At 42.3% G+C, this 57,671-nt stretch carries 58 protein-coding genes and 1 riboswitch (1 of these 59 running past the window's edge); of the genes, 40 read left to right on the top strand and 18 right to left on the bottom strand.

Annotated elements, in window-relative coordinates:
• Positions 1–675, bottom strand: the 5' portion of a protein-coding gene (locus tag ACIQCO_RS05770; RefSeq protein ID WP_400426680.1) for an aminotransferase. The gene continues 537 nt to the left of window position 1, outside the view; only the first 675 of its 1,212 coding nucleotides appear in the window; it begins with the start codon at positions 673–675; its stop codon lies beyond the left edge, outside the window.
• Complete coding sequence (locus ACIQCO_RS05765) at positions 672–1,178, bottom strand: Lrp/AsnC family transcriptional regulator (protein ID WP_400426679.1); 507 nt, start codon at positions 1,176–1,178, stop codon at positions 672–674. Before ACIQCO_RS05765 ends, ACIQCO_RS05770 begins: the two co-directional genes overlap by 4 nt.
• 134 nt (positions 1,179–1,312) lie before the next feature.
• On the opposite strand from ACIQCO_RS05765, the gene ACIQCO_RS05760 reads away from it, so the two are divergent.
• The 8 genes from ACIQCO_RS05760 (at position 1,313) to ACIQCO_RS05725 (ending at position 10,698) form a co-directional block, all read left to right on the top strand.
• Positions 1,313–1,831 (top strand): hypothetical protein, encoded by a 519-nt coding sequence (locus ACIQCO_RS05760; RefSeq protein WP_400426677.1) that lies wholly within the window; start codon positions 1,313–1,315, stop codon positions 1,829–1,831.
• Between the two features lie 800 nt (positions 1,832–2,631).
• Complete coding sequence (gene galE / locus ACIQCO_RS05755; RefSeq protein WP_400426676.1) at positions 2,632–3,603, top strand: UDP-glucose 4-epimerase GalE; 972 nt, start codon at positions 2,632–2,634, stop codon at positions 3,601–3,603.
• A gap of 271 nt (positions 3,604–3,874) precedes the next feature.
• Complete coding sequence (locus tag ACIQCO_RS05750; RefSeq protein ID WP_400426675.1) at positions 3,875–5,179, top strand: putative bifunctional diguanylate cyclase/phosphodiesterase; 1,305 nt, start codon at positions 3,875–3,877, stop codon at positions 5,177–5,179.
• Positions 5,180–5,484: 305 nt separating this feature from the next.
• A complete protein-coding gene (locus ACIQCO_RS05745; RefSeq protein WP_400426674.1) occupies positions 5,485–6,216 on the top strand; it encodes a sensor histidine kinase in 732 nt (243 codons plus the stop codon).
• Positions 6,217–6,921, top strand: coding sequence for a response regulator transcription factor (locus ACIQCO_RS05740; RefSeq protein WP_400426672.1), 705 nt, complete (start codon positions 6,217–6,219; stop codon positions 6,919–6,921).
• 50 nt (positions 6,922–6,971) lie between these two features.
• A complete protein-coding gene (locus ACIQCO_RS05735) occupies positions 6,972–8,297 on the top strand; it encodes a hypothetical protein (RefSeq protein ID WP_400426671.1) in 1,326 nt (441 codons plus the stop codon).
• Between the two features lie 82 nt (positions 8,298–8,379).
• A complete protein-coding gene (locus tag ACIQCO_RS05730; protein WP_400426670.1) occupies positions 8,380–9,285 on the top strand; it encodes an acetamidase/formamidase family protein in 906 nt (301 codons plus the stop codon).
• A gap of 15 nt (positions 9,286–9,300) precedes the next feature.
• Positions 9,301–10,698, top strand: a complete 1,398-nt coding sequence (locus ACIQCO_RS05725) for an APC family permease (RefSeq protein WP_387313319.1) — start codon at positions 9,301–9,303, stop codon at positions 10,696–10,698.
• 212 nt (positions 10,699–10,910) lie between these two features.
• Here the strand turns inward: ACIQCO_RS05725 and ACIQCO_RS05720 are convergent, their stop codons facing one another.
• Together ACIQCO_RS05720 and ACIQCO_RS05715 are read right to left on the bottom strand one after the other, a co-directional pair.
• Positions 10,911–12,833 carry an N-acetylmuramoyl-L-alanine amidase gene (locus ACIQCO_RS05720; protein WP_400426668.1) on the bottom strand — a complete coding sequence of 641 codons (1,923 nt, stop codon included), beginning with the start codon at positions 12,831–12,833 and terminating at the stop codon, positions 10,911–10,913.
• A gap of 358 nt (positions 12,834–13,191) precedes the next feature.
• Positions 13,192–13,368, bottom strand: a complete 177-nt coding sequence (locus ACIQCO_RS05715; protein ID WP_400426667.1) for a hypothetical protein — start codon at positions 13,366–13,368, stop codon at positions 13,192–13,194.
• 299 nt (positions 13,369–13,667) lie between these two features.
• Between ACIQCO_RS05715 and ACIQCO_RS05710 the strand changes: the two genes are divergently transcribed.
• Positions 13,668–14,282: a transposase gene (locus ACIQCO_RS05710; protein WP_400426666.1), complete on the top strand. Its 615-nt coding sequence runs from the start codon at positions 13,668–13,670 to the stop codon at positions 14,280–14,282.
• A complete protein-coding gene (locus tag ACIQCO_RS05705) occupies positions 14,267–15,754 on the top strand; it encodes a YifB family Mg chelatase-like AAA ATPase (RefSeq protein WP_400426665.1) in 1,488 nt (495 codons plus the stop codon). Before ACIQCO_RS05710 ends, ACIQCO_RS05705 begins: the two co-directional genes overlap by 16 nt.
• Positions 15,755–15,762: 8 nt before the next feature.
• On the opposite strand, the gene ACIQCO_RS05700 is transcribed toward ACIQCO_RS05705, so the two are convergent.
• The gene (locus ACIQCO_RS05700; RefSeq protein ID WP_400426664.1) at positions 15,763–16,338 is read right to left on the bottom strand and encodes a glycerol-3-phosphate acyltransferase; all 576 of its coding nucleotides are present in this window, start codon (positions 16,336–16,338) and stop codon (positions 15,763–15,765) included.
• Positions 16,339–16,470: 132 nt separating this feature from the next.
• On the opposite strand from ACIQCO_RS05700, the gene ACIQCO_RS05695 reads away from it, so the two are divergent.
• Positions 16,471–17,400, top strand: coding sequence for a serine hydrolase domain-containing protein (locus ACIQCO_RS05695; RefSeq protein WP_400426663.1), 930 nt, complete (start codon positions 16,471–16,473; stop codon positions 17,398–17,400).
• Between the two features lie 191 nt (positions 17,401–17,591).
• Here the strand turns inward: ACIQCO_RS05695 and tagU are convergent, their stop codons facing one another.
• Together tagU and ACIQCO_RS05685 are read right to left on the bottom strand one after the other, a co-directional pair.
• Entirely contained in the window at positions 17,592–18,521 is a 930-nt protein-coding gene (gene tagU, locus ACIQCO_RS05690; RefSeq protein WP_400426662.1) for a polyisoprenyl-teichoic acid--peptidoglycan teichoic acid transferase TagU, read from the bottom strand.
• Positions 18,522–18,792: 271 nt separating this feature from the next.
• A complete protein-coding gene (locus ACIQCO_RS05685) occupies positions 18,793–20,316 on the bottom strand; it encodes a S1C family serine protease (protein WP_400426661.1) in 1,524 nt (507 codons plus the stop codon).
• A gap of 159 nt (positions 20,317–20,475) precedes the next feature.
• Between ACIQCO_RS05685 and ACIQCO_RS05680 the strand changes: the two genes are divergently transcribed.
• The 7 genes from ACIQCO_RS05680 to ACIQCO_RS05650 all read left to right on the top strand — a co-directional run bounded on the left by ACIQCO_RS05680 (position 20,476) and on the right by ACIQCO_RS05650 (position 25,147).
• Positions 20,476–20,607, top strand: coding sequence for a hypothetical protein (locus ACIQCO_RS05680; RefSeq protein WP_400426659.1), 132 nt, complete (start codon positions 20,476–20,478; stop codon positions 20,605–20,607).
• 72 nt (positions 20,608–20,679) lie between these two features.
• Positions 20,680–21,120 (top strand): hypothetical protein, encoded by a 441-nt coding sequence (locus tag ACIQCO_RS05675; protein WP_400426657.1) that lies wholly within the window; start codon positions 20,680–20,682, stop codon positions 21,118–21,120.
• A gap of 197 nt (positions 21,121–21,317) precedes the next feature.
• Positions 21,318–22,475 carry a non-hydrolyzing UDP-N-acetylglucosamine 2-epimerase gene (gene wecB / locus ACIQCO_RS05670; protein WP_400426973.1) on the top strand — a complete coding sequence of 386 codons (1,158 nt, stop codon included), beginning with the start codon at positions 21,318–21,320 and terminating at the stop codon, positions 22,473–22,475.
• A gap of 18 nt (positions 22,476–22,493) precedes the next feature.
• Positions 22,494–22,880 carry an SMU1112c/YaeR family gloxylase I-like metalloprotein gene (gloA2, locus tag ACIQCO_RS05665; protein ID WP_400426656.1) on the top strand — a complete coding sequence of 129 codons (387 nt, stop codon included), beginning with the start codon at positions 22,494–22,496 and terminating at the stop codon, positions 22,878–22,880.
• Between the two features lie 3 nt (positions 22,881–22,883).
• Entirely contained in the window at positions 22,884–23,111 is a 228-nt protein-coding gene (locus ACIQCO_RS05660; protein WP_400426654.1) for a hypothetical protein, read from the top strand.
• A gap of 201 nt (positions 23,112–23,312) precedes the next feature.
• A complete protein-coding gene (locus tag ACIQCO_RS05655; RefSeq protein ID WP_400426653.1) occupies positions 23,313–23,972 on the top strand; it encodes a 5-bromo-4-chloroindolyl phosphate hydrolysis family protein in 660 nt (219 codons plus the stop codon).
• Positions 23,969–25,147 carry a toxic anion resistance protein gene (locus ACIQCO_RS05650; protein WP_400426652.1) on the top strand — a complete coding sequence of 393 codons (1,179 nt, stop codon included), beginning with the start codon at positions 23,969–23,971 and terminating at the stop codon, positions 25,145–25,147. Before ACIQCO_RS05655 ends, ACIQCO_RS05650 begins: the two co-directional genes overlap by 4 nt.
• Before the next feature lie 197 nt (positions 25,148–25,344).
• On the opposite strand, the gene ACIQCO_RS05645 is transcribed toward ACIQCO_RS05650, so the two are convergent.
• Complete coding sequence (locus tag ACIQCO_RS05645; protein ID WP_400426651.1) at positions 25,345–26,121, bottom strand: M15 family metallopeptidase; 777 nt, start codon at positions 26,119–26,121, stop codon at positions 25,345–25,347.
• 224 nt (positions 26,122–26,345) lie between these two features.
• Positions 26,346–26,430: riboswitch (cyclic di-GMP riboswitch) on the top strand.
• Positions 26,431–26,482: 52 nt separating this feature from the next.
• On the opposite strand from ACIQCO_RS05645, the gene ACIQCO_RS05640 reads away from it, so the two are divergent.
• Positions 26,483–26,647 (top strand): hypothetical protein, encoded by a 165-nt coding sequence (locus ACIQCO_RS05640; RefSeq protein ID WP_400426650.1) that lies wholly within the window; start codon positions 26,483–26,485, stop codon positions 26,645–26,647.
• Between the two features lie 68 nt (positions 26,648–26,715).
• Here the strand turns inward: ACIQCO_RS05640 and ACIQCO_RS05635 are convergent, their stop codons facing one another.
• On the bottom strand, positions 26,716–27,768 hold the full coding sequence (locus ACIQCO_RS05635) for a multicopper oxidase domain-containing protein (protein ID WP_400426649.1): 1,053 nt from the start codon (positions 27,766–27,768) through the stop codon (positions 26,716–26,718).
• Between the two features lie 207 nt (positions 27,769–27,975).
• On the opposite strand from ACIQCO_RS05635, the gene ACIQCO_RS05630 reads away from it, so the two are divergent.
• The 10 genes from ACIQCO_RS05630 to ACIQCO_RS05585 all read left to right on the top strand — a co-directional run bounded on the left by ACIQCO_RS05630 (position 27,976) and on the right by ACIQCO_RS05585 (position 39,316).
• Complete coding sequence (locus ACIQCO_RS05630) at positions 27,976–28,128, top strand: hypothetical protein (protein ID WP_400426648.1); 153 nt, start codon at positions 27,976–27,978, stop codon at positions 28,126–28,128.
• Positions 28,129–28,603: 475 nt separating this feature from the next.
• The gene (locus ACIQCO_RS05625; RefSeq protein WP_400426647.1) at positions 28,604–30,289 is read left to right on the top strand and encodes a serine hydrolase domain-containing protein; all 1,686 of its coding nucleotides are present in this window, start codon (positions 28,604–28,606) and stop codon (positions 30,287–30,289) included.
• 91 nt (positions 30,290–30,380) lie between these two features.
• Positions 30,381–32,444, top strand: a complete 2,064-nt coding sequence (gene nagZ, locus ACIQCO_RS05620; RefSeq protein WP_400426646.1) for a beta-N-acetylhexosaminidase — start codon at positions 30,381–30,383, stop codon at positions 32,442–32,444.
• Between the two features lie 138 nt (positions 32,445–32,582).
• Positions 32,583–33,842: an exo-beta-N-acetylmuramidase NamZ family protein gene (locus tag ACIQCO_RS05615; protein ID WP_400426645.1), complete on the top strand. Its 1,260-nt coding sequence runs from the start codon at positions 32,583–32,585 to the stop codon at positions 33,840–33,842.
• Positions 33,843–33,888: 46 nt separating this feature from the next.
• Positions 33,889–34,038: a hypothetical protein gene (locus ACIQCO_RS05610; protein WP_400426644.1), complete on the top strand. Its 150-nt coding sequence runs from the start codon at positions 33,889–33,891 to the stop codon at positions 34,036–34,038.
• 248 nt (positions 34,039–34,286) lie between these two features.
• Positions 34,287–35,189 (top strand): ABC transporter ATP-binding protein, encoded by a 903-nt coding sequence (locus ACIQCO_RS05605; RefSeq protein ID WP_400426643.1) that lies wholly within the window; start codon positions 34,287–34,289, stop codon positions 35,187–35,189.
• A complete protein-coding gene (locus ACIQCO_RS05600; protein WP_400426642.1) occupies positions 35,190–35,927 on the top strand; it encodes an ABC transporter permease in 738 nt (245 codons plus the stop codon).
• Between the two features lie 6 nt (positions 35,928–35,933).
• Positions 35,934–37,061 (top strand): sensor histidine kinase, encoded by a 1,128-nt coding sequence (locus tag ACIQCO_RS05595; protein ID WP_400426641.1) that lies wholly within the window; start codon positions 35,934–35,936, stop codon positions 37,059–37,061.
• Entirely contained in the window at positions 37,058–37,660 is a 603-nt protein-coding gene (locus ACIQCO_RS05590; protein WP_400426640.1) for a response regulator transcription factor, read from the top strand. The genes ACIQCO_RS05595 and ACIQCO_RS05590 overlap by 4 nt, the downstream gene beginning before the upstream one ends.
• Before the next feature lie 369 nt (positions 37,661–38,029).
• Entirely contained in the window at positions 38,030–39,316 is a 1,287-nt protein-coding gene (locus ACIQCO_RS05585) for a UDP-glucose dehydrogenase family protein (protein WP_400426639.1), read from the top strand.
• A 444-nt stretch (positions 39,317–39,760) separates the two neighbouring features.
• On the opposite strand, the gene ACIQCO_RS05580 is transcribed toward ACIQCO_RS05585, so the two are convergent.
• Positions 39,761–39,895: a hypothetical protein gene (locus ACIQCO_RS05580; protein ID WP_400426638.1), complete on the bottom strand. Its 135-nt coding sequence runs from the start codon at positions 39,893–39,895 to the stop codon at positions 39,761–39,763.
• A 375-nt stretch (positions 39,896–40,270) separates the two neighbouring features.
• Between ACIQCO_RS05580 and ACIQCO_RS05575 the strand changes: the two genes are divergently transcribed.
• From ACIQCO_RS05575 to ACIQCO_RS05565, 3 genes are all read left to right on the top strand, one after another.
• Positions 40,271–40,669, top strand: a complete 399-nt coding sequence (locus ACIQCO_RS05575) for an alpha-helical endospore appendage domain-containing protein (RefSeq protein WP_400426637.1) — start codon at positions 40,271–40,273, stop codon at positions 40,667–40,669.
• Positions 40,670–40,705: 36 nt separating this feature from the next.
• On the top strand, positions 40,706–40,954 hold the full coding sequence (locus ACIQCO_RS05570) for a hypothetical protein (protein WP_400426635.1): 249 nt from the start codon (positions 40,706–40,708) through the stop codon (positions 40,952–40,954).
• A gap of 172 nt (positions 40,955–41,126) precedes the next feature.
• On the top strand, positions 41,127–41,411 hold the full coding sequence (locus tag ACIQCO_RS05565) for an alpha-helical endospore appendage domain-containing protein (protein ID WP_400426633.1): 285 nt from the start codon (positions 41,127–41,129) through the stop codon (positions 41,409–41,411).
• A 54-nt stretch (positions 41,412–41,465) separates the two neighbouring features.
• Here the strand turns inward: ACIQCO_RS05565 and ACIQCO_RS05560 are convergent, their stop codons facing one another.
• The 4 genes from ACIQCO_RS05560 to ACIQCO_RS05545 are packed head-to-tail and all read right to left on the bottom strand — an operon-like array spanning position 41,466 to position 44,387.
• Positions 41,466–41,624, bottom strand: coding sequence for a hypothetical protein (locus ACIQCO_RS05560; protein WP_400426631.1), 159 nt, complete (start codon positions 41,622–41,624; stop codon positions 41,466–41,468).
• A gap of 41 nt (positions 41,625–41,665) precedes the next feature.
• Entirely contained in the window at positions 41,666–42,796 is a 1,131-nt protein-coding gene (locus ACIQCO_RS05555) for an alpha-helical endospore appendage domain-containing protein (RefSeq protein WP_400426629.1), read from the bottom strand.
• A 22-nt stretch (positions 42,797–42,818) separates the two neighbouring features.
• On the bottom strand, positions 42,819–43,268 hold the full coding sequence (locus ACIQCO_RS05550; protein WP_400426627.1) for a hypothetical protein: 450 nt from the start codon (positions 43,266–43,268) through the stop codon (positions 42,819–42,821).
• 21 nt (positions 43,269–43,289) lie between these two features.
• On the bottom strand, positions 43,290–44,387 hold the full coding sequence (locus ACIQCO_RS05545) for an alpha-helical endospore appendage domain-containing protein (protein ID WP_400426625.1): 1,098 nt from the start codon (positions 44,385–44,387) through the stop codon (positions 43,290–43,292).
• A 369-nt stretch (positions 44,388–44,756) separates the two neighbouring features.
• On the opposite strand from ACIQCO_RS05545, the gene ACIQCO_RS05540 reads away from it, so the two are divergent.
• Positions 44,757–46,133, top strand: a complete 1,377-nt coding sequence (locus ACIQCO_RS05540) for a sugar phosphate nucleotidyltransferase (protein ID WP_400426623.1) — start codon at positions 44,757–44,759, stop codon at positions 46,131–46,133.
• 79 nt (positions 46,134–46,212) lie between these two features.
• On the opposite strand, the gene ACIQCO_RS05535 is transcribed toward ACIQCO_RS05540, so the two are convergent.
• From ACIQCO_RS05535 to ACIQCO_RS05525, 3 genes are all read right to left on the bottom strand, one after another.
• On the bottom strand, positions 46,213–46,530 hold the full coding sequence (locus ACIQCO_RS05535) for an alpha-helical endospore appendage domain-containing protein (protein WP_400426621.1): 318 nt from the start codon (positions 46,528–46,530) through the stop codon (positions 46,213–46,215).
• 209 nt (positions 46,531–46,739) lie between these two features.
• Positions 46,740–47,072, bottom strand: a complete 333-nt coding sequence (locus ACIQCO_RS05530) for an alpha-helical endospore appendage domain-containing protein (RefSeq protein WP_400426619.1) — start codon at positions 47,070–47,072, stop codon at positions 46,740–46,742.
• 82 nt (positions 47,073–47,154) lie between these two features.
• Entirely contained in the window at positions 47,155–48,333 is a 1,179-nt protein-coding gene (locus ACIQCO_RS05525; RefSeq protein ID WP_400426618.1) for a glycosyltransferase, read from the bottom strand.
• A gap of 191 nt (positions 48,334–48,524) precedes the next feature.
• Here ACIQCO_RS05525 and ACIQCO_RS05520 point away from each other — a divergent pair, with 191 nt between their 5' ends.
• From ACIQCO_RS05520 to ACIQCO_RS05490, 7 genes are all read left to right on the top strand, one after another.
• Complete coding sequence (locus tag ACIQCO_RS05520; protein WP_400426616.1) at positions 48,525–49,934, top strand: glycosyltransferase; 1,410 nt, start codon at positions 48,525–48,527, stop codon at positions 49,932–49,934.
• A gap of 97 nt (positions 49,935–50,031) precedes the next feature.
• A complete protein-coding gene (locus ACIQCO_RS05515) occupies positions 50,032–51,027 on the top strand; it encodes a glycosyltransferase family protein (protein WP_400426615.1) in 996 nt (331 codons plus the stop codon).
• Between the two features lie 120 nt (positions 51,028–51,147).
• Positions 51,148–51,900 (top strand): FkbM family methyltransferase, encoded by a 753-nt coding sequence (locus ACIQCO_RS05510; protein ID WP_400426614.1) that lies wholly within the window; start codon positions 51,148–51,150, stop codon positions 51,898–51,900.
• A 7-nt stretch (positions 51,901–51,907) separates the two neighbouring features.
• The gene (locus ACIQCO_RS05505) at positions 51,908–52,618 is read left to right on the top strand and encodes a hypothetical protein (protein WP_400426612.1); all 711 of its coding nucleotides are present in this window, start codon (positions 51,908–51,910) and stop codon (positions 52,616–52,618) included.
• Positions 52,619–52,908: 290 nt separating this feature from the next.
• Complete coding sequence (locus ACIQCO_RS05500) at positions 52,909–53,949, top strand: glycosyltransferase (RefSeq protein ID WP_400426610.1); 1,041 nt, start codon at positions 52,909–52,911, stop codon at positions 53,947–53,949.
• A gap of 161 nt (positions 53,950–54,110) precedes the next feature.
• Positions 54,111–55,076, top strand: coding sequence for a GDP-mannose 4,6-dehydratase (gene gmd / locus ACIQCO_RS05495; RefSeq protein WP_400426609.1), 966 nt, complete (start codon positions 54,111–54,113; stop codon positions 55,074–55,076).
• Entirely contained in the window at positions 55,073–55,996 is a 924-nt protein-coding gene (locus ACIQCO_RS05490; protein ID WP_400426608.1) for a GDP-mannose 4,6-dehydratase, read from the top strand. The genes gmd and ACIQCO_RS05490 overlap by 4 nt, the downstream gene beginning before the upstream one ends.
• A 347-nt stretch (positions 55,997–56,343) precedes the next feature.
• Here ACIQCO_RS05490 and ACIQCO_RS28205 read toward each other — a convergent pair.
• On the bottom strand, positions 56,344–57,671 hold a 1,328-nt coding region (locus ACIQCO_RS28205), incomplete at its 5' end, for an exosporium glycoprotein BclB-related protein (RefSeq protein WP_483873762.1).

Below are 57,671 nucleotides of genomic sequence, written 5' to 3'. Positions count from 1 at the left end.
ACCAGGGATGGCGGCGAAGCTTGTAAAGGTTTCGTCATAGGACAATTCTGCGTAAATTTCGTCAGAAACAACAAGTAAATCGTGCTTTTCAATGATTTTCGCAATCTCCATCAGTTCAGCTTTATTTAACGAAGTGCCGGTTGGATTGTTTGGAAAACAGAGCAAGATTGCCTTCGTTTTTTCAGTAATCGCCTGTTCAATTTGCTCCGGAGTCACTTTAAACCCGTTTTCCGCTGAAGTAGAAACGGCAATCGGTTTTCCGCCGGCTAATGAAACGAGGGGCGCATAGGAAACAAATGCGGGTTCGACAATCAGCACCTCATCACCTTGGTTTAATATCGCGCGAAAGGCTAAATCTATTGCTTGGCTTGCGCCAACCGTGACGATGATTTGATTTTTCGCATTGTAGGAAACGCCAAATCTTGTCCCAAGGTAGGCTGAGATTTCCTCTCTCAATTCCAGCAAGCCGGCATTTGCCGTATAGGAGGTGAAGCCTTGCTCCAGCGATAAAATGGCAGCTTCGCGAATATTCCAGGGGGTGATGAAGTCCGGTTCACCAACACCTAAAGAAATCACGTCTTTCATCCCGGCAGCGAGGTCGAAAAATTTTCTTATGCCGGAAGGCTGCAGCTCCTTGGCCGTTTGTGAAATATAGTGGGCAACGTCGTTTTTCATGGTGTAACCACCATCCGCCGGTCTTTATCGTCAGCCCCGCTGTCAAAGATGACGCCGTCATGTTTGTATTTTTTCAACATAAAATGAGTGGTTGTCGAGACGACATTTTCAATGGTTGATAATTTCTCCGATACGAAGGCGGCAATTTGGTTCATCGTTTTTCCTTCGATGGTGATCGACAAATCGTAAGCGCCGGACATGAGATACAAGGAGGACACCTCCGGAAAACGGTAGATTCTCTCGGCGACATCATCGAATCCAACTCCCCGCTTCGGGGTTACCTTCACATCAATCATGGCAATGATGCTTTCCTGCCCGTCCACTTTGGTCCAATCGATTAAGGTCGGGTAACTCATGATAATTTTCTCGTCTTCTAACTTTTTAATGGTGTTTTTGACCGTTTCTTCACTAGTCAAAGCCATTAAGGCAATCGTTTCTGTCGATGCCTTATGGTTTTCTTCGATTATTTTTAAAATCTCCAGTTCCACACTGCTTAGTTTCATCTCGTGCTGCCTCCTCATCAAATCAACATTTCTTATTGTTTGATTTTATCGGGATGGCTATGAAAACTCAATTAAAATCAGATTAAAAAAATACTATTTGGACATGGTGGTGCATATTTTTTATATACAAGCTTTTGAAGAGTAATGAACTTTTGAAGTTATACGAGCTTTTGAGGATAAAGGGGATTGCGATGGCAAAAAGGTCTGCTCTATTTAAAGGGTTAATCATTGGAATTCTACTGGCTGCTGTCATTTTTATTGTCTTTCAATTTGTGCGAGTTTCTCCTGATAAACAGGCAGGGGCAGTTGTCGATGAGTTTTATCGCTATGAACAGCAGGGGGATTTTGCGAAATCGTGGGCATTATTTCATTCCGCGATGAAGGAAAAGTTCCCGAAAGGCGGATACATCCAGGACCGGGCCCACGTGTTTATGTCTCATTTTGGGGTGGAAACCTTTACTTATACAGCCGATAAACCGGAAAAATTAGAGAAGTGGAAAATGGCTAAAACGGGACCGGCACTGGAGAATGTCTATAAGATTCTTGTTACACAAACCTACAAAGGAAAGTATGGTAACTTTGATTTGAAACAGGAGGTTTTTGTCGTGAAGGAAAAGGACGAGTGGCGGATCATGTGGGATTACAACCAATGATGGGGTGTCAGGAACCGTGTTTTGGAATAAGGGGTCACCCTTAGAGGCGGCCTTCTTTTTCAAAAAAGATGAAGGATGATTTTTAACCAGCCGAAAAATGCTATCCATAACGGAATACTAAGAGTTGTCCCCCATAATAACCCCGTGAAAAAATTCTCCTGCTCTTTCATCCCATTCACCCCTATTGAATTTTTATCAGTACGGTCCAAATGATGGATATTTATATGGTCGACCGGCACGCTTTTTGCATAGCGGAACGTCGCAGTTCGTGGTATTAGGCTGTTTTGATAATAATATCAAATGGTCGCTGGGGAAATTGGGGTAATTTGTCATGAACGGCAAAATACTTTCGACATAAGCTTGCTGCAAAAGTTTAACAAAAAACTCCGATATTGCATCGGAGTTTTTTGCGTGAATATCTACTGTGGTGTAGTATGAAGAAGGCTTAAGGGATGGATCAAATAAGCTGCTATATTTCATCGCATCGTACTAGTCTTTCTTGATGGTAGTTTGCTTTTTTTATTATTTGTTGTTTTAAATGGAAATCTAAACAGTCATGAGAAAGTCTGTGAAAGTAATAAAAGCGCCATTTGTGCCAATAGAGGAGCAATTGTTGAACCACTTAATCACCTCGTTAAATTTGTTCTGATATCACTTCATTATATGTTTCGGATGACTGGGCAAATTTTTGTATGTGAATTAAAAGGAATTTATTAGCAAGACATGATAGTAAACTGTCTTTTTTCAAAAATGCTATAATAGTAAAAGTAAATGAAATTTCTAGCTAAGGGGAAATGGATATGATTCTCGTTGTTGGCGGAGCTGGCTACATTGGCAGCCATCTTGTAAAGGAATTAGTTGAAAAAGAAGAGGTCGTTGTGCTCGATAACCTGTCGACCGGGCACCGTGCGGCCGTTGACAGCCGGGCTATCTTTGTTAAGGGAGACCTCGGTAATGAGGAAGATTTGCACATGGTCTTTAGAAGTTATCCGATCAAGGCGGTTATGCACTTTGCTGCTTGCAGCTTGGTCGGGGAGTCTGTTGTAGACCCTTTGAAATATTATCAAAATAATGTGGCATCGACCTTAACGCTATTAAAAGTCATGTTGAAATTTAAGGTGAAGAACTTTATTTTCTCCTCCACTGCTGCAACCTATGGAATTCCTGATGTGGAGGTTATTGACGAAACAAGTGCAACAACACCGATTAATCCTTATGGCCATTCAAAATTGATGGTCGAGCAGATGCTTGCTGATTTTTCAAAATCCTATGGTTTGCAATACGTTGTTTTGCGCTACTTTAATGCAGCCGGCGCCCATAAATCAGCGGTAATTGGCGAAAGTCATGACCCGGAAACACATTTGATCCCAATTGTCCTGCAACAGCTGTTAGGTCAGCGGGAAAAGGTGTCCGTGTTTGGCGCTGATTATGATACGGCGGATGGCACGTGTATTCGTGATTATATTCATGTAACTGATTTAGCGGCTGCTCATATTCTTGCCCTTGAAGCGCTGTTAGCCGGGAAGAAATCGGCTGCGGTATACAATCTCGGCAATGGACTTGGGTATTCGGTGAAGGAAGTTATCGAAACATGCGAAAAAGTCACCGGTGTGAAAGCGAAGGTTGAAATAGCCGAGCGCCGTGCGGGGGACCCGGCAAGACTCGTTGCTTCATCAGCGAAAATCCTATCAGAACTTGGCTGGAAAGCAGAACGAAACTTAGAACAAATCATCGCCGACGCCTGGAAATGGCACCAGCAGCAACAATATTAATATCCTTCTAAAAATCCCTCTTGCATAGCGCAAGAGGGATTTTTAACTTTGCAATAGTACAACCTTTTATATAGGAAAAGCCTTAGCGGTGTCAGGCACTATATTCCATATTAAGGAATTTGGTGTCAGGCACCATTTTCCAATTAAAGGTAAATGGTGCCTGACACCACCCATACACCATGCGCATATGGTGGAATTTGCTGGTTTTCATGTTTTGAGTTACACTTTATTTATTGGAATAGTTTGTCTATTTAGGTGGGGTGGTTCTTTAATGAGTAGAATGGATAATGAACCGGAATTGCCAAAGGTTGAATTGCTGAATGACCGCCTTCAATTAACGTTGGCCTTTAGTAAAAGGTATAAGATGTCGACGGCTGTTTGTTACCTAAGATTACATTTTCCACAAGAACTATTACAGCAACATGATGATGAAATTGAAACCGCACTTGTAAGTAACATTTTAGCCAGGTTAAATCGATCTATTAGAAATATTGATACCGTGATAAAAATAAATAGAACAGATTTTGCTTTTTTAATAGTGGATATTACGGAGCACGACTGCAAGCTGATTTGCGAGCGAATTATTAGCTCAATATCTGATACGTATACGATTGATTTTCGCCATTTTTCCATCAGCAGTAATATTGGAATTTGCATGTTTCCCTATGGGGCTGAAGAACCGGAGGAACTGCTGGTGATTGCCAAAGCACAAATGTATGTGGCGGAAGCGCGCGGTGAAAATCAATTTTCACTTTATATTGGAGAGTTAGATCAAATGGCCAGCCGAAAGGTGTTAATTGAAAATGACTTCCCGTATGCGTTGAAGAGGGGCCAGCTGCATGTCCAATTCCAGCCGCAGTACAGCCTGGAGAAAAAGGCAATTGAGGGCGCGGAGGCCTTAATCCGTTGGAATCATCCAAGTCTGGGCGAAGTATCTCCTGCTGAATTTATCAGCTATGCTGAGGAAGCGGGGATGTCAAATCAACTGTTTTTCTGGGTATTCGAAGAGGTTTGCAGACAGATTGCCAGCGAGAAAAACAGGATTATGAAGTATTCGATCAATTTGTCCGTTAACCAGCTTTTACTGGATTCCTTTTTACAAGACGTCAAAGAAATCCTTCGCTTATACTCGGTTGCAGCCAAGCAAATCACGTTGGAAATTACCGAAAATATTGAGATTTACTCAGTGAAAACGGTCAATGAAAGATTAAATGTCTTGAAAGAAGCAGGTTTTACGATTGCCTTAGATGATTTCGGAAATGGCTATTTCTCATTTTCGGACTTTATTAAGCTCCCAATCGACTATATTAAACTCGACCGCAATTTCGTTTTTAGTTTATGGAAAAATAAGAAACATAAAGGCGTCGTATTGCCGATCATAAATATGGCCCATAACCTTGGTTTACAGGTCATTATTGAAGGAATCGAGGATCAGACTCAGTTTGTGGAATGGGCTCAACTGGGCTGCGATATTATACAAGGATATTTTATTAGTAAACCCATCTACTTCGAGACAATGATGGCTTCAATAGCTGAGATTGAGGAGAAGGCGGGGGCAGTTCGGAATCAAGGCTAAATGGCCTTGGTTCTTTTTTTATAAAACTGTGTTATAGAATATTGTTGATATTGATCACAATGTTGATTGGAGTGGAAGGCGCGAGACTCCTGCGGGAGCAGCGGGACAGGTGAGACCCCGCAGGCGCTTTAGCGCCGAGGAGGCTCACCGCCCGCCCCGCGGAAAGCGAAGCGCCTGGAACGGAAATCAACATTCACTTTTAAAACAACCTTTTTTAATAAAGGCTGAAACAGGCTGACCTTTCCTGGTTTTTGATTTAAAATAATATTCAGATAAATAAATAATACTTTTGCGTGGTGTTGTGAATGTTTGTGCTTGTGATGTTCCTCGGTGTGCTGCTGCCGATTGTCGGCTTTGTTGTGTTGATGATGTTAGGCTGGCTCGATCAGGAATTAGATGTGCTCGAGCTAGAGAATATTAAAGTACGGCTTGAGAAAGAGCTCCAGGAAAGTGAGTACCGGCAGCTGGCAGAGCGAATCCAGCCCCACTTTTTATTTAATGCACTGAATGCGTTTTTATCATTGAGCCGAATCGGCCGCCATCGCGATATGACCAAAGGACTTGAGCAGTTTTCCTTGTTCCTGCGCTACCGGTATCAGGACCATGAGGTGCTTGTTCCTTTTTCGACGGAGTTAGCGCATACGAAAAATTACTTGGCTGTCCAGCAGCTGCGATTTGGGCAGAGATTACTGGTTACCTATGAAATCGACACCAACTTGCTAGCATGTAAGATTCCCCCTTACACGCTGCAAACATTTGTTGAAAATGCCTTTAAGCATGGGCTTGAAAAAAAGGCGGGCGACAAGCTGTTAACGATTGCCTTCGAGCGCGAAGGAAATTGGGTGTCTTTGAACGTGTTCGACAACGGTCCGGACCGTATCCTGGAACCGGCGTATTGGAAGGGGACAGGGCTTCACAATATCGAAAAACGCTTCCAGCTCCTGTTTGACCTGCCGTCTACGATTAGATTGTCAGAAACAAAGGATGGACGGACACTTGCCCACGCCTATTGGCCATACATACCTGGAGATGATTAAATGAACATCCTGCTTGTTGATGATGAATATTTGGAAATTGAACAGCTCCGTTATCTCATTCATGGCAAATACCCCCTGTGGAATATTTTTGCAGCAGAGGATGGGGTGTCAGCGTGGAAAGTTACGGAGGAAGAAAGCATCCAGCTTGCGTTTATCGATATCCGGCTGCCCGGTGAGGATGGCTTGAAGCTATCCGAGCGTCTTAAGGAGAAGCATGGCGGAATCGAAATTGTGATTGTTTCGGCGCATCAGGATTTTTCCTATGCCAAACGGGCGATTCAGGCTGAAGTGCTCGATTATCTGGTGAAGCCTGTCATTGAACAAGAGCTGTTTGCCGTGATTGAAAAATACCTCCAAGAACATAAACATGTGGTGGCGAAGTCTGCTCATATTCACTATGTGATTAAGCAGATTGAAAGCCGATTCTCGGAAAAACTCAGCCTCCAGGAGATTGCTGACGAAATTCCAGTGAGCGCCTCCTATTTAAGCCATTTATTCTCAGAAGAAATTGGCTCTACCTTTCAAGAATATCTTTTGACCTACAGGATTCATCAGGCAAAAAAACTGATTACCGGACAAGCTGGATGGAGCATGAGCCGGATTGCCGAGGCGGCTGGATTTTCGAGCCAGCATCATTTTAGCAATATTTTCAAAAAAATTGAAGGCATGACACCAAGCAGGTACAAGGAGAAAACTAAAAAATGAACGGGCTGCGATTGTTTTTATCTCGAATAGGCAGGGGGGGAGAATGAACGATGATTGACTGGTATTTGATTCTGTTCCTTGCCATTGTTCTGTTGATTTTTCATATGGGTGAATTTGCCGGGCACAAGAATGCGGCTGAATATTTACAGCTCCCCGGAAAAAATCATGTATCGCAGGGGACCGCATCGATGCTGTTTCGGCTTCTGACCGGCACGTTTGTGTTTATTCCCATTTATCTAACCGTTGCTTACGGCTATGTAGCGGGACTCGTTCTTTCCCTTGCCGGCACGGTCGTCCTTCTCTGGTTCAACGGGAAAATTGGCAGGTTGAACGATGGATTTGCCGCCTTTGAAAACCTAGCGGCCTTTTTAGCAGCTAGAATTCCCGGCCGGGGGAGAGCCGCGATATATCTGATTTTATTCGCTGCCGGCAGTGAAGGGTTAATCCTCAGCGGGGTTCTCGCCCATTCGTTTATGAAAGCCGTCTTTGGTATTGATCCAGTTTGGACATTGTCGTTCTTGTTCTTTTTTGTCTTTGTGTATTCAGGAATGGGTGGCGCTGGGGGTGTTCAGAAAATAGGCCGCTGGCTGCTGTTTGGTTTTTTTACCGGGATTACGATTTTGCCGATCGGGACGATCCTATTCCATGGCGTTGCTTCCATTCACGACAGGTTCCTGAAACTTCCGGCAGCCGATTGGGATATAGGGAATCTTCTGGCTGCCTCGCTGCTGTTCATGGTGTTCACAGCCAGTCAGCTGCTCGTTTATTATCTGCTGTCCGGCGATTTAGTAAGGATCAAAAGAACGCGGTTAAAAACAACGATTGGCCTGACGGCGATTTGCTGGGGCAGCATGCCGGCTGCCGTGTCGGTCATTGCTGTTTTCTTGATGTCCCGTGGTGGAGAACGTGGTTTAGCAGGGATGTTTTCCCTTATCGAGCACGCTTTTTCTAGTCCGCTTTTGTACGTCCTCGTGGTCAGCGCTCTGTCCTGTTTTGCTTTAAGCCAGGGCGTTTCACTCCATAATCTAATCCGTTTGCTGCTCGCGATTTTTAGGGGGAGCAAGGCCATTCAAAAGGGTTATGGTGTAAGCCTGATTTTATCTGTTTTGGCCTGTTATCTGACTTCTTTTCTGGATCTGAAAGCAGTGTTTATTTTTTATATTCATTTATTTATTTCGATATGCCTGCCGCTATGGCTTTTGCTCCGCTTTCCTGTCCGCTGGGGCTGGGAGCTTTCCATCACGATCATTACGTCCACGGTATTGGGGCTCTGGGTTTCCTTTACAATCGGAGTGCTAAGTGGAATTAGTGTGAATTTAGGGATTTCGGCTATCGTTTTATTCTTTTTGTTAGTTAGAAAAATCAGAACAATATAAAAATAATGCAAAATGTCAACAAGATAGTGCAAAACAGGCATCACGCCCTCCTATATAATGAAGAAAAAAGGAGGCTGGCTTTATGGTACAGACACTTGAAAAAGAACAATATTTTTATGCGTTTAGTAAAGAAAACAAAGTGGGATTGCGCGTGCCGTCTGGTTCTCAGGTTGTGATTGAAACGTTTGATTGCTTTCAAAATCAAATCCAATCCGCAGAGACTGCGTTTAACGCGATCGATTGGAATCAAATTAACCCGGCAACAGGCGCTATTTTTGTCGAAGGAGCGGAACCTGGGGATATTTTGAAAGTGAAAATTGACAAGATGGAACTCGGGGATGTCGGCGTACTTGCTACCGGGCCAGGGCTCGGAGTAATGGGGCATCGGATAGAGGCGTTCGAAGTGAAAATGGTTCCGATTGTCGATGGGAAAGCCGTATTTAATGAGCGGCTGCAGCTGCCCTTAAATCCAATGATCGGCGTGATTGGGGTAGCGCCAGACGGGGACCCGGTTTCATGCGGGACACCGGGTGCACATGGCGGAAATATGGATACAACCTTGATTACAACGGGAGCTACCCTCTATTTTCCGGTATTCCAACAAGGAGCATTGTTTGGTCTTGGCGACCTGCATGCGGCCATGGGGGACGGGGAGATTGGGGTATCCGGCGTCGAGATTCCCGGTAAAGTCAGCGTCACATTAGAGGTAATCAAAGGCAAGTCGATTCCGTTCCCGTTTCTTGAAAACGAAGAAGGGGCAGCGGTGCTTGTTTCGAAGCCTACACTTGATGAAGCAGCAAAGGCAGCTGTTGAGATTTTCGTTGACACTTTACTTCCGCATACTGATTTGACACTGCCGGAATTAACGATGCTGTTCAGTGCAGCTGGACAGGTTCAGGTTTCACAAATAGTTGATCCGCTGTTAACGGCAAGATTTTTCGTGCCAAAAGCTATTTTAGATGCTTACGATGTTAAGCTGTTCGAATAAGGAGGGGGAAAAGGGATGGAATCAGGAGTACCAACGAATTCGCATCAACCGCCGAAATCATCGGACGGTCATACGAATGTGGAACAATTCGGTTATAAACAGGAATTAAAACGGTCGTTGACATTCTGGGATCTATTGATTTATGGACTTGTCTTCATGGTCCCGATTGCCCCGTTTGGTATTTACGGGTATGTCGCGCAAGGCTCGAACGGGATGGTTGCCCTTGCCTATTTAATCGGAATGGTTGGAATGGTCTTTTCCGCTTTAAGCTATGCAAGGATGTCCGAGGCGTTTCCAATTGCGGGGTCTGTCTATTCTTATGCCCAGCGGGGAATCAATGAACATGTCGGATTTTTTGCTGGATGGGTGATTTTACTTGATTATATTTTAGTACCGGCCTTATTGTATTTAGTCAGTGCTGCCGCTTTAAGTGACATTGCTCCAGAAATCCCGATGTGGATCTGGCTGGTTATTTTTATCGGCATTAACACGGTTATAAACGTGTTCGGAATTGAAATTACCGCAAAAGCGAATAAAATCATCGTCGTGCTTGAATTGATTGTGTTAGTCGTTTTTGTAGGGGCCGCTATTATAGCGATTTCTAAAGGAGTTAATGGCGCGGAATTCAATTTTAAGCCAATTTTTGATAAGCAAAACTTCAGCATGAGCATGGTCATGGGAGCCGTTTCCATCGCCGTGTTAAGCTTTCTGGGCTTTGATGCTATTTCAACATTATCCGAGGAAACAAAGGGCGGCAAGAAAGTGGTCGGCCGTGCAATTATTTTCTCCCTATTAGTGGTGGGTGTCTTGTTTATCATCCAGACATGGGTGGCGGCGTTAATCTGGCCGGATTACACCTCGTTTGAAAATGCCGACGTTGCTTTTTATCAAATTGCTGAAATTGCCGGCGGCTCATGGTTAAAGTGGACGACGATATTGGCAACAGCACTTGCATGGGGGATTGCCGATGCACTTGTGGCCCAGGCGGCCATTTCGCGGATATTATATAGTATGGCGCGCGACCGCAAGCTCCCGAAAATTCTCGCAAAGGTCCACGCCAAGTACAAAACGCCGTATGTTAGTACCTTAATCGTTGCAGCGATTTCGCTTGTTGTTACGATTGGGTTTGCTTCGCAGATTGATAGTCTTGCATCGCTTGTTAACTTCGGCGCGTTGACTGCCTTCTTATTCCTGCATCTATCCGTCATTAACTACTTCGTACGGAAGCAGAAGAGCAAAGATTACCTAAATCACCTCGTGTTCCCGCTGATTGGGTTCCTAATCATCGGTTACGTATGGTTCAACCTTGACCCAACCTCCAAGAAACTCGGCTTCGTCTGGATGGCCGTCGGGATACTCTACATGATCTACCTGAAACTAACAAAAAAGGATTCTAATTTGAATGTAGAATAAACATGGATGTTGATCAAGTCGCAACATGGGTGTCAGGCACCGCTCGTGGACAAATGTCCTCCTGGGATGGACACTAGTATTTTGCATTAATAGGTAATTAAGGTATTCCAATTGAAAACGCACGCACAATCAGGGCGTTGGCCCGCTTTGTGCGTGCGTTCTTTACATGCGTATCGTTCGTGCTATCCAATCTTTTGACCTAAAGAAGCAGATTAATCGAAGAACTTCACTAATCCATTCAGCAGCCCCGTGCAGATTTTGTTCTGATAGCTGGTACTCACTAGGTTTGCTCTTTCTTTGTCATTGCTGATGAAGCCGATTTCCACCAAAACGGCTGGTGCTTGATTGCCTCTGATTACCCGGAAGCTTTCATCCTTCACGCCCCTCGTGACGGCGCCGGTAGATTTGATTATTTCATCCTGAAGCAATGAAGCAAGCCGTTTACTTTCTGCCGGCATGACCCCATCTTTAGAATTATGATAGGTTTCAATTCCCTGTGCACTCGTAGCAGTCGACGAATTCACATGGATACTGATAAACGCATCAGGTTTTATTGAATTTGAAAATTCAACCCTGCCATCCAACGAAACAAATTCATCCTTGCTTCTAGTCAAATAAACAGTGACCCCTTGGCTTTTGAGAAGTTCAGCAAATTTCAAGCTTACCTGCAGGTTGATTGTCTTTTCAAAAACCCCTGCTGCACTAGCCCCGCCATCATAACCGCCATGTCCGGGATCTAATACAATCGTTTTTCCCGCTAACCCTTTAGTTGCATTAGGAGAAGGAACCCAAACTCCGTTATCCGCCAAAAAGTATTCCTTACCGTCTACAGTAATCCAGCCTGTTTGCATGACACCGTTTGAATCAGAATAGTACCAATATCCCTTATCCTGGAACCAGCCTGTTATCAGTGCCCCGGACTGATTAAAGAAGTACCTCTTACCTCCGTCCTGCAGCCAGCCGATTTGCATCGCACCGCTAGAAGTTAAATAGTAGCGAATATTCTTGTCCACAAGCCAGCCCGTTTGCATTTCCCCTTGCTCATTTAAAAAGTACCATTTGCCGCCATCCAGGAGCCAGTTCGTTTTTATCGAGTAATCATTGTTCAAAAAATACCAAATGTTATTCGATTTCAGCCAGCCCTTCTGGAGCACGCCTGTATCATTCGCATAATATTTTTTTCCGTTGACCGTAAACCAGCCGCCGGAATATAGCACCCCTTCATTATCGAAAAAGTAACCCTTGCCCTCCAGCGTGGCCAAACCTGTCGTCAGAGCCCCGCTGCTGTTGAAGAAATATTTTTTGCCCTGCTCATTAAACCAGCCTGTTAGCATGACTCCGGTTTGATCGAGAAAGTATTTTTTCTCCTTGTCAGTCAGCCAGCCGCTTTGAACGGTGCCTTCTTTATCAGAAAAATACCATTTTCCATTGATTTTCTCCCAGCCAGAGACCAAGGTGCCATCTGTGTTAAATAAATACTTTTTTCCTAAAATATCCGTTATACCTGATGCGGCAGATCCGTCACTTTTCAAATAATATTTTTTCCCGCCTTGCTCTAACCATTGGTCCGCCTGCATGACTCCTAAACTATCAAAATAGTACTTTTTAGAAGCCACTGTTTCGAAACCAATACTTCTTTCTCCGCTGGATTTTAGATAATACCAGTTTGAATCAAGCAGGAGCCAGCCCGATTTCATCGCACCATCGGCCTGAAGGTAGTACCATTTGTTGCTGGTATTCAGCCAGCCCGTTTGCATGGCACCGTCAGATTGAAGGAAGTACCATTTGTTGTTTGTGCTCAACCAGCCTGTTTTCATTGAACCATCAGCCAGGAGGAAGTACCATTTGTTTTTTTCGCTAAGCCAGCCGGTTTTCATCGAGCCATCCGCCTGCAGGTAGTACCATTTTCCACTGAGCTTGAGCCAGCCGGTCTGCATTACACCCTTGGCATCCATGTAATACCACTTGTTTCCTATATATATCCAGCCTTTTGCCGGTGCATCTTTTTGGAAATAATACCATTTGCCATTTTCTAGTTTCCAGCCTGTGGTGGCCGCATTGGAATGTGCAGCACCCAGTCCTATGCCCAATAGTAATATAGTAAAAATTGATAATAGTAAAATCTTCTTTTTCAATGCTAAATTCCTTTCATGCCTAAATATTTACTCTAAGAATAGGTACAACAAAAAAATGGTTGTATTGGTTTCTCTAATAGGAACTCGTCACACTCCTTTTTATAAAATTTACCCAAATTTTCAGGTGTATCCTTAATTTGTTAATTCAATATTAAACTGTATTTTCCGTAATGTGAAGCGAAAATCGACAATCTTTGCATGGAAAATGGCGAAACACCGAAAAATGAGTCAAATTAGCTATATTTGGAGAATATGAAAAAATGCCCCCAAACGAATTGGGGACATTTCATATATTGTATTGTGGATTTTGGGAATAGGAACGTTGTTTTGTACGGTTTGTGGATGGAAAAAAATGAGGTTAGTCCCCGCCGTCCCCTCTGGCAGCGTTTTTATCCTTCTTTTCAAGACTAGGAAATATAAAAAAGGCAGCGATAATGGCTAAAGTACCGAAGAATTCCTGGATTCCAAATATAAGATAAATGCCAAACACGAAAAGGAGAATTCCAACCAACCATTGAAAAACCCTTACAAGCATCAGAGACATACCCCCCTTTACATAAAGTAAAAACACAAACCCCTATAAAATAAATATTACCACCAAAGGCTTTTTATACATTTTTTAGGAAATGGGTGTCAGGCACCGCTCGTGGACATTTGTCCTCCTGGGGTGGACACTTTCTTTTTTGGGGGTTTGGTAACAGGGTGGGGGGATGTTTATTTTTCTTTTGGGGATTTGTGAAGGATTTTTGGGGAAGGTGTCGAATTGTAGTATTGAATCAGGTGATTTTTTCCAATAACCTACCCATTCAATAATTCAATAAGGAGTGTTTGCAAATGGCCCGCAAGGTTCGTACTTGGTTTCAAGGTGCGAAGTATCATGTTACCAGCCGAGGAATTAGAAAAAGTCCGCTTTTTTTCGAGGATGAAGATTATCAGAAGTACCTTAAATTGTTGGAAGACACAAGAGACCGTTACCTATTTAACCTCCACACCTACTGCTTAATGACCAATCACACCCATCTGCAGCTTGAAACACTGGAAACCCCGCTTAGTATCATCATGAAAAACCTCAACACGAAATATGCCAAGTATATCAACAAAAAATACGATTTCACCGGCCATGTGTTTGAAAAACGCTATGGGGCCGAGCTCCTCAATTCCGCGGAATATGAGATAGATGTGAGCAAATATATTCATTTAAACCCGGTAGCGGCCGGGATGGCGGCTTCCCCTGAGGATTACCCTTGGAGCAGCTACCGCGCCTATGTCAGCGGCGAAAGCGAAGAAATCCCGCTACTAAACACAGAGACACTGCTTGCCTATTTTCCCCATCCGCCAAAGCACCACTATAAGCGCTATATGAAGACCATCATAACGGATAAATCCTATTGGAAGGGTGGAAAAATTTACATCATGGACAGGGAGGTCCAACCATGTGGGCAAAGGTGATCAGTATCGGTTTAAAGGGAATGGAAGGCTATCGGGTAAATGTCGAGGTAGGTTCCTATGTGGGAAACGACTATTTTAAAATTGTCGGGCTGCCAGATGCGGCCGTTAAGGAATCGAAGGAGCGGATTATTACAGCACTTCGTTCATTAGGCTACACGCTGTCCGGGCAAAAAATTACCATAAATCTCTCGCCTGCGGATCAAAAAAAAATGGGCCCAATGTTTGACCTGCCAATGGCAATCGCGGTGCTGCTAAGCCTGCATGAACTGGAGGCAGTTATCCCGGAAGATACCGGTTTTGTCGGGGCCCTATCTTTGGATGGTTCCATCCAGCCTGTCGAGGGGCTACTGCCGGCGGTGCTGGCGGCCAAAAAGCTGGGAATTAAAAAGCTCTATATGCCATTGGATGAAGGATTACCAGTGCTACAGCTTGAGCCGCTGGAAATTATCTATGTAGCATCATTACAGGATGTCATCGGGCATTTATCGGGTCAATGGCGTCCTCCATTTTTAAAAAAGCAAGAAGAGGACGAGAATCTGAGCAGCATTGATTATTTAGATTTTCGGCAGATTATTGGGCATTACGATGCTAAACATGCCCTAGAAATTGCGGCGGCAGGGGAGCATCATGTCTTATTGACAGGACCGCCGGGCTGTGGGAAAAGTTTGTTAGCGGGAAGTTTCCCTTCCATTTTACCCGCGCTGAAGAAAGAAGCCCACCTTGAGGTGCTTAGCTTGTACCAATTGAGCCGGAACGCATATCCCCATTCAAAAGCGCCGCCATACCGGAATCCTCACCATTCTGCTTCCGGAGTGTCGATCATTGGCGGCGGCCAATATCCAAAACCAGGTGAAATATCGTTAGCCCATCGCGGCGTTTTATTTCTTGATGAAATTGGGGAATTTTCGAAAAAGACCTTAGACATGCTCCGGCAGCCATTAGAAGACGGGTTAATCACAATTAGCCGCACAAACGCGACGGTTACTTATCCCGCTTCGTTTATTCTGCTGGCTGCAATGAATCCATGCCCCTGTGGCTATACGGGCTCAAATTCTCACTATTGTACTTGTACTTCTAAACAAATTACCGCCTATCAAAACAGACTTTCGGGCCCGTTGAGAGATCGGTTTGATATAAACCTTTCGCTTGCACCGATCGATATTAATACGGATGCAGCAACGGAGAATTCTGAAATGGTGCGGGGGAGAGTGGAGGCAGCCAGGAATAGACAATATGAACGCTACGGCAGCGAGGTTTGCAATGGCCGAGTTCCGTATGAAATCCTGATGAATATGAGTCCATTACGTGATGAACAACAAAGGCAGCTTCAGCGGCTTTTGCTTAAGAACGCTTGGAGCAACCGCACCCAAATCAAAATCATCCGTCTGGCCCGCACAATCGCAGACCTGCAAGCAAAACCAGCCATCAGCGACGAACATATTAGCGAGGCAATCAAGCTGAATACAGTGTGAATGCAGTTTTATTCCTTTTGTTCACGGCTTTTCAGCCTTTCCCTGATATTTTCAGAATGTGCTAGAAGAATAATGCCAACTAGGGTCAATTCAATTACACACGTTAACCACTGATGGTGCTTGAAAAAGAGAAAGATAGGAATAAACAGGAATGCCCCTAGGCCTGAGAAGGTAAAGCTTTTTGTAAAAGGATAAAGGGCGAAAAATGCCAGCAGAATGACGGCAATCAGGAGCGGTTCGAAGCAAATCATCCCGCCAATAAAGGTCGAAATCCCTTTCCCGCCTTTAAACTTTAATGCGGCTGGTTTAATATGGCCAAGAATCGCCATCCCAAGGCCAATCAATTGAACATACTCAGGAAAATGAAGATAGCGGCCAATGAGTATCACGCTAATCCCCTTTAAGGCGTCGCCGAGAAAAATAATGGCGAACGCCTTTTTTCCATGCAGGCGGCCGGCATTCCTCGCACCGACATTGCCGCTTCCGTGAAGCCGAATATCCTTATGGTGCAGGACTTTTATGACAAGATAGCCAAACATGATATTCCCAATCAAATAGGAAGATACAAGATACAACCAATTCACTGGAATCACAACCTTTCATAAAAATTGGCTTCAGCTGCGAGTAGAAGCATTTTTGTTGGTACCATTCAGAATTTTCTGTAGTATTTAACCAAGAGAGTCATAAGTTTACTTTTATTTTGGGGTGAAATGGGTTTGATTTCAATTGATTTTTTAACAGAATTCGAGAAAAGAATAAAAAAAGAAAAAATTACATCCTGTCTGATTCACCATGGGGATTCCTTGGTTTTCCAATACTATAAAAATAATAAAATGAAAGACAAGCAGCATAAGGTTAACTCGGTTACGAAGAGTGTGCTGTCAATTTTAGTGGGAATTGCGATTGATCGCGGAGAGTTAGCCGGGATTGGCCAGTCGATAGCAGAATTTTGTCCTAATCTAGATGATTGGCAAAAGAATATTACGATTGAGAACCTGCTTACGATGACGCCTGGCTACGATTGGCCCGAGTTTTCCAGTTGGGGCGGGAGACCAATGCCAATGATCAACACAAAGGATTGGATTCATTTTATCTTGAGCAGGCCGTTTTCCGGTCCTCCAGGGAGAAAAATGTATTACAACTCGGGGTGCTCGCATTTGCTGAGTGCGATTCTCCAAAAAGCAGCTGGCAAATCGTTAACAAAATATGCGGAAGAACATTTATTTAAACCTTTAGGAATCGAGGATTATACTTGGTATTCGGATGCGAAGGGTGTAGTGATTGGCGGGTTTGGGCTGTCTATGAAGGCGGCAGATATGATGAAAATTGGGCAATTAATGCTGTGGGAGGGGAAATGGTACGACAACAGGGAAATGGTTGTGTCAGAGACGTGGGTTAAAGAATCCACCACCATTCGCTTCCATACCTATGATAAAATCGGCTCCTATGGCTATCACTGGTGGATCCTCACAGAAGAACAAAACCACCCAGCCCAGCCAGCGGCATACTTCGCCATGGGCTACGGCGGCCAATACATTATCGTCGTACCTGAACACCAACACATCACGACCTTTAGCAGCGAACTATACACAGACACATTCAAACCAATGCAATACTTCAAAAAATATATATGGTGTCATTTATAGATTCATACATAGTATCATTCATGCGTCATACATGCGTCATTTTTGTGTCATTTATGGTGTCACATTTATGGTGTCAGGCACCACTCGTGTACATTTGTCCTCCTGGAGTGGACACTCGGGGCGAAGAATGAAAAATGGCTGACTCAGCGTTCGTTTTGAACGATTTGTTGAGTCAGCCATTTCGGTATCGATTATTGCAGTTCTAACTGTTTCTTTAGTTCCGTTCGGATTCTTTGCTTTTCTTCCTCTGAGACCAGGCCGTAGTAGATTTTGTTGATCATTGTGCCGGTTTCGTTTATTTCCATTTGCTGAATGTTCTTTCCTGCCTCCCGGTAATTCTTTTGGATATCCATGATCTGGTCGAAAGTAAGATTTGTTTTAATATTTTTTCCAAGGGCCGTAAAGATATCGGAGAATTTTGTTAAGGTTGACACACTGGTTCCTTCTTTAATGATTGCTTGAATGATTTGCCGCTGTCTTAATTGGCGTCCAAAATCACCTCGCGGGTCCTCATATCTCATTCGAGCAAAACTAAGGGCCTGCTCCCCGTTCAGAGCTATTTCTCCTTTGGCAAAATGGAAGCCATTTTCGGTGAAATCCAGGTCATTCTGGATTTTTACACCGCCAACAGCGTCGACAATATCCTTAAATCCCTCCATGTTAATCTGGATATAATAGTCAATTGGAATATCGAGGAAATTTTCAACCGTGTCCATCGACATCGGTACCCCGCCAAAAGCATAGGCATGATTGATTTTATCCTCTTTTCCCTTGCCGAGAATTTCCGTGCGGGTGTCACGTGGAATACTCAGCATTTTTACCGAATTATTGTTCGGATTTACAGTTAAGACGATGATCGTGTCTGACCGCCCCTTGTCACCTTCTCGTTCATCAACACCAAGCATTAAAACGGAAAAAGGCTCCTTTTTTTCAAAAACTACAGGGTTCTCGCGTTTAACGGAAATTTCCCTTTCGAGTGGCTGATGCATCGTAACAACTGCCTTTTTAAAAGAATGATAGACGGTGTAACCATATGCCCCTCCACCAATCAATAGAACTAAAAGGATAATTCCTGTTACTCTTAGCCATTTTCTTGATTTCTTCTTCTTTTGAGATCTCATCTGATTACCCCCAAAAAAGTATGGATGAAAAAATATTGGGCGTCAGGCACCGTGCTCGCGGACAGTCGTAGAGGGTGGAAGTGGCAGAAATCAATGCGGGCCTGGTTCTTGTTGAATGATAGTTTTCGATGATAATTATTATATTTGACAGACGGAACAGTTTTCCCTGCTAGTTTAATAGGGTAGGTAGGTTATTCCATTGATTCAACAAAAAAAGTGCCTTCACCCCATGGGTGTCAGGCACCAATCCGATTTTTCCAATCAACTGCGCTTATTCTTCTCCTTTTTCTTTCTTCTTTTGTTTTTCCTGATGTTCTTGAAGGGCGAGCAGAATGTCCTGGATATCAATATTTCCATCTTTGGTTAGATTGGATAAGGTGTTTTCGGGTTGTCCTGAAGGCGTATCTGGTGGTGTTTCAGAAGCCGTAGGCATTACAGGTGCCGCAGGAGCAGGTGGAGCTGCATGTGCATCAGGTGGTGCAGGCGCGACAGGAGTAACAGGAGTAACAGGTGCTGCCGGTGCTGCCGGCACTACAGGAGCTACAGGCGCCGGGGCCGGATTTTCAATCCCTGCCGCAACTGCTGGCTGTTTCGTCCTAAAGGCAAAGGTGAATACTAGTAAAATAATAACCAGCAAACCGGACACACCGTCAACGATGTAGAAAGTGGTCGTGTAGTCGGACCATAACATTTTGCTGCTGCTCATCTTTTTCTCGGAATTGGCGATATACTGCTTTATTTCAGAATGATTCGGATAGATTCGTTGGACCGCTTCAAATTTTGCCAGGGCATGTTTATAATAGCCGCCCCAATATAAATCCAAGCCTTCTTTAAAAAGTTTATCTGTATCGCTCTTGAAATTTTTTACGCCTGCTTGGTTTACAAATTCTTTCACGGTATTGACAGGCACGGCGAAATTAAAGCCTTGGACCTCTTGGCCATTGACAGTGTCGCCTCTAAAGGTTAATAGCCCAATGATTTGCCCTTTTTCATTGATGACCGGACCGCCGCTATTTCCGTGTGTAGCTGCCGCATTAATTTGAATAACCGGGCTTCCTTGTTCCGTCTTTTTTGAAGTGGCGGAAATTTGTCCCGCGTTCATCGAAGACACGAGAGATGAATCAGGTGATAGGAGGTCAGAGTCCCCTGCTGCCGGATATCCGCTCACCCATATATTGTCTTGGTTTTGGATGTCGTCTGAATCGCCAAGAGGTATGGTAGGCAGGTTCTTTCCTTCAATTTTAACCACTGCAACATCTTTGCCTTCATTAATAGGGGCACCATAGCTTTTAATCTCCCCATCAAGGATATCGCCGCCCGGTAAAATGACCTTTGTGGCTTTTTTGATATCAGAGTATTGCGTATAGGAGGCCAAATAATCATATGCCACTTGATAATCTTCCTTGAAATAATCAGCCATTATCGCCACTAATTGCTTAAAGGCTTCAAGTGCTATATCCTCTTCTTTCATCTTTGCAAATTCGACGACGTGGGCATTGGTGACAATATAGCCATTAGAGCTAATTATTGCTCCGGATCCAGAGCCGCCAATAATCGTCTGATTCTTTAGCTGATTGAAAACAGCCTTGACATTTGGGTTGTTGTCGTTAAACTGCCATTGGACAACGGCGTAGTCGACAATGCGGACAACTGCTGGCTTTGTATATTCAGCCAGCCTCTGTGCTGACGATATGTTTCCTACAGCTGGCTTAATATTTATTAGAAAAAAGGAAGTAACCATCACTGCAATGAGCAGCAAACTGATAGGAATGGTAAAAAGCGCCCTCTTCTTCAAAATACAATTCACCTCTTAAATTGAAAATTTAAAATACACCATGCAATATATTCATAATTATCAGAAAAGTAAGCTTGTACAAAACAAATATTTAAGCGAGGGTGGGCAGCGAGGGTGTCAGGCACCGCGCGTGGACATTTGTACGCCTGGGGAGGACAGTTGGAATCCAAGGTTCTATTTCGGAAATGGGGCAGGAAAAAGGCCCGGCTTCTAGGTTGCGGGCCCATCTTGATTATTGCTTGTATTTTCGCCGCAGAAGAGGTTTTATCACCAATTGCAGGAAAAATCTGATAATATGGAGAAAAAAGATTAAGAAACGAAAACAAAATCTAGATTTGTTAAAAAAGGGGAGATCCATCTGAAATGAAAAAGTTCATGATGTTCTTGATGATATCATTAGTGCTTACGGGTTGCAGCAAAGCAGGAAATCACGCAAACTTCACTGTCATATCTCAATCTGAAATTGAAAAAAATGTATCAATAAAAGAAGTAGAATTCGATACAGATGAAATAAACAATCTCTATTCTGGGTTTAACGAAGGGGAATTAGAAAATGGGTTATATAAGTTTAATACTGACGGAAATACTAGCTATGTATTATTTAATTCACAAGGCGTAATGTATTCTAACATATCATTTTCTATTCAGGATAATGTGCTTAAGATTACGTATGATTCAGTGGTTGATGAAGGTTTAGGAATGCAGTCCTTTTTTATGATCAGCAAGAAGGATGAAAAAGATTTTGATACAATCATTTTAGAAAATAACGGTAAGCCGGACCATTTTAATACTGTTTTCTTATGATAAAAGCCCAAGTTGAGGTTTCGTTCTTGTTATTGCTTTTCCCTTCATTGGTTATTTGTTATTATGTTAGTGGGCTTAAACGGTTGTTAGTTTTTCAAAAATGCTTGTTAAATCGGAGCATTGGAAACACATACGGTCGATAATTTTTCAATTATGCTGATGAATTGTATGTAGATAACGTTCTTTGGAGGTTTTTTATAGTGAATCAATTAAAGGTAATGACAGTGTTCGGAACTAGACCGGAAGCAATTAAAATGGCTCCGCTTGTCAAAGAATTAGAGAAATATCCTGATAAAATCAAATCGATTGTCACAGTCACAGCACAACACCGCGAAATGCTTGACCAGGTCTTGAATATTTTCGAAATTACCCCAGATTACGACTTAAATATCATGAAGGAAAGACAATCCTTGATAGATGTAACAACACGTTGCTTAGAGGGACTTAATCAGGTTTTAGCGGAAGTAAAGCCGGATATCGTCTTAGTTCATGGTGATACGTCGACAACCTTTGTGGCAAGCTTGGCTGCTTTTTATCATCAAATTCCAATCGGGCATGTCGAGGCGGGGCTCCGCACGCATAATAAATATTCGCCATACCCTGAGGAAATGAACCGCCAGCTGACGGGCGTCTTGGCAGATCTTCATTTTTCGCCAACAGGCCAATCAAAGCAAAACCTTTTGGTCGAAAATAAAAAGGAAGAGGCCATTTTTATTACCGGAAATACGGCGATTGATGCTTTGAAAACAACCGTGAAAGCCAATTATTCTCATCCTGTATTAGATAAGCTTGGGAATGACCGCTTACTATTAATGACGGCACACCGCCGGGAAAATACCGGTGAACCAATGGAAAACATGTTCCGGGCGATTCGCCGAGTGGTGGAAAAGCATGAAGATGTTCAGGTTGTCTATCCTGTCCATATGAACCCAGTGGTGCGAGAAATCGCCAATCGTGTGCTCGGAGACAACAACCGGATTCACCTCATCGAGCCGTTAGATGTAATTGATTTCCATAACTTTGCTTCAAGAGCCTATTTAATTTTGACCGACTCAGGCGGAGTTCAGGAGGAGGCACCATCGTTAGGAGTGCCGGTGCTTGTGTTGCGTGATACGACGGAACGTCCAGAGGGAATTGAGGCCGGTACTTTGAAGCTTGCCGGAACAGATGAAGACACCATTTTTGGTTTGGCAGATGAATTGTTATCCGACAAAGCGGCACACGACCAAATGGCCAAAGCTTCCAATCCATACGGTGACGGGCTCGCCTCCAAACGAATTGTCGAATCCATTCTTTTTCACTTTGGAACAGACCTGGAAAAACCAGCAGACTTTTTACCGGGCAATGGCAGATAAGAAAAAGCGAGATTATTTATGAAGTTAACGAAAATACATCATATTGCGATAATCTGTTCTGATTTTCAAAAATCAAAGGATTTTTATGTTCGAATTCTTGGACTTACCCCTGTCAGGGAAGTTTTTCGGGAGGATAGGAAATCCTATAAGCTGGACTTGGAAGTTGGAGGGCACTACCAGATTGAGTTGTTTTCGTTTCCGGACCCGCCGGCAAGGGCCAGCTATCCGGAAGCGGCGGGATTAAGGCATCTGGCATTTGAAGTGGAATCCATTGATGAGGCGGCAGCTTATTTAACGGATCAGCAAATAATGGTCGAGGCCATTCGTGTGGATCCGTTAACGAACAAAAAATTCACCTTCTTCGCTGACCCTGATGGGCTTCCGATTGAAATTTACGAGCAATAGACAATGATATGCGGCCGTTCCATGACAGGCAAACCATATCCGAAAAATAAAATCAAACGAAGAGCGGGACTAATTAAACATAGTCCCGCTCTTCATTTAGCACACTGTCCACTGGAGGCGGACAAATGTCCACGAGCGGTGCCTGACACCATAAATGACACCATAAACAATACCATAAACAACACCATAAATGACACGATAAACAATACCACACCATTAAAAACACCGTAAACTACCCTGTTAACAATAAAATACGTCTTAAGTCTTAGATATCTTTCCGTTTGTGGTCTATGGCAGGCAGGATTTTTTTCGTGTATTGTGGAAGTAGTTAATGGAAATAACTTTCTTTTGATGGAATCCTTCAAGGAAGTGAAACCTTTAATTGCTTTCCTTCGTATGAATACTATCGATTAATTAGTCAGGAGTCGATTTATGATGAACCCTTTTCTTTCATTTATTGTCCGCTCGTTTGTGGCCGTCCCGGTAACAGTCATCACTTGGCTGGTATGCCTTTTCCCAGTAGGTCTGACTCTCGGCCCGTCCACTGGATACGCCATCCTTGCCGGGGTCCTTACCCATGTAGTCCTGTCCCTATTCATGAACAGCCGCTTTTTAACGAAACACCAGCTTTCAAGAAAAGAGTACCGCTACATTAGGAAGAATTTAGCCGAAGCGAAACAGAAAATCAGCCGCATGAACAAAAGCATTTTTAAGATACGTGATATTTCTTCTGTAAAACAAAGAATTGACATACATCGGATTACTAAAAAAATCCACAAGATGACCATGAAGGAGCCGAAACGTTTTTATAAAGCCGAAGAATTTTATTTTTCACATTTAGATTCAGTCGTCGAGCTCACTGAAAAATACAGCTTCTTATCCTCACAGCCGAAACAAAACGCCGAGATCGGGCAATCCCTTATCGAAACGCGCAGAACATTAAACGAATTATCAAAAGTTTTGGAAGAGGATTTATACCATGTAATCTCCGATGATATTGATACCCTAAATTTTGAAATTGATGTCGCAAAACATACCCTTAAGCAGAAAAAGGATTCTAAATTTCCCGAAGAGAATAGGTGGCTTAAATGAGCGAAAACAACCCAATCCAATCCAATAAAACCGGTAATTTATTAGATGATATTCTAGCCAACCCGTTTGGTGATCAACTTGAACTTAGCAAAAATCCAGTCCAGCAAACAAATGAAGTCAAGCCAGTTAAGTTAATTGATGTCCTGCCTGAGGAAAACCGGGCAAAGGCCTATCAGCTAGCCGAACAAATTGATCCAGCCAACCATCAGGCGATGATTCTATACGGCACACAAGCGCAAGGAAAGCTGTTATCTTTCTCGCATGCGATGCTTGAGCATGTACAGAAACAGGATGTTGGCGAAATCGGGGAGATCATCAGTGATTTAATGAAGCGGCTTGATGAGGTGAATCCAGACGAACTGAAGGATGGAAAGCCATCCTTTTTTGCCCGTATGTTTGGAAAAATCTCCGGAACACTGCAGGAAGTCCTTTCTAAATATCAAAAAACGGGAGCACAAATCGACCGCATTAGCGTGAAGCTGGACCGAAGCAAAAATGTCCTTTTATCCGATATCAAATTGCTTGAACAGCTTTATGAAACGAATAAGGAATATTTCCATGCCCTGAATGTCTATATTGCCGCTGGGGAAATCAAGCTTGAAGAAATGCAGGAAAAAACGATCCCGCAAATGAAAAGGGCGGCTGAAGCAGCCAATGACCAAATGAAGTTCCAAGAAGTCAATGATATGATTCAATTTGCCGACCGTTTAGACAAGCGTCTCCATGATTTGAAATTAAGCCGGGAAATCACGATTCAAAGTGCACCGCAAATCCGCTTGATTCAAAACACGAACCAAGCGCTTGTTGAGAAAATCCAATCGTCGATCATGACGGCGATTCCATTATGGAAAAATCAAGTGGCGATTGCGTTAACCTTAATCCGCCAGCGCCATGCCGTCGAGGCACAAAAGCAGGTTTCAAAAACAACCAATGAGCTGCTGTTGAAAAATGCAGAAATGCTGAAAACGAATACGATTGAAACGGCAAAAGAAAACGAGCGCGGCCTCGTCGATATTGAAACATTAAAGAAAACGCAAGAAAGCTTAATCTCGACACTAGAAGAAACGATGCGCATCCAAGAAGAAGGCCGGCATAAGCGCCGCCTGGCTGAACAAGAACTAGCCAACATGGAAAACGACCTCCGATTAAAACTATTAGAAATAAAAGGAAAATAATAAAAAGGTCCACGCTGCAAGCAAAATACAGCGTGGACCCTTTTTTTTTGTGCCATTTGTACGTGTGATACCTTTTGGAGTGTCCACCCCAGGAGGACATTTGTCCACGAAGGGTGTCAGGCACCTCATCGAAGGCACCACAACGAAGGCACCACATCGAACCAAATCGAAGGCACCACATCGCTGCAAGGCACCTTTTAATTATTAACCGGTGTTGTGTTGTTGTATTCTTCGAGGGTGATGCCGCTCTGCATGATTTCGGCGGCGATTTTCCTGCCGACGTAGCGGAGGTGCCAGGGTTCGTATTTGTAGCCGGTGATGGCATCTTTGCCTTTGGGATAGCGGATGATAAAGCCGTATTCGGCTGCATGGTTCTGAAGCCAGACCGCCTCCCCTGTTCCTTCAAAGCATTCCTCTGCGGCGCATTTTCCGTCCCCCCCGGTCACGTCGATGGCAAGGCCTGTTTCATGCTCGCTAGTACCAGGGACAGCACTATACGTTTTGGCTGCTTCATACCCATCTGATTTAACATAGTGATTAAACAAACTGGCTTGGACCTCGTGGGACCTATAGGCCGAAACACCGAGTAATTTCACACCATCCTGGTTGGCGCCAGCAAATAGTTCTTCAATGGCGGCTGCGGCGGCTGCCCGCATTTTTCGCTTTTCGATTTTCTCTTTAAAGGTGAAAGGGATGTCTGGATAAATCAAATCCTGTGGCTTGTAATGATCAGGCAGCTTATTTTGCTTGTTAACCAGCACAGGGATTGTTTCAGGATTGGAAACTACTTGGCTGCTTGTCCCGTTTTGGAGGTGTATGACGCTTTTCATCGTGTCAGCTGATAGCTTGTTAGCAGGTACCGGTGGTTGATCCACCGTTTTTCTCTTACTTTCAAAATGACTCTTCCCAACGAAGCCCGCTAAAGCAGCCCCAAGTATAATAAAACATAGAATGAACCATCTAAATTTTGTCATGTTAAACTTCCTTTTTAAAAAAATTCACTTCACTAAACAGCATGGACACTATTAAAAGCTTTAAAACATGCAAGAAAAATAAAGCCCGCTTCCCAGATTTTAGCAGGTAGAAAAAGATTACCCTCTTTTTTATATTCAAAACGACCAATTTTTTACACTTGATAGGTCTATAGGCTCTTTTTTTTTATATTTAAGTTACTTATGCTTTTAATAGACACATAAATCGTACGAAATGGCAAAGCCATTGAAAAATGGTGACGCAAAACTAGAGGGGCTAATGTTTAACGACGATGCTTGCCAGTTACCGAACACGACCAACTCCTGCGATTTATGTTAACCAAGCAATTGAGGAGGTTTTCATGTGTTGAAAATGTTTATTAAGGGCCGGTATTTTTATCATTTATTCCAGCACCGCCACATTGAGCTTTTGCAGCAAGATTGCCTGTGTGAAGATTTAAAAGTAAGGCTAAAGATTAAATCAACCTACCATAATAGTAAGGCCGTTGAACTAGGTTCGTTGATCTAACGTAAAACGTAAATGAAATGAAAAAAGCCTAGGATTTTCCTAGGCTTTTTATTATGAATAAATGATGCTCAGTGTGACATGACCACGCTGCCATCATCGTGGCCGTCTTTCGTGACTTTCAATGCTCCAACCGCCCCTTTTGTTGCGTGGTTGAATTGATGGGTAACAATAGGGTAGCTGCCTTCCTCGGTAACCGTAAATTCAACAACTGCTCCGCCGCTTGCTGGCAGCATGACGGTTTGCATTCCTTGTAGATGGTTTGCCGGATTTCCGTCAAGGTAGACATCATCGAACAGGGTGCCGACCACGTGGAAGCTGCTGACTTCATTTGGACCAACGTTCATCACGTAAAATTTCACTTTGTCGCCGACCTTAGCAACCAGCGGGTGGTCAACCAATGCGCCAACTGTTCCATTTGTATTCATATCGCCATCTTTTAACGCCTTCGTTGAAAAAACAATATATTTGGGTACGCCATTCGTCATATCGTCCATATCGTTGTATTTGTACCATTCATTTTGAACGATAACAAATTCACGGTCGACATCAGAATCGGTTGGATAGCCGTTCTTTGGCTTGACGATAATCGTACCGTGCATTCCGTTAGCGATATGTGCTAAAACGGGTTTCGTTCCGCAGTGGTACATGAACACACCTGGATTATCAGCTGGATAGCTGAATGAACCGGTTTGGTCGGGCATGACCTTTTCAAAGTTTTTAGATGGTGCAGTATGAACGGCATGCATATCCATACTATGTGGAATGGATGGATCCATATTTTCCATGGTAAAATTAATCTTATCCCCTTGATTGACAACAATTACTGGTCCAGGAGCCTCGCCGTTAAAAGTCCAGGCTTTATACATTTCCCCTTTTGCAATTTCAATATCGGTGATTTGGGCAGTCATTTCGACATTTACCTCATGATCGCCAATGCGATTGATCTTTATCGGAGTGGGGTTTTGATTCAGATGTTCATGGGGGCCGATTACTTTGGAAGCTGCGCTAGAATTGGTTTCGGCTTTAACATCCTTTCCCATTGAAAGATCGCCTTTCGCACAAGCACTTAACACCATGACAGAAGTGACCATAATTGCTGCAAACTTCGCTATGTTACCCATTAATATCTCCTCCATAAAACCCCTTTTATTTTTGTATACGCTTTCATTTTACTTCGTTTAAAAAATGCCCTAGTGATTTGGGTCACTATGTAAAAGGGGATAAGTGAACATTTTGTGAACTAGTGAGCAAAGTAATATTAACACCTTGTTTATGTAAAATAGTTCACTGTTAACGGGGCATTCTATTGGTAAAAAGGAGGTTTTACAATGCACTATAGTGGTGACAAAACCAGCGAAGGTCTAAATCAGATTTTAGAAATTATCAATGCCAAAGGCGATGCGGGCGAAATAAAGGAGATTGTTGAAAAAACGGATCCATCTTCCTCTCAAAAACAAGATCGTCCCTCCACCCAGGACTAATTCCTGGGTCTTTTTATTGGTAATTGTGGATAAATTAAGGCGATTGTGGATATTTTTCCGAAAAATCTGGCTAAAGACTTAAGGTCTGTTGATATATGTTCGATGTATAAAGCTGATAAAGTCGATAATCCCTCCAAGTTTGTTGATAAACCTGTGGGTAAGACGAGATTATTGTTGATAACTAGTGAATATTTGTGGATAAAGTCCTAGAAGCTGTGGATACTTTATAAATCAGTCATTTTGCATGGGTATAAAGGGAGAATTTCTATCCAAATTTTCCAATTTTCAAAAAACAATCCAAATGACACACAACTAAATACCCAATAAATGAAGCAAATTGGCAAGGTATAGGTATTATGTGGTATAGACGACTATACATTAATCCGTATATCCTTTAACTATACGCTGTAAGCGGTATCAGTCATAATACATAGCATTTCCGCTTACAATTAATTGTTCAGCCAAAGGAGGATTTATGAAAAGTAAAACCATTATTATCTCAACCGTCTGTACTGTTTTTTTCGGAACGGCAACTGCTTTTGCCAGTAGTGATGCAGCCATAGTTCCAACGATTGAAAAGCAAGAAAAGAAGAGTTCTACCGCATCTGAGAAACCTCACCCAGTTTTCACCTGGAATTCAACCGGCATCCCAGTTTCAAGCGTTCTTCATCCCAGCTCGGCGAAAGGGGCAGGCATGATGACGGCACCGCTTCAGCAAATCGACCAGATTATCAATCAAGCCATTTCGGAAAAAGTCATGCCCGGTGCAGTAGCATTTGTGGCAAGGGGTGGAAAAATCGTAAAGCACACCGCTTACGGAAATTCCGCGCAATACACCGATGGCAAGTTTACCGAAATGGAAAAGCCAATCTCGATGCAAGAGAATACGATTTTCGACCTCGCATCGATTAGTAAAATCTTCACTTCCACAGCGGTAATGGTTTTATATGAACAAGGATTATTTGCACTCGATGACCCTGTTGCCAAGTATATCCCTGAATTTGCCGCTAACGGCAAGGAAAACGTCACCATCCGCCAGCTGCTGACACACACATCCGGCTTCGTCTCCTGGATTCCGCTCTATTCACAAGGGAATTCGCGCGACGAGAGATTGCAGTTAGTTTTCCGGCAGCCATTAAAAAATCGGCCCGGAACTGCCTACGAATATAGTGATTTAAACATGATTACTTTAGGTGCGTTAGTGGAGCGGTTATCCGGCCAGCGTCAGGATGTATTTGTAAAAGAGCAGATCACAGGGCCTTTAGGAATGAAGGACACAATGTACAATCCGCCTGCCAAATTGAAAAACCGGATAGCGGCCACAGAATTCCAAGCGACGCCAAACCGCGGTCTTGTTTGGGGCGAGGTTCACGATGAGAATGCCTGGTCGCTTGATGGCGTCGCCGGTCATGCTGGTGTATTCTCAACAGCGGAAGATCTTGCTAAGCTCGCGCATATTTTTCTCAATGATGGAAAGTATGGTGGAAAAAGGATTCTGAAGCCAGCAACAATTAAGCTATTGCTCGAAAATCAAAATGAGAAATTTCCTGGGAATGACCACGGATTGGGCTGGGAGCTTGGACAAGGCTGGTACATGGATGCCCTATCCGAAGGAACCTATTCCTTTGGACATACTGGATATACGGGAACATCGATTGTCGTCAGTCCAAACAATAAAACAATCGCGATTCTGCTTACTAACCGTGTCCACCCAAGCAGAAATACCGTGTCCACGAACCAAACAAGAAGATTGTTCGCAAGGCAGGTAGCGGACGCGATTCCGGTTTCGATTCCTGGGAAGGATTCCGCTTGGTTTGCCGGCTATGGCGATCAGTTGAAACGTGTCATGGAGGCAGATCTTCAACTGAAAAAAGACGCCAAACTGACGTTTAGTACTTGGTATATGACCGAGTTCGGCTGGGATTTTGGTAACGTGGAAATTTTTATTAACGGCGCTTGGAAAAAGGTAACAGAACTTACGGGGACCAGCAATGGCTGGGAGAACAAAGAAGTATCCATCCCGAAAGACGCGGAAAAATTGCGTTTTATGTACAAAACGGATACGGCAACAAATGGCCGCGGCTGGTATGTGCTGAATCCGAAACTCGACGATTCGGCACTGAAGTTTAACAGCAATGAATGGGAGCTAAGGAATTACTAATTTTAAAAAATGAAGCGGGCGAATGAACCGCTGAATTTTTGCAAGAACGAAAGGTAGTTAAGAGACTACAAAAAATAGAGGAGGAGAAACCATGCGTAAATTTTTCAAGACGTTTATCACTTCATGTTTGGGATTTGCCCTATTGTTAACGGGAATTCCGCATTCGGGGGCAGCGGCGGCTTCAGCCATCAAAGACATAGTAATTGACCTTAACGTTCCGCAAGTGACGAGAGAAGTGAAAGACAAGCAAATTGATTTGAATGCCCTGCATGTTTATGATGATGGCCGCTTTATGTTGGCTTCCGAGAACGTAACCTGGAAATCTTCTAATAAAAATGTCGCCTCTGTCAACGCTGGCAAAGTTACCTTATCCGGACACAACGGGAAAACATTTATCTCTGTCAGCGATGGTTCCTTCACGGATCGAATCGCGATTCAATTCAAAGGTAATCAAGGGGAGATCCTTGTGGAAAAAGAAAAAGGGGCACGCTATGATGTAATCGGCAAGGCTGTCAAGCAGATGACGATGGAAGAAAAGGTCGGCCAAATGCTGATGCCGGACTTCCGTACATGGAAGGGGAAAAATGTCACGGAAATGAATGAAGAAATTACCCAGCAAGTCAAAAAATATCATCTTGGCGGGGTCATTTTGTTCCGTGAAAACACAGTATCGGCAGCGCAAACAACGAAGCTTGTCAGCGCTTATCAAGATGCAGCTGAAAAATATGGGCTGTTGATCTCTATTGACCAAGAAGGCGGTATCGTAACACGTTTGCAATCCGGAACCGATTTTCCTGGGAGCATGGCTCTTGGAGCATCACGGTCTGAAGAATTGGCTGAAAAGGTTGGCAAGGCAATTGGTGAAGAACTAAATGCCGTTGGGATTAATATGAACTTTGGACCTGTTCTCGATACGAACAATAATCCTGATAATCCGGTCATTGGCGTTCGTTCGTTTGGAGAAAACCCAGAGCTCGTGGCGAAATTGGGCAATGCCTATATTAAAGGACTTCATGAAACGGGAACGGCAGCGACTGCGAAGCATTTTCCTGGGCATGGGGATACAGCGGTGGATTCTCACTTAGGACTTCCAGAAGTGCCGCATGATATTGACCGTTTGAAAAAAGTGGAGCTATATCCATTCCAACAGGCGATGAATGCCGGGATTGATGCAGTTATGACGGCGCACGTTACCTTCCCGAAAATCGATAATACCAAAGCCATTTCGAAAAAGGATGGTACGGAAATTGCTGTACCTGCGACGCTTTCTCAAAAGGTATTAACCGGTCTAATGCGCGAAGATATGGGCTTTAAGGGCGTTATTGTGACAGATGCGATGAACATGCAGGCTATCGCCGACCATTTCGGCCCGGTTGATGCAGCGATTCGTGCGGTAAAAGCGGGAACGGATATTGTCTTAATGCCAGTTGGTCTTGAATTAGTGGCAAATGGGCTTTACGATGCAGTCAATTCCGGTGAAATTTCAACAGAAAGACTTAACCAGTCTGTTGAGCGAATTTTAACGTTGAAATTAAATCGCGGTATTGTAAAGGCTGAAGTTGAAAAAAGCCTTGATGAAAAAGTCTCTAATGCCGAGAAAGCTTGGCGATCAACGGAACATTTGCAGATAGAAAAAGAAGCAGCTGCTAAGTCGATTACACTTGTGAAAAACAGCGGTGTGCTTCCACTAAAGGCAGCTGCAGACGATAAGATAGTGGTCGTGGGCTCGAGCGCTCCTACCCTTTTAGCTGAGGTTCAAAAACACCACAAAAATGTAACCATGATTAATACGGCAGTGCCGCTTACAGGAGCCAATTTGACTGCCGCGAAAGCAGCAAAATATATCATTGTCGGAACGAATACTTCTACAGTGAGCGGAAGATTGCCTTCTGCCAGTTTAATGAAGCTGGCCAATCAAATGATAGACGAAACAGATGCAAAAGTCATTGGGGTTGGACTCCGTAATCCATATGACATCATGTCCTATCCAAATGTCGATGCCTACCTGGCACAGTATGGAACGAAGGACGTAAGCTTCGAGGCAGCAGTAAACACCATCTTTGGTGTAAACAAGCCAACTGCCAAACTTCCAGTTACAATCTACAACCAAAACGGCAGCGTCTTATACGGATATGACCACGGGTTGGGGTATTAATTTTTCAAAATTGGGGTTTGTTTTATTGAAATTAGAGATTTGTCGATTTTTCTCGGGCTTTTGTCGATTTTTCCAATGATTATGTATATTTAGACATATCCTGGAAAAATCAACGCCCGAACTATGAGGAGGAGAACAATGAAAAAGAAATGGCTTACAGGTATTCTCGCGTTGTTGCTGGTCCTTTCTACGGTATCGGCCGCAGTTGCCAAAAACGACAAAGAGAAGGAAAAGAATAATGGCAAGTTCCGTTTAGGGGTTGAGGTGTTATTAAAGGATCGCCTCGATTTAATTAAAGGCAAGCGAGTTGGTTTAATCACCAATCCGACAGGTGTCGACCAAGAGCTTACTAGTATTGTAGATTTGCTGTATAAAAATCCCAACGTCAAGCTGACTGCTTTATACGGCCCAGAGCATGGTGTCCGCGGCAGTGCTCCGGCGGGTTCGTATGTTGAGTCCTATATTGATGAAAAAACAGGGATTCCGGTGTACAGTCTTTATGGAGCTACAAAAAAGCCGACACCTGAAATGTTAAGTAATGTAGATGTATTGTTATTTGATATTCAAGACGTAGGGGCGCGTTTCTATACGTATATTTACACAATGGCGTTAGCGATGGAAGCGGCGAAAGAAAATAATATTCCTATTATCGTGCTTGACCGTCCAAATCCAATTAGCGGTGCAAAGGTGGAAGGACCAATTTTAGAGGATAAATATTCCTCATTTGTCGGTGAATATCCGATTCCTGTCCGCCACGGGATGACAGTCGGAGAACTAGCTAAGCTATTCAATAAGGAGTTCAAGATTGGCGCTGATTTAACAGTTGTCAAAATGCAAGGCTGGAACCGCAGCATGTATTACGATGACGCTGATTTACAATTCGTCATGCCGTCACCAAACATGCCAACATTAGATACGGCATTAGTTTATCCGGGTGCCTGCTTGATTGAAGGAACCAACGTTTCAGAAGGACGCGGAACGACAAAACCGTTTGAATTAATTGCCGCTCCGTTCATCAATAGCGATGATCTAGCAGCAAAATTGAATTCTTATAATTTACCGGGAGTTACCTTCCGCCCGGCGTCGTTTATCCCATCAACATCGAAGTTTGTGAACCAGTTAAGCCATGGCGTGCAAATCCATGTCACAAACCGGAATGCCTATAAGCCATTTGAAACAGGCCTGACTATTGTCAAAACTATACATGATATGTATCCGGACAAATTCCAATTCCGGGCCCCGGGCAGCAATGGCATCTCCTTCTTCGATAACCTCGTCGGCAACGGCTCGATCCGTGCCGGAATCGAAGCAGGCAAATCGATTGAACAAATGAAAAAAGAATGGGAGCCAGGACTGAAGAAATTCATGGACGTCCGGGAGAAGTATTTATTATATTAATCGCAGCTATGAGAGGCCTTCTAAATAGGAGGTCTCTTTTTTTAACTTGGTTTTCTGGTCGAAAAACTGGTTTGGCGAAATAAATTGCGAAATTGGCGGAATCCACCCCTGGTTTGGCGAGATTACGGCTGAATTTGGCGAGATTAATCCCAAGTTTGGCGAGATTATCCTGAAAATCGGCGAGAACCCCGTCTAGTTCAGCAAGAAAAAACCAGTTTGGCGAAATGAATCGTTAATTTGGCGAGATACTTCGGCAGTTTGGCGAGATTAATCTAAAGTTTGACAAGAAACTTCCTCGGTTTGGCGGAAATGATTCAATCCGTCCCCCAGCAACTTTCTCCAAAAATATGACTTTTGTCACCTCATTTTGATGACAATGCTTACTAAAATCCCCCGCCTCCAAAGCGTACAATGAAATCAAGTAATCAGGAGGTGTTCAAGAATATGAACAAAATTGTAAGCTTAACAAACGTGACAAAGTCATTTCAACATAAAACAGCGGTAAACGATGTATCCTTCACGATTGGAAAAGGAGAAGTCGTGGCGATTCTTGGGCCGAATGGGGCCGGGAAAACAACTACCATTTCAATGATCTTAGGACTGCTCAAACCAACGGCAGGAGAGGTCCAACTATTTGACCATCAGCCGCAAGAAAAACAAGTCCGTGAAAAAATCGGCACGATGCTCCAGGAAGTCAGCGTCATGCCCGGCTTGAAGGTGCGAGAAATCCTTGAGTTAATTAGAAGCTACTACCCAAAACCGCTCGCTATCCAACAACTCATCGAACTTACAGGACTAACCGAGCAGGATATGAAAACCAGGGCGGAAAAATTATCAGGCGGACAAAAGCGCAGGCTCAGCTTTGCCCTCGCACTCGCTGGAAATCCAGAGCTGATCATCTTTGATGAACCAACCGTCGGTATGGACATCACATCAAGGAACCGCTTTTGGGAAACAATCCATCATCTCGCCGAAGAGGGGAAAACGATTATTTTCTCCACCCATTATCTGCAAGAGGCCGACGATGCTGCGAACAGGATTCTTCTATTTAAAGACGGCGCCATCGTCGCAGATGGAACGCCGGCGCAAATCAAATCGAGGATTTCGAAGCAGTCGGTTTCCTTTATCGTCGACCCGGAAATATCGCTTGAAAAACTGTATCTCCATAGTGAAATTGATGACATCTACAGAAAAAACAACCGGGTTTACATCCAATCCTCAAATACCGACCGAGTATTGGAGCTGCTTTTTCAAGAAAAAATCGGTGCACGGGACATCCAAATTGAAAGCGGCAAGCTAGAGGAAGCATTCGAACAGCTGACTAGCGGCGCAAAGGAGGCTATCTAAATGAAAACATTTCAAATGCAGTGTAAATACGAAATCATCAGGGTACTAAGAAATCGCTATTTTGTCTTTTGGTCGCTTGTGATGCCGATTCTTTTCTATTATATTTTCACCAATGTGGTGAACACGAATGCTCCGGATAAGGCGGAATGGCAGGCACATTATCTAATGTCGATGACGGTGTTCAGTGTGATGGGCTCGTCGATGATGACGCTCGGAATTCGCATGGTTCAGGAACGCTCCCAAGGCTGGTCGACGTTCATCCGCATCACGCCGCTGTCCGATACGGTCTATTTTGCAGCACAAATGATTGGCCAAAGTGTGATTCATCTGCTATCCATCACCATCATTTTTATCGCAGGCGCACTCATCAATGGGGTTTCGCTCACAGCGTTAGAATGGACCATGAGCGGGTTATGGATTTTGCTTGGTTCGCTGCCATTCCTCGCCATTGGCACCTTAATCGGATTGATGAAAAAAGTAGAAACCGCTGCAGGAATCAGCAATGTAATTTATATGGTGCTCGCGGTAGCAGGCGGCCTATGGATGCCGCTCGAAATCATGCCAAAAATCATGCAATCAATTGGAAAATGGCTGCCGTCGTATAATTTTGGCAATGGAGCTTGGGAGATTATCCGCGGCAACATGCCGGATTGGAGAAATATTCTGATTTTAATCGCCTATTTAGCCTTGTTTATGCTACTATCGAAGTATATTAGACGAAAACAAGAAGCGGTGTGATTTTGTTTGAAACGGTCAATCTTTCCAAGACAATATGGTTTTTTTCCCTATGTCTTTCTCATTTACCTAGGTTTTCCTATCTATTATTTAACGACTGAAGCGGGAGTGAAGCAGCTCATCGGCTATGGGATGGTACTGCTTTTCTTGGTTTCGTACAGCCAGCTTTATTTTGCAATGGGAAAAAGAAAATTCACCTACTGGTTAGCGGTTCAACTAGCAATCGTGTTTATTTTCAGTATGTTTTATAACTTAAACTACATGTTTTTAGGGTTTTTCCCAGCGAATTTCATTGGCTGGTATTGGGATAAAACGGTATTCAAGCGTGGCCTAATCAGCTTGGTGTTCGTGCAAATCTTTCCGTTCATTTATCATATCATGAAGACCAAGACCTTTTTCTCACCAGGAGAGCTCATCTATTTCATCCCATTTCTCATCATTATGCTGATCTCACCGTTTGGAATCCGTTCAATGAACCGAAGGATGGAGCTGGAGAAGCAGCTCGATCAAGCGAATCAGAAAATTGAGGAATTGGTGAAGCGCGAGGAACGGGTGCGGATTGCCCGCGACCTCCATGATACCCTCGGCCACACCCTATCCCTTTTGACGTTAAAAAGCCAGCTTATCCAACGGCTGACTGCGGTTGACCCGGAACGGGCGCGACTCGAAGCAAAGGAAATGGAAGTTACTTCCCGTGCTGCCCTAAAGCAAGTACGCGAGTTGGTCACGGATATGCGTGCGGCCACCATCGCCGAAGAGCTCCTCCAGATTCAGCAAATATTACGGGCAGCGGGAATTACCTATCGGTACGACGGGGAAGTGGATTTTTCGAGGATTTCCCCGTTTACGCAAAATATCGTCGGGATGTGCGTGCGCGAGGCGGCCACCAATATCGTCAAACATAGCCGCGCCACCCACTGTTCGATTTCGATTAAGCTTACTTCTGAAAAAATGAACATCGTTGTCCGCGATGATGGGATGGGCGTTACGATGGCTAAGCCTTTTGGGAATGGTTTGCGGGGGATGGAAGAGAGACTTGCCCTCGTTGACGGGGTTCTTACGCTATCAAACAATAATGGTGCCGTTTTAGAATTGACAGTGCCTATCATTAAAAAAGCAGGGAGTGCCGCGATATGATAAGTTTATTTATTGCAGAAGATCAACGAATGTTATTGGGGGCGCTCGGCTCTCTGCTAGATTTGGAGGCAGACATGAAGGTGGTTGGCCAAGCGATGAACGGGGAAGAGGCACTCGCTTCGATTCTCGCTCTTGGGCCGGATGTCTGCTTGATGGATATTGAAATGCCTGTCATGAACGGGCTCGAGGTAGCGGAGGAACTCGCACGCCGCCGAGCTCCCAGCAAGGTCATTATTTTAACTACGTTTGCCCGCCCGGGATACTTTGAACGCGCCGTAAAAATCGGTGTCCACGGGTACTTACTAAAGGATGGTGAGATTGATGAGCTCGCGGATGCGATTCGCAAGGTAATGGCAGGAAAACGAGTATTCAGCCCCGAGTTAACCTTTGACGTCATCCGCGAGGAAAATCCGCTGACGCCGAAAGAACAAGAGATTTTGAAACTAGCAGCCTTAGGGAAAACAACCAAGGAAATCACTTCGGAGCTCTACCTTTCATCCGGCACCGTTCGTAACTATATCTCAGAAATCATCCATAAGCTAGATGCGAAAAATAGAACCGAAGCCGCCAGCATTGCCGGGAAAAAAGGCTGGATCTAGCGGTGCAAAAGGTACCTTTTAATAGGGTGCCTTTTTATTGTGACCGAGGCACCGAATTTTTCACCCATACGGTCACAAATAATTTTAAATATGCCCGATGAGACGGTTTTTCCACCGTTACGGTCACAAAAACCAATAATTGTGCCCGTGGAACGATTTTTTCCCCGTTCACGGTCATAAATAATCTTCCCGTTCCTCAAAAAACAGACTTCTGAAAAACTTCCACTTAACCGCCCTTTCTAAGTTGGACAACCTTCCACAAAATACTTTTATGAATAATTTAATACAAGCCACGACCTTGGTATAGAGGAAATCCGTTTAAAGCTAAGTACTTATTTTTGGAGTGTAATGAAGGAGGGATAATTTAAAGTGAGAATTTTGATCGTTGGCACAGGCTACGTGGGTACGACGACGGGCCTTGTTTTTTGCGAAATGGGTCACCAGGTTACAGGGCTAGACCTAGACGAAAACAAAATTAAAGCTTTACAAGCTGGCAAACTCCATTTCTACGAGCCTGGCCTCGATGAGCTGCTCAGTAAGCATGTTACTGCCCAACATATTGAATTTACAAAAAAGACAAAAAAAGCTGTTAAAGAGAATGATATTATCTTCATTTGTGTCGGCACACCCCAGGGAGCGGATGGTAGTGCAGACCTCACTTATGTTAAAAATGTCGCCCATTCGATCGGCAAATATATGAACAAATATAAAATTATCGTCACGAAAAGCACGGTGCCAGTAGGTACAGCAGAATTGGTAACAAAATGGATCAAGGAAGGTCAAGAAAAGCAAGTCCCCTTCGATGTCGTTTCCAACCCGGAGTTTCTCCGCGAGGGCTCCGCTCTTCAGGATGCCCTCAATCCTGACCGGATTGTCATCGGCTCAACGAGTGAGACCGCAAGAGCCATTATGAAGGAAATGTATAGAAACTTCCACTGCCCAATCGTCGAAACTAATCCTAATGCCTCTGAAATGATTAAGTACGCCGCCAATTCCTTTCTTGCAATGAAAATTTCATTTATTAATGAGTTAGCTAGATTGTGTGATGGGTTAAACATCAATATCAATGATGTTTCAACGGGAATTGGGCTTGATACTCGAATTGGCCCGCAGTTCCTCCGAGCAGGTATGGGCTATGGAGGTTCCTGTTTTCCAAAAGACGTCAACGCGTTAATTCAAATGGCAAAGGAAAATGGGAAGCCGCTATCCATCTTGGAAAGTGTTGTCCAAGTCAACGAGGAACAGACTATTTTTTTTATTGAAAAAATAAAGGAAACACTCGGCGGGAATTTGCTGAATAAGAAGATTGCTGTCCTCGGCTTATCGTTTAAAGCGAACACAGACGATATAAGGGAGTCGCCGAGTCTTCATTTAATTGACCGTCTGCTAGCAGAAAAGGCGCAGATAAAAGTGCACGATCCAGTCGTGAAAATAGCTGCAGGTCCGTCCCTTGTACAGCTTCAAAGCGTAGAAGAAACCGTTACCGGCGCAGATGCGCTCATCATTGGCACTGATTGGGATGAATATAAAAATCTTGATTGGGCGATTCTTAAGCCGTTAATGATACAGTCGTTTATTTTTGATGGGCGAAATATGCTTGAAAAGGAAGCATTGGGGAATTTAGGGTTTCATTATATAGGAATTTCAAATCATTAGCAAAATTAAAAGAGCATCAATTTTTAGACGTGGATGCTCATTTTTAGAAAATACTCAATTAATTAAAAGGCCAAAATACAAACAAAAGTCCCCAGGTCATCATCCTAAATGACTTGGGGATTTTTGTATCCATCTATAGTTGTAACAGGATTTGGTTATTGAAACAATTATCCATAGAGATATTGCGAATTTTTGAAAAGTGAAGTATAGAAATGAGTAAATATGGTGTCTGGCACCGTAGGTATAAAAGGTTTCAATAACGATGAAACCAGTGTAATCCGGTAGAATACCGAGTCACACTGGCTCAACAGTTATATTTTTTGATCGTTTACATGGTATAGGGTTGTACAGGTCCCTGAGATCCCTGGTGGCGAGGCCCTTGAGGTCCGCATATTCCACGTTTAACCGTGTTCTCTTACTTTCCTTTTCATCGTCATCTCAATCTCAATCTATTCCAATCGTCCTCATGACCACAATCATAATCCCAATCTCTATCCCAATCCCGTTTGTCATCATGATCACAATCATAATCCCAATCTCTATCCCTATCCCGATCGTCATCTTGATCGAATTCGCCATAGTATCTCTTAGAAGGCATTACATGATTGAAATCTTCATAGCATCTCGTAGCAGACATTCTTTCTCGCCCCCGAAATCAAATTTGTACTTGCTCTATATAGTATTGATAAACAATAATGATGGACTCGGACAAACGCTCAATGATTAGTAAATTGATAAAATTATCTACATTAACCTGTTAGAACACTGTAATTCGTGAAAATTGAATTATCTTCAAGCATGGCATAGCAAACTAAGCCCCAATTTCAGGATCGGCGGGTTCATTTTGTATGTTTTGGTTTCCTTATGGCATTAACTATTTTTCCATTCACCATACCGGACATTCGCACATATATCTATCGTATGTTAAAAAATTCTTAAAGAGGTGTTAACTCCATGACAAAGCATCACCCTAAGGACGGGGATGAAAAACATTCACATAAACATAGTCATATGGATGACCATGATAAACACTCATTAAATCATGTCCTGTTTGATTTAATCAAATCGGTCGCCAATGAAGAAGAGGCATTGGCTCTTCTGATTCAAGCTGAAGCGGATAAAATTCAAGCCTTTATCGGAAAACATTCTGACTTCCCTACCAAACCATGTAATAAAGAAATATTGGAATTGAACCGTTCGGTCACACAAATGCTGGAAACCATTGTAATGAAGGAATGGCTTTTACTTAAAAAATTAGAAAGAACGCTTGAAGTCATTCATATACCACGAGAAGAGTGCGAGGATCGCGAAAATTTCGATGAAAGCGATGAAAGCGATGATTTCGGTGATTGAGCACTTTTGTCTTCCATAGGGAAGGGGAATATGAAAATGGAGGATCATTTTAGCGAAGATGTCAGCGAAATGTTAGAAAAATCTCTCTCACATATACATTCTTCATTAAGACACCTTTCACAAACATTCAACATGCTTGAAATGGCAGCGATGGAACAAGATTGGTTTTCTCAAAACAATCTTTTTATCATAGAAAAGGATAGAGAAGTCCAAAATGATTCCATTTCAGAAATAAAGCGAATAATGGAAGGAAAAAGAAAAGCATTTATAAACATAATTAAATAAACAGACGCACAAGTGTGGTCTGTTTATTTTTTATGAAACGTTCCACTTTTCCGTACTAGAGGGGATTTATTTGAATAGTTGTCACCAAAAAATAAGGATTACATATAGGTATTATGTGGTGCATTTGCGGATGCTTTACTTGTACTAGTGACTAGCAAAGAGGAGGGCTATCATGGGTTTACCGGAAATACCGAAAGATTTTCATATCCCCAAAAGGCGGGATGTTGTTACATTGAAATTGGCAAGTATAGCGCTAATGGAACAATCATTGGCAAATTTATTAGAATCAGAGGTCGATATTCTTCAGGCAGTCGTGTGCGAATTTGAAGATAAGAAGGCTTCCCTTAAGGACTTAAAAAAAGCAAACAGGAAGGCAGAAGAAATGCTTCGGGCAACCATTGCGAAAGAGATTCTACTATTGTTTGAACTTGAAGATACAATTGATTTTTTACTCTGATACATTGTATGAGGCAATCCAAACGGAATTGGATTGCCTCATTCATTTTGATCTTTATCCTCTTCGTGATAACCTTCGTTCTACATTATCAAAAAAGTGTTGATCGGATTGTAAACCATCCAAAATAGCGACCTTTTCCTCATCGAATAATGGACGACCAGCAAGAGTTTCAATCTGATCCACTAAAAAATTGTATGCCTCTTCAAGATCCATTTAATACCCTCCATTTTATTTAATTAAAACATCGTATACTATTAACCGAAGCTAATCGTAACCAAGCCATTTTCAGTGCCTACACCAGCTGTATTGACTTGATTTGTTCCATTATTTTGGGAACCTCCTCCGCCGCCTCCTCCTGTAGAATTGAATACGCCGCCGCCGCCGCCACCGCTAAACCCGCCGCCGCCACCGCCGCCACATTCGGTGTCGCCGCCGCCGCCGCCAATGCCGTAACTATAATTCGCACCTTCTCCAAGACCACCAGCACCTCCGGCAGAAATTGCCTGGCCGCCTCCTAATGGTGCGAATAAAGTGCTATCTCCAGATGTAAGGATCCCTCCTCCGCCAGCCCCCTCAGAAAATGCTGATCCTCCAAAACCACCAGCACCACCAGCACCACCGGGATTGCCGCTCGTACCACTGCTGTCTGTAGATGCATTTATGCCTGATTCTACGAACGATGCACCGCCGCCACCGCCCGCTGCAACCAAAAGATTAGCTAATGTAACAGGTCCTGTACCGCGCCAAACAAAACTTCCCCCGCCTCCTCCGCCTAAAGTAGTCCCGGGATCAGGACCAGGCCATGTTCCACCCTGGCCACCTACCAAAATAGATAGTACTTCTCCCGGCGTTACAGGGAAATCGCCTTGAATAGATGCTCCAAGACCATTTGTTGCCGTTCCCTGACCTCCGGCAGCACCAATCGCTCGTATTGTCGCAGTAGATGCAGATGGCGGAACAGTAATAAACTGAAGTTCGTCCTCTGCAAAACCAAATGTAAAAGTACTCAAGTTCGTAACAGTGGCAGCTGAATCCAACGCATGTTCAAATGTAAAAGAATCCAAGTTCGTAACAGTGGCAGCTAAATCCAACGTATGTTCAAATTTGAACTCCAATAGCATTTCCTTTTTAATCACGTCACGAAGGGTTCTTTGGACATTTGTATCCGCAGAAAGAAGAGTGGCTAAGGAAACGGTTGCAGGGGTAATAGTAGTACGTGTAGGAGTTAATGTTCCGAGAATAAGTTGAAGCTTTTCCGCTTCTGCATTCAGCAAATGAGCCAAGGCTAGTTCTTCAAAAGCAACTGAACTAAGGAGCAATGGAACAGTTTCTGCCAAACTAATGGAAATCGTGGGTGTGAAATTAGGTATGTTTGGATTAGACATTTAATCATTCCATTTCAAATTTTTATATAAGTCCGTTACATATACCCCGCAGGTGCAGGTATCTAAAAAACTTATACACTTGCACATTATGAAAAAATATTTCATTGAAAACGGCATATATCACGGTTTTTAAAATTTTTTTCAATGTGCTAATCCAATTACGCTGTTTTATAGTAGAGAAAAAAATAAAAACAGCCAGTGCTTTAAGAAAAAAGCATTGGCTGATTAGGGTGTTCAATAAACAATACCGCAATGGTAGATAAGAACTTTCCAAGCAAAGGTTTTGATAACAGTTGTTCATCTGCTCAAGATAATTGACATTAGATATTAACCCTTTTACGATAAATTCTGTTTCAAATTCGACTAACGCTTGTCCATAAAAAGATTCAAGTCGTTGGACTGTTAAATTGTATTGAGCTTCAAAACTTATTTGCGTTACTTCTATTATATAAGCGATGCCATCAACTTTCATGACATTTCAACAATGACTAGATCACATAAAGGTAATAATGACAACTCCGCCGTCTGTACCGACACCAGCTGCGTTAACTTGGTTCGTTCCGTTATTTCGAGATCCGCCGCCGCCACCGCCGCTGTTGCCGCCACCGCCGCCACCGCCGCTGTAGCCGCCGCCGCCGCCGCCGCCGCCTGGACCGTTGCCTGCACCCCCGCCGCCGCCGAAACCGCCGTTGCCTGCACCAACGAAGCCTGTTCCACCGGCACCACCAGCATCAATAGCTTGGCCGCCACTGCCGCCATTAACTGCATTTCCTCCATTGGAGAAAACCCCAGCACCGCCGCCGCCGCTGCCTGCACCACCGCCATTACCATTAGAACCAGGAGGACCTCCTACAGGATTTCCAGTTGTTCCTGGACCAGTATTTGTGATATCTGCTATTGAAGCATCTACTCCGTTACCACCGCTACCAGTACCGTTGAAACCGCCGCCGCCGCCACCGCCAGCCGCGACCAGTAAGGTTGATGAATTAAGATCAGCAGGGACAGCTCCTATCCATACAAAGGAACCACCGCCACCGCCAGCACCGGCAAGGCTGAAGGGAGTAGATGCGCCCATTCCTCCAACAAGTATCGCCAGTGATTCTCCTGGTGTCACAGCAAAGTCGCCCTGTAAAGAAGCCCCTCTACCTCCGGTTGAACCAATTGCTGATCCGCCAGCAGCACCAATTGCCTGAATTCTGGCAACAGTTGCACCTACTGGGACAGTAATTGTTTCCACCGCACCTGTAAAGGAAAATGTAAAAGGACCAAAGCCTGCAACAATGGCAGCTAACTCTAACGTATTTTCAAATTTAAACTCCAGCAGCATTTCCTTTTTAATCACATCACGAAGGGTTTTTTGGACGCTTGTATCTAGGGAAAGAAGATTCGACAGCGAAACCGTTGCAGGAGAAAATGCAGTACTGGTAGGGGTTAATGTTCCGAGCACAAATTGAAGCTTCTCGGCTTCTGCATTTAGCAAATGAGCCAAAGCGAGTTCTTCTAAAGCAATAGAACCAAATAGTAAAGGTACAGTTTGTCCCAAACTAATGGAAATCAAGGGTGTGATATTCGGTATGCTTGGATTAGACATTTGATCACTCCATTTCATTTATTTTATAAGTACGATAAAGGACCAGGCAGAGTAATTTTTCTTTAATCCAGCAGGCAGCAATTTACTGAATATGAAAATAAACCTCATGAAGGCCACATTATTCGACTTATCTACTTGTACAATATGAAAAATTATTAAATACAGACACGGCTTGTCTCACTGTTTTAAAATTATTCTCCTTTTTTTACAAAGCATAATGAAGGAAAGTAATTCCTTGCTTAAAAATTATTTAACCTAGCTCTTTTATTAAAAGGCTTTTATCTATTTCATAATGCCATATGCACTCATATGATAGTAATTCAAGAGAATGGAAACTTTTGGGTAATATATTATACAGAGGTGCATGAAATGAAACTAATATTGCTGTCAGGAGGTTCTGGGAAACGATTATGGCCACTTTCCAATGACTCTAGATCGAAGCAGTTTTTAAAATTGCTAACACGTTCTGAAGATGTGCTAGAATCCATGGTTCAAAGAATCTGGCGACAATTAGAGTTGAATCAATTATCGAATAGTACGTATATTTCGACGAGTAAAACCCAAGTAGATATTCTTCAAGGTCAATTAGGAACCCAAGTACCGTTAATTATCGAACCAGAGCGGAGAGATACCTTTCCGGCAATCGCCTTAGCGGCAGCGTATTTGTATTCCGTCATGGGTGTTAATCGAAATGAAGTCATTATTGTCATGCCTGTCGACCCTTTTGTAGAAAATCAATTTTTTCATAAAGTTAAAGAATTAGAGAATATTATTTTGCAATCAAGTATGGATATCGCTTTAATCGGAGTAAATCCTGCCTATACTTCTACAAAATATGGGTACATCATTCCTGATACAGCTGATAAGGAGCCGGAACAAGAATATTTAAAGGTAACCGGTTTTAAGGAAAAACCGACAGTGGAGCAGGCAGAGGACTTGATCAAACAACAGGCACTATGGAACTGCGGTGTATTTGCCTTTAAATTGGGCTATATGATGGACCAGTTAGAAAAAAGAGGGCTTCCTACTCAATATGATCAGTTTATCGAGCACTTTAATAACCTGCCTAAAATAAGCTTTGATTATGAAATTGTGGAAAAAGTAGAGCATATTGCCGTGCTCCCCTATAACGGTTATTGGAGAGACTTGGGGACTTGGAATACATTGACGGAAGAAATGCAGACAAGTATCATAGGCAGGGGTTCCGTGAATAATGATTGCATCAATACACATTTAATCAATGAGTTAGATATACCTGTATTTGTATTGGGGACTTCAAATGTAGTTGTGGCAGCAAGTCCTGATGGTATTTTGGTTTCAGAAAAATCAGTAAGCCACCAAGTCAAAGAAATAGTCAAAGATTTAGAACAACGGCCTATGTATGAGGAGCGCCGTTGGGGGTGGTATCGTGTCTTGGACTACAAAAAATCCGCAGAGGGAATGGAAGTGCTGACAAAGCGATTATTTATTTTTGCAGGACATAACATCAGCTATCAATATCATCATAACCGGAGTGAAGTATGGGTGGTTGTTAAAGGGGAAGGAGAATTTGTTCTTGATGATAAATTGTCTTATGTAAAAAAAGGCGATGTGCTCACGATTCCTGTAGGCGCTAGGCACGGAATCAAAGCAAGCAAAGATCTTGAAATTATTGAAGTCCAAATGGGAAGCAAACTAGAAGAAGGAGATATTATTCGTTTATTTATGTCATGGGAAGAAATGAAGAAATCCCTTGAGAGTAAGTAAATTTCCTGTTTTTTTGTCTTGAGGATAAGGAGAAAGAAAGAAAATCGATAACAGATTTTCTTTCTTTTTCTTCATTTTTTTATCGTTTGGGTGTTAAATCAAGGATGTTTTCTAATTTAAATTGCAATAACATCTCCTTTTTGATAACGTCCTGAAGGATTCTTTCAGCACTTTCATTGATTGTAAAAAGATTTGCTGCGGAAACCTCTTTGGGAGAAAGTTTTGTTTTTGTATCCTTTAATGTTCCGAGTACAAATTGAAGTTTTTCAGCCTCGGCATTAATGACGTGTGCAAGGGCTAACTCCTCAAGGGCAACAGAAGCCAGCAGCAATGTAATGGCCTGATCGGTGGTAACTGAATGGAGTGGACTAATATTCGGAATATTGGCTTGAGACATTGTTATCACCTCATTTTCTTTAGCGCTGATGTTAGTTTATTTCCTCAGGTTAAAGAATGACACAACTATTTTTATGATGTTTGCTATGCAAAGTTTTTTCATTAAAAAGCTCCCGGTTGTGTATGCCAACGGGAGTAAGAGAAATATGAAGATTTTTTCTTATCATCGACTTAGAACGATTAAGTGAAGTGCTGCAAAACTTACTAACCTTAACCTCCTGGTCGTGGCGTGATAGCGATCAAATCAAGGATATTATCAAACTTAAACTCTAGAAGCATTTCCTTCTTAATCACATCACGAAGTGTTCTTTGAACACTTGTATTAACATCAATAAGATTAGTTATCGAAACCACGGCAGGAGAGAAAGTAGTTCTAGTAGGAGTTAAAGTTCCTAGAACTAATTGAAGTTTCTCTGCTTCAGCATTAATGATGTGAGCCAGAGCCAATTCTTCTAGGGCAACAGAGGCCAAAAGCAACGGAATCGTCTGCGAAGTCGTAACTGAAATAAGCGGCGTAATATTAGGAATATTAGCTTGGGACATTTTTTTCACCTCTTTTCTTTTAATCTTTTACATTGTATTGATTTCTCTCATTGAGGGGCACGGCCAATAAACCATTTTTATTTTAATCCAATTTTTTAGGAAAATGGATTGTGAGCGCCTTTGCGATTAGTGTTTCATCATCGCATTCTTCCGTTAATGGACTAAATAGATCTTGCTGTTTCGCCATCAGTTCACGTAGAGCTTCTACGGGAGAATCAAATGTTTTCGATTGTCTTGCAGCCATTGCATAACACCTTGCAGCTTCCTCGATCTGTCCCAGTTTTTCGAGGCAGCATCCTTTATAGTGTAATGCTTGAAAGCTGCCTACACCCTTTATGGTAAGATGCTGTAAATTCTCCTCTCCCATTTCGAGACAATGTTCAAACGCCTTCAATGCGTCTTTGAACATATCTTTCAAATATAAGATTATGCCTTTATAAAAATGTAAATCTACATAATCCGGATACAGTATAAGCACTTTTTCAATACCTGGCCATGCTCCTTCGATGCTTCCAGTATTAATCAATATGGAATACTTTAATCGATATAAAAGCGAAGGCGGAGCCTGTAACAGTTTTAGGAAATCTTTAATGGAATGATTAACATGATCAAATGCTTTACTAAATTCCTGTTTATTGTAGTATTCGCTGGCAATATGATAGTGAATCCAAGGGTTATGGTCTTTTTGTTTCAGTTCTTCCTGTAACATTGTAAGATTCCGTTCAAATTTCTTTTTATTTTCAGTCACCGAAGCCATGTAACCATAATGGTGAACTTTAATTGGCACCGTTTTGATGATCAGACCATCCTCAGGTATCGTCAGAACCTCATCAGTATTTATCATTTCATGGATTTTGCCAATAAATTTAAATCCTATATGATTTCGTAAAAGGCGAGCATGGGCAATATCGAAGGTTTTATCCGGTTCAGGGCGTTCGCCATAATAATTCATTAAATGAATGGATAAAATGTCTTCATCGGAATAAAGGATATCACGCAGTTTATAAACATCAGAGGATTCCACCTCCTCATCTGCATCCAACCATAAAATCCAATCCCCTGTTGCACGTTCTAAACCAAAGTTGCGGGCGTCAGAAAAGCTTTTGTTCCAGGGAAATTCGTAAACTTGTGCTCCAAATGATTTACAGATCTCAACTGTTCGGTCTGAAGATCCCGTATCTACTATAATGATTTCGTCTACAACCTTCTCTATACTGCTAAGGCAATTACCGATACAGTCCTCTTCATCTTTTACAATCATGCATAACGACAAACGTCGAAAGTCCATATTTTCTTTCACTCTCCTTATAAAAAAACTAAACCAATCATTTCCCATATTATGATTATAACTAGGTAAAAGTGCGTTTTTGGAAACTTATTCAACGGTGTTCAATATACTGTGTAAATGAAGAAAAAAAGAAAACACCATAACGAAGCTTGAGGTGGATACTGTTGAAGACAGAAGCATTAAAAATTAACTGGGTAGGTCCTCAATTTGCCGGTCATAGTCTTGCAATTGTTAACAGGAATATTTGCAGGTTAATAAGCAAAGAACATTTGAATATTAAGAAAAAAATTCCTGATTTAGAAGCACCATTAGTACTCTCTGACAATGAAAAACAAGATATAATAGAAGAATTTTCTCCCTTTCCTGAATCAGACTTGACGATTGTTCATCAGTGGCCGCCCGATTGGAAAGTACCAAAAAGTAAGAAGTGGATTTGTATGCAGCCTTGGGAATTTGGTGCAATTCCAAGGGACTGGTATATTCCGATGAAGTACTGGGTGGATGAACTCTGGGTATATAGCACATACAACAAGGAAGGCTATGTTCGCTGCGGTATTCCAGAAGACAAAATTCACGTCATCCCGCTTGGGGTGGACGAGAAAGTTTATCATACAGATGTGCAAGCTTTAGATTTAATACCTTCCTCTTTCCGATTCCTGTTCGTCGGCGGGACGATTGGACGAAAGGGAATTGATACTCTCATTGAAGCTTACCTAAATGAATTTACTGCGAATGATGATGTTTGTTTGTTTATTAAAGACACCGGTACCCAATCTTTTTATAAAGGAATAACGCTGGAAAAGATGATTCATGAAGCCATGTCAGATCCAAAAAATCCGCGTATTTTCTACATGGATCAGGACTATTCAGAAACAGAACTAGCGGGATTGTATAAAGCATGTGATTGTTTAGTTCATCCATACAGGGGTGAGGGATTCGGGCTTCCTATTGCAGAGGCTATGGCATGCGGCATTCCAGCGATTGTCCCAGATAAAGGTTCAAGTCAGGATTTTTGCAATACTGAAACTGCATTTCTTGTGCCCTCTAAGGAGGTTCTTTTATCAGAGAAAAAAGTAGGTGATCTGGATACAGTGGACTATCCATGGTGGCTGTCGATTGATCGAAACGATTTACAGCAAACAATGCGGTTCGCATACGAAAATCCTACATTGGTCAAGAAAAAAGGACAAGAAGCAAGCAGGCACATTTTATCCTCCTTTACCTGGGAAAAAAGCGCACAGGCAGTTACTGACAGAATCAGACAGTTGTCTAATAAGAAATCGGATCCGAAAACAGCAAACGAGGATATTGTTAAAATGGAGCTGGAGGATGGAAATGACCTTTATCAAAAAAATTCCATGGAAGATGCATTAGATATCTATCTGAACCTTCTTTCAGTATACCCCCAAACACTTATGGCGAGGTACAATGCCGTCATCATTTACATCCAACAAAAAAACTACGCCGCTGCACTTAAACACCTTATATACATTGCTGACAATATGGCGCAGCAAGATCATGACTTTCAGGAGAATATCCAGCTCATGATCAAATTCTGTTATGCACAGCTGTAGTCCATATTAGCAGAAAGGTCAATTTTGAATTACAACAACGAATTTTCAATAAAAACAAAAGCCTGATTATAAATAAAAAGAAGTGGAAGAGTATACGATGAGAATATTATATTTATCAGTCCATGATGTATTAGAGTATGATGAATTGAGATTATTCACCGAATTAGGACATGAATGTTTTTCGCATGGAGCCTATTGCCGACCGAAAATAGGAAGTTCGTATCGTCCTCCTATAGCTGAAATGTCTTTTGACCAGCATTTTGCGGATTTAGTTGATCGTTATTCAAAATACTATTTACATCCTGAAATGATCGAAGATAAGGATATTATTATTATTATGCATGATCCTTTAATTATTACAAACAATTGGGAAATGATTAAACACAAACGTGTTATCTGGAGGTCGATTGGGCAATCAGACCCTGGAGTTGAAAATATGCTCCGTCCCTACAGGGAACAAGGAATGGAAATTGTAAGATATTCCCCAAGGGAGAAATTAATACCAGATTATATAGGAGAAGATGCCATGATCCGGTTCTACAAAGATCCTGATGAATATGGCGGATGGGAAGGCAGTAAGGAACAGATTATGACAATAAGCCAATCCATGAAAAAGTATTGGATCGGATCTAACTACAATCTATTTCATCACGCATGTCTAGGGTTTCCAGTTAAATTATTTGGTCCTGGAAATGAGGATGCACCGGAAAGTGGAGGAATGCTGACATATGAACAGATGAAACAAGAGTTAAGGCAAAATCGGGTGTTTTTTTATACAGGAACCCGTATAACGAGTTATACTCTAGGATTCATTGAGGCATTTATGACAGGCATACCAATTGTTTCCGTTTCAGAAATGCAGGGAAATCTTCCATTACTTGAACAACGTACATTTGAAGTTCATGAATTAATTGAACATGGAAAAGAGGGGTTTGTTTCCGATCATCTTTTAGAATTAAGAGTTTATTTAAATGATTTATTAAACAATTTTGATCTTGCGAAGGAAATCAGTAAAAATGCCAGAGCTAAGGCAATTCAATTATTTGGTAAAGAGAAAATAAAAGATCAATGGAGAGAATATCTGAGTAAATAATAAAGAGTCTATTTTTCTATTTAAGTTGAAAAAAATTGAAACATTAATGTATATCTATTTAAAGAATCCATGAAAAGGCGTTGTTGTAAAATGTTCGGAACTTATATTGGAAATAATCGAATGCTTGTCATTCTGAAATCGGGTGGCAAAATTCATGCTCTAGCTGATGATTTGAGTATAACAACAGGATTGTTGATTGATGGTTATTTTGAATTAAGTTTATCGCATTATATTTTGAGGAATATTCGTGAAGGAATGAATGTGGTTGATGTAGGAGCAAACATTGGATATTTCAGTGTAATGTTAGGATTTAAAGTGGGAGAAACAGGAAAGGTCACAGCTTATGAGCCTAATGATAAGGTATATCAATTATTATTAGATAACTTAACACTAAATGAACATAAGCAAAATGCTGTTGTTAAAAAATTAGGAATTTATTCTGAAAATACAAAATTAACATTTTATGTTTCAGATAGATTCCAAGGAAATAGTTCTATAAAACAGCATAGTGACGAATATAAAAACGATTTTAAATCTGATGAAATACATTCCAATACTATCGATACTGTTGCTTTAGATAATGAAAATCTAGGTCATATTGATTTCCTTAAGATTGATACAGAGGGTGGAGAATATCATGTATTTAAAGGAATGAAAAATATTCTAGACAATAAACAAGTTGATACAGTAGTATTTGAACTTAACAAAAGCATGTTACAAGATGATGTACAGCCATTTTATGAACTACTTAAATCATATGAAGGAGATTATCATTATCATCTACTTACACCTCTTGGTGACTTAATTGGAACAGATATAGATACTATCTATAGAAAAGCTTATATTGATAATATCGTAATGAAGAAGGGCTAAGCTTAATATGGAACTTAACAAATATGAGAAGTCGTATTATTCACAAAACGGTGAGGATGGAATCATACAGGAGATACTTAAACGTATCTCCCTCCAAACAGATTTTTTCGTAGAGTTTGGTGTCGAGTCAGGATTGCAATGTAATTGCAGATACCTATATGAAAATTTGTGGAGAGGACTTATGATTGAAGGAAATGGGGATTACTACAAGCAACTAAGAAGTTATTATAATAATGTCAACATAAAAACAGTTAATTCATTCATTACAAAAGATAATATAGTAGAAATATTTAAGAAAAACAAAGTACCTATAGAGTTTGGCTTGCTATCAGTTGATATAGATGGTAACGACTATTGGGTGCTAAAAGAAATATTAGGCATTTATACACCATTCATAATAGTTTCAGAATTTAACGCGTACTATGAACCTCCAATAGAATGGATTATGAAGTACAATTCTTATCATATTTGGGATGGTACCAGTTATTTCGGTTCAAGTTTGCAATCACTTACTAAACTATGCAATAGATTCAATTATGCATTAGTATGTACCGATAGCAAAGGTGTAAATGCTTTCTATGTGAGGAGGGATTTATTAAATGATAACTTGATAGAATTAGCACCATCCCAAGCATATCACCCTGCTAGATATTATGGTCATCTTAATAATGGAAAATACGGACACCCATACAGGGATGGAGAACATACTAAGGAATAAAAATAATGAAATCAACCAACAAACTGTTATAGAAATAGGTATCCAACTCTGGGGAACAGCCAAATGCATTTTAGACTATAGTCCATGGATTGTAATGAAAAGAAATATATTAGTTTAGTTAAGGGTTCGATGATTTGTTGTCAATTTTGCAGGAATGGCCGATCAATTTGGCCACTGACAGTTTTAGAAAGGGAGATTAGTATATGACTCAGCCTTCAGGAATTATTTGGATAGGCCCCATAGGAGATATGGGGGGATACGGTAATGTTACAAGGAATTATCTGAGAGCTTTGCAGCATATTGGACTACCGGTACATGTAGTAAATACGGGTTGGATCAATAATGAAATTGGAAAAGATGATATAAATCTGCTGATTGATTTCTTAACGGCAAGACAGGATCCGGGCGATAATCCAGTACTTGTGATTCATGGTACTCCGGAGTCTTTTATAGGGTTTGATAAAGAAGGTTATCATAAAACAATTGGGATTACCCTGTTTGAAACAGACCGCCTCCCACTTCATTGGGCAAACATTTGTAATGATTTAGATGAGATTTGGGTTCCCACTCAATTTAATTATCACACATTTACAGAATCTGGTGTTGATTCCTCAAAAGTTCATGTTGTTCATTATCCAATAGAGAGCAGCATATACGCGAAAGCATTCGACCCCTACCCTTTTTCTGCAGAAGTAAAGTCTTTTAAGTTTCTATACACATTAGCGTTTGATTATCGTAAAGGGTTGGATTTGCTCATTCAAAGCTATTGTAAGGAATTCTCGTCTACGGATAACGTTAGCCTAATTTTAAAAATTTATGTTCCCGGATGGATTTCTCAGGAGAATATAATTGAATTATTAACATCATATATACCAGATAAGGGAAATAATCCTCATATTTATTTCATCATTGAAAATACTCCACGAGAAGATTTACTTCGTTTATATTCAAGCTGTGACTGCTATGTTTCCACTGAAAGGGCCTGCGGGTGGGGGATGCCCCAAATGGAGGTAATGGCGATGGGAAAACCGGTTATATCGATTAACTGGGGGGGAGTCACAGAATATATGAACGAACATAATAGCTTTTTAATAGAACCGGAGCAAGAACTAGAGCCCGTACATCCTGAATTACAGCGCACGAGGAACATCCATTATTATGAACATAAATGGGCAAAGGTTAAAGAAGAAAACGTTCGAAAGGTTTTGCGGGAAGCATTTGCAAATCATAAAAAAAGAGAAGACATTTCATTGCAGGCAAAACATGATATAGTAAATTATTTTTCTCCACAAGTCATTGCGGAGCAAATAAAGGCCCGGTTATTTTCTTAATCTTTATATGAGGGACAAGACAAATAAGTCTGGTTCTTCAATATAAAGATTTTTTTTGTGTTTAAATGCACTTTTTTCTTAGGTAAAGGGAATAGAAGAAGCTCATAATCTCATAGATAATACATAGGAATTCATACAGTTAAAATCAGGGGAGGATATGCATGAAAAGAACTCTCATTACGGGTATAACCGGCCAGGATGGTTCATATTTAGCAGAACTTCTTCTCGAAAAGGGATATAAGGTATATGGTTTGAAAAGAAGAACCTCAACAGAAAACACTGAAAATATTAAACATATACAAAAAGAAATTGAGTTTATATCCGGTGATTTGGCTGATTTATCCTCATTGATACAGGCTGTGAAACTTTCTCGGCCAGATGAAGTTTATAACCTTGGTGCACAATCTTTTGTAGCCGATTCTTGGTCCCAGCCAGTGTATACGGCTGAGATTACTGGTCTTGGGGCACTAAATATGTTGGAAGCAGTCAGGCAAATAAAGCAGGATGCCCGTTTTTACCAGGCTTCAAGTTCTGAAATGTTCGGAAAGGTTGTAGAAACACCTCAAACGGAAACGACTCCCTTTTACCCTCGAAGTCCTTATGGTGTTGCGAAAGTATATGGACATTGGATTACTGTCAATTATCGCGAGAGCTATGACTTATTTGCCTGTTCGGGAATATTATTCAACCATGAATCCCCAAGAAGGGGACTCCAATTTGTTACACGCAAAGTAACAGATGCTGCAGCGAGAATTAAACTCGGCCTGCAAACGGACCTTCGCCTTGGAAATATTGATGCAAAACGGGACTGGGGTTTTGCAGGTGATTATGTAAAAGCAATGTGGCTCATGCTTCAACAGGAAAAGCCGGACGATTTTGTAGTGGCAACTGGTAAGACTCATACAGTACGTGATCTAGTTGAAACGGCCTTTGATCATGTTGGATTGAAATGGGAGGATTATGTTGTCAAGGATCCTGCATTTATGAGGCCGGCAGAAGTAGATTTGCTCCTTGGAAACCCCCAGAAGGCAAAAAAAGAGTTGGGATGGGTGCCTAAGGTTTCCTTTAAGGATTTAGTTAAAATGATGGTAGACCATGATCTAAAAAAGTATGGTCAGACTACATGAAGGTATTGATTACGGGGATTACAGGCTTTGTCGGGAACCATCTTGAAGCCTTCTTGAAAGATAAAGCTGATGTATATGGAACATCAAGATCAAATAGAAGCGAAAAGCATATTTTTGAAATAGATTTTCATTCTGAAGCAAAAATTATAGAATTAATCGAGACAATTAAGCCTACACATATTTTCCATCTTGCTGGATTAAGTAATGTAAAGGACTCCTGGAGCCACAAAGCTGACTTTATCCAGGCAAATGTGATTGGAACCATTCATTTATTGGAGGCTGTAAGAAAGGTAGATACCCAAATAAAAGTGCTAACAGTGGGTTCTTCAGAGGAGTATGGACTTATTTCGAAAGGAGTAGACAAAGTCACGGAGGAAACAGCATTAAATCCAGTTAGTCCATATGGAATCAGCAAGTGTGCGATAAGTATGCTTGTGAATTTATACCATAAGTCATATGGATTAGACATTACCCATGCCAGGCCATTTAATCATATCGGTCCAGGCCAAAGGCTGGGATTCGTAACATCTGATTTTGCCTATCAAATTGCTCTTATTAACAAAGAAATAACAAAAGATTCTATTCTAAAAATCGGGAATTTAAACACGGCAAGGGATTTTACCGATGTAAGGGATATTGTGGAAGCTTATTACAATATCGCCTGTTTCGGTAAAGCAGGGGAAGCTTATAATGTGTGTACGGGTCAGGGGATTATTATTCAAGATATATTAGAGACTTTTATAAGTTTTTCAAATAAAAAAATCAATGTCCTAGTTGACCCTAGCAAGTTAAGAGTGGCAGAGATGCCTAGATTAGTGGGGGACCCTGAAAAATTGTTTTGGTTAACGGGATGGAAACCGAAACAAAAACTTGAGGATACATTAAAGGATATTTACGATTACTGGATAGGAAAATGCTGACTCCCTTTTGGTAAGATTCAATGATGCAAGGTGTAGGACAGCATGGGGGGGCTTTTGGGATGAAAATAAATAATGGATTGTATAAGGCGATATATAAATAAGGAAGAAGAAAGAAAATTGATAAAAGAGTTTTCTTTCTTCTTCCTTAAAGTGGAGAGTTTGGGGTTCCATTATTTAGGGGTTTTCGATCATTAAAGGATGGCTAAAAGGCCGGTCAGGTAGATGCTCTTAATTAAATTTGAATTTAAAATGACAAAAAAGCTCTATTTACTATTTGCTTTCAATCCTAAAAGAGTCCTTAGGTGAAAGTTTTATAGTAACATAGAGCTATTTTTCTTTTTCTTCAACTAATTAATCGTAAATCCTGCACTAGCGTAACCCGTAACAGTATTAACAAGGCTTAATCCTGTTGCTGTAGCTGAGTAGACCATTAATAATCGATCTGTTGCAGCTACTGGTATTGAAACAGGAGATGTAATACCACTACTAATAGTGCCTAATGATACAACACCAGTAAGAGATGGTGTTAACGTTACAGAAGCACCTGGTATTGGACTAAAAGTATTGCTTGTTGCAGGAGCACTATACAATTGAGCTGTGACTGTAATTGTTGATCCTACAAGAGTCAAGGCAGTTGTGTTACTAAAAAATGCAGAAATAGAGGTGATGGTTCCATCTCTAGGTACCGAAAATGCGAAGTCAATAATTGGTCCAAGTGCAGTACCTGTTAAATCGATAGTTCCACCTGAAAGACTAATTCCTGAAGCTGAATTGCCAAATCCTAGAAGACCGCCAGTTCCAACTAATCCACCTGCAATTGTGGTCATGGTAATTGGACCACCTGAAGCTAACGGAATGATTGCTCCAGCGCCTTGAGGTCCTTGCTCGCCTTGAGGTCCTTGCTCGCCTTGAGGTCCTTGTTCGCCTTGAGGTCCTTGTTCGCCTTGAGGTCCCTGAGGTCCTTGTTCGCCTTGAGGTCCCTGAGGTCCTTGCTCGCCTTGAGGTCCCTGAGGTCCTTGTTCGCCTTGAGGTCCCTGAGGTCCTTGTTCGCCTTGAGGTCCAAGAGGTCCCTGTTCGCCTTGAGGTCCAAGAGGTCCCTGTTCGCCTTGAGGTCCAAGAGGTCCTTGCTCGCCTTGAGGTCCAAGAGGTCCTTGTTCACCCTGAGGTCCAAAAGGTCCCTGTTCGCCTTGAGGTCCAAGAGGTCCCTGTTCGCCTTGAGGTCCAAGAGGTCCTTGCTCGCCTTGAGGTCCAAGAGGTCCTTGTTCGCCTTGAGGTCCAAGAGGTCCCTGGTCGCCTTGAGGTCCAAGAGGTCCCTGATCGCCTTGAGGTCCAAGAGGTCCTTGCTCGCCTTGAGGTCCAAGAGGTCCTTGTTCGCCTTGAGGTCCAAGAGGTCCTTGCTCGCCTTGAGGTCCAAGAGGTCCTTGTTCGCCTTGAGGTCCTTGCTCGCCTTGAGGTCCAAGAGGTCCCTGGTCGCCTTGAGGTCCAAGAGGTCCCTGGTCGCCTTGAGGTCCAAGAGGTCCCTGTTCGCCTTGAGGTCCAAGAGGTCCTTGCTCGCCTTGAGGTCCAAGAGGTCCCTGGTCGCCTTGAGGTCCAAGAGGTCCTTGCTCGCCTTGAGGTCCAAGAAGTCCTTGCTCGCCTTGAGGTCCAAGAGGTCCCTGCTCGCCTTGAGGTCCTA

The organism is Neobacillus sp. NPDC093127 (assembly GCF_044754175.1).
In the GTDB taxonomy this organism is placed as follows: Bacteria; Bacillota; Bacilli; order Bacillales; family Cytobacillaceae; genus Neobacillus.
The sequence above is the reverse complement of the archived record's forward strand: the minus strand, read 5'-3'. Positions and strand labels throughout refer to the sequence as shown.

What these genes read in the sequence shown, in the direction of transcription:
- gloA2 (WP_400426656.1), top strand. Translation starts at nt 22,494, where the DNA reads ATGAAGTTAACGAAAATACATCATATTGCGATAATCTGTTCTGATTTT.
- ACIQCO_RS05580 (WP_400426638.1), bottom strand. Translation starts at nt 39,895, where the DNA reads ATGGCGAATTCGATCAAGATGACGATCGGGATAGGGATAGAGATTGGG.
- ACIQCO_RS05740 (WP_400426672.1), top strand. Translation starts at nt 6,217, where the DNA reads ATGAACATCCTGCTTGTTGATGATGAATATTTGGAAATTGAACAGCTC.
- ACIQCO_RS05630 (WP_400426648.1), top strand. Translation starts at nt 27,976, where the DNA reads ATGCACTATAGTGGTGACAAAACCAGCGAAGGTCTAAATCAGATTTTA.
- ACIQCO_RS05730 (WP_400426670.1), top strand. Translation starts at nt 8,380, where the DNA reads ATGGTACAGACACTTGAAAAAGAACAATATTTTTATGCGTTTAGTAAA.
- ACIQCO_RS05570 (WP_400426635.1), top strand. Translation starts at nt 40,706, where the DNA reads ATGGAGGATCATTTTAGCGAAGATGTCAGCGAAATGTTAGAAAAATCT.
- ACIQCO_RS05765 (WP_400426679.1), bottom strand. Translation starts at nt 1,178, where the DNA reads ATGAAACTAAGCAGTGTGGAACTGGAGATTTTAAAAATAATCGAAGAA.
- ACIQCO_RS05590 (WP_400426640.1), top strand. Translation starts at nt 37,058, where the DNA reads ATGATAAGTTTATTTATTGCAGAAGATCAACGAATGTTATTGGGGGCG.
- ACIQCO_RS05650 (WP_400426652.1), top strand. Translation starts at nt 23,969, where the DNA reads ATGAGCGAAAACAACCCAATCCAATCCAATAAAACCGGTAATTTATTA.
- ACIQCO_RS05750 (WP_400426675.1), top strand. Translation starts at nt 3,875, where the DNA reads ATGAGTAGAATGGATAATGAACCGGAATTGCCAAAGGTTGAATTGCTG.
- ACIQCO_RS05660 (WP_400426654.1), top strand. Translation starts at nt 22,884, where the DNA reads ATGATATGCGGCCGTTCCATGACAGGCAAACCATATCCGAAAAATAAA.
- ACIQCO_RS05625 (WP_400426647.1), top strand. Translation starts at nt 28,604, where the DNA reads ATGAAAAGTAAAACCATTATTATCTCAACCGTCTGTACTGTTTTTTTC.
- ACIQCO_RS05705 (WP_400426665.1), top strand. Translation starts at nt 14,267, where the DNA reads ATGTGGGCAAAGGTGATCAGTATCGGTTTAAAGGGAATGGAAGGCTAT.
- ACIQCO_RS05710 (WP_400426666.1), top strand. Translation starts at nt 13,668, where the DNA reads ATGGCCCGCAAGGTTCGTACTTGGTTTCAAGGTGCGAAGTATCATGTT.
- ACIQCO_RS05515 (WP_400426615.1), top strand. Translation starts at nt 50,032, where the DNA reads ATGAGAATATTATATTTATCAGTCCATGATGTATTAGAGTATGATGAA.
- ACIQCO_RS05615 (WP_400426645.1), top strand. Translation starts at nt 32,583, where the DNA reads ATGAAAAAGAAATGGCTTACAGGTATTCTCGCGTTGTTGCTGGTCCTT.
- ACIQCO_RS05550 (WP_400426627.1), bottom strand. Translation starts at nt 43,268, where the DNA reads ATGAAAGTTGATGGCATCGCTTATATAATAGAAGTAACGCAAATAAGT.
- ACIQCO_RS05510 (WP_400426614.1), top strand. Translation starts at nt 51,148, where the DNA reads ATGCTTGTCATTCTGAAATCGGGTGGCAAAATTCATGCTCTAGCTGAT.
- ACIQCO_RS05725 (WP_387313319.1), top strand. Translation starts at nt 9,301, where the DNA reads ATGGAATCAGGAGTACCAACGAATTCGCATCAACCGCCGAAATCATCG.
- ACIQCO_RS05490 (WP_400426608.1), top strand. Translation starts at nt 55,073, where the DNA reads ATGAAGGTATTGATTACGGGGATTACAGGCTTTGTCGGGAACCATCTT.
- ACIQCO_RS05745 (WP_400426674.1), top strand. Translation starts at nt 5,485, where the DNA reads ATGTTTGTGCTTGTGATGTTCCTCGGTGTGCTGCTGCCGATTGTCGGC.
- ACIQCO_RS05505 (WP_400426612.1), top strand. Translation starts at nt 51,908, where the DNA reads ATGGAACTTAACAAATATGAGAAGTCGTATTATTCACAAAACGGTGAG.
- ACIQCO_RS05735 (WP_400426671.1), top strand. Translation starts at nt 6,972, where the DNA reads ATGATTGACTGGTATTTGATTCTGTTCCTTGCCATTGTTCTGTTGATT.
- tagU (WP_400426662.1), bottom strand. Translation starts at nt 18,521, where the DNA reads ATGAGATCTCAAAAGAAGAAGAAATCAAGAAAATGGCTAAGAGTAACA.
- ACIQCO_RS05645 (WP_400426651.1), bottom strand. Translation starts at nt 26,121, where the DNA reads ATGACAAAATTTAGATGGTTCATTCTATGTTTTATTATACTTGGGGCT.
- ACIQCO_RS05535 (WP_400426621.1), bottom strand. Translation starts at nt 46,530, where the DNA reads ATGTCTCAAGCCAATATTCCGAATATTAGTCCACTCCATTCAGTTACC.
- ACIQCO_RS05565 (WP_400426633.1), top strand. Translation starts at nt 41,127, where the DNA reads ATGGGTTTACCGGAAATACCGAAAGATTTTCATATCCCCAAAAGGCGG.
- ACIQCO_RS05600 (WP_400426642.1), top strand. Translation starts at nt 35,190, where the DNA reads ATGAAAACATTTCAAATGCAGTGTAAATACGAAATCATCAGGGTACTA.
- ACIQCO_RS05635 (WP_400426649.1), bottom strand. Translation starts at nt 27,768, where the DNA reads ATGGGTAACATAGCGAAGTTTGCAGCAATTATGGTCACTTCTGTCATG.
- ACIQCO_RS05525 (WP_400426618.1), bottom strand. Translation starts at nt 48,333, where the DNA reads ATGATTGTAAAAGATGAAGAGGACTGTATCGGTAATTGCCTTAGCAGT.
- ACIQCO_RS05555 (WP_400426629.1), bottom strand. Translation starts at nt 42,796, where the DNA reads ATGTCTAATCCAAACATACCTAATTTCACACCCACGATTTCCATTAGT.
- ACIQCO_RS05715 (WP_400426667.1), bottom strand. Translation starts at nt 13,368, where the DNA reads ATGCTTGTAAGGGTTTTTCAATGGTTGGTTGGAATTCTCCTTTTCGTG.
- nagZ (WP_400426646.1), top strand. Translation starts at nt 30,381, where the DNA reads ATGCGTAAATTTTTCAAGACGTTTATCACTTCATGTTTGGGATTTGCC.
- ACIQCO_RS05605 (WP_400426643.1), top strand. Translation starts at nt 34,287, where the DNA reads ATGAACAAAATTGTAAGCTTAACAAACGTGACAAAGTCATTTCAACAT.
- gmd (WP_400426609.1), top strand. Translation starts at nt 54,111, where the DNA reads ATGAAAAGAACTCTCATTACGGGTATAACCGGCCAGGATGGTTCATAT.
- ACIQCO_RS05560 (WP_400426631.1), bottom strand. Translation starts at nt 41,624, where the DNA reads ATGGATCTTGAAGAGGCATACAATTTTTTAGTGGATCAGATTGAAACT.
- ACIQCO_RS05575 (WP_400426637.1), top strand. Translation starts at nt 40,271, where the DNA reads ATGACAAAGCATCACCCTAAGGACGGGGATGAAAAACATTCACATAAA.
- ACIQCO_RS05655 (WP_400426653.1), top strand. Translation starts at nt 23,313, where the DNA reads ATGATGAACCCTTTTCTTTCATTTATTGTCCGCTCGTTTGTGGCCGTC.
- ACIQCO_RS05530 (WP_400426619.1), bottom strand. Translation starts at nt 47,072, where the DNA reads ATGTCCCAAGCTAATATTCCTAATATTACGCCGCTTATTTCAGTTACG.
- ACIQCO_RS05675 (WP_400426657.1), top strand. Translation starts at nt 20,680, where the DNA reads ATGAAAAAGTTCATGATGTTCTTGATGATATCATTAGTGCTTACGGGT.
- ACIQCO_RS05540 (WP_400426623.1), top strand. Translation starts at nt 44,757, where the DNA reads ATGAAACTAATATTGCTGTCAGGAGGTTCTGGGAAACGATTATGGCCA.
- galE (WP_400426676.1), top strand. Translation starts at nt 2,632, where the DNA reads ATGATTCTCGTTGTTGGCGGAGCTGGCTACATTGGCAGCCATCTTGTA.
- ACIQCO_RS05545 (WP_400426625.1), bottom strand. Translation starts at nt 44,387, where the DNA reads ATGTCTAATCCAAGCATACCGAATATCACACCCTTGATTTCCATTAGT.